The sequence below is a fragment of the Dyadobacter luteus genome, from assembly GCF_003383615.1.
Lineage (GTDB): Bacteria > Bacteroidota > Bacteroidia > Cytophagales > Spirosomataceae > Dyadobacter > Dyadobacter luteus.
Genome location: NZ_QNUL01000011.1, coordinates 1 through 57,671, shown reverse-complemented (window position 1 = coordinate 57,671; position 57,671 = coordinate 1). Strand labels below are relative to the sequence as shown.

The window sequence follows — 57,671 nt, the reverse complement described above, 5'->3', positions numbered from 1 at the left end:
TGCAAAGGTTTGTTCGTTTTGGGCTGAAGCTAAGAAGGGAGCAAAGAGAAGCAGAGCACTTATGATTCGTTTCATGGAGGTTTGATAAAGTGAAAATTGGTTTAGTGATAATACGATTCTTAGCCCATAATGTACTATTTCTTTATTCATCGGATGTGCTTTTTACGATGGAATCTTAGTGACGGGAGAATTTCTCTTTACGCATTATATACAATACGCTCATGCTTTGCTCGTTATTTGCGGAAATTGTACCCCGACAAATTCCTATGATCCGTTCCTGCTGCCTTTTGACAGGTTTTCTGCTGACTGTGCATACTGTCGCTAATGCGCAACACTTTTCACTAAGTCGTCTGTTTTATCCCAATATTACTCTAAAGGCAGATTACAATGTGCCATCAAGCCTGGATGGTACGAGGGATTACGGGTTGACCAGAAGTGGCTTTTATGGAGTAATTCCCATTCAGAGCGAAGTACAGCTAGGTTACAGTCTGAGAAAAAAGCTCGATTTGAGAGCGGTACATACTGTTATGCTTGCTCAATTTACCCAGATCCAACCTACTATAGATGGTGTTGATACTCCGGATAATGGGTATAAAACGCTTTCTGTAGGTGTGCTACGTATGCAAGCTAGTATTAAGGATCGTCTTTGGGTGTATGGTGGTGGACTGGGTGTAACGGAGAGTAACGAGACGTTCTTCTCTCCTCAGCCCTTTTTCTGGGGAGGTGCTGCCAGAATGCACATACTTGGATTGCGCACACAGATACTTTATGGATCAGCTATTACATATAACCAGAAATTACGTTTTGTGCCGGTTTTTGGTATCAACAAAGGATTGGGTCATTGGCGTGTATCTGCCATTCTTCCGTTTATGGTCAATGCCAACTACAAGGTAACGAAGTGGTTTAACATGGATATGATGGCTGGCCTGAATGGCTATAGCGGAGGTTTTCAGGTTTATACACCGGAAGAAAAAATACTACGGAGAGAAAATTATCGGCAAATCAAGACAGGAATTTCTGCGAATGCTCACCTGTTTTCCGCTATCAACGTCTCACTGGAGGCTGGTGTAACCACTTTTCGTCAACTTCGGACTTTCAATAGTGCGCGGCAGAATCTTACATCGGACACACCTGCAACAACCCCATATATAGGAGCTAGTGTCCGCTATATAACCGGCAGGTCTGGTTTTTCTTCCAAGTTTGTCCGTAAGCTGGGTTTGGGACAGACGGGCATCAACTGGTGATTAAGCCAGTTTTAATGTTTCTGATTTTAATAATTCTTTGTCAATAGGTACAACACCCACCAGTTCACATACGAGCCCACCTCCCAAATTAGAAATAGCAGCAACCGATTTGGATGGCAGACCTAGCGCTACGCAGCAAGCTGCAATACTGATAACCGTATCGCCTGCACCGGAAACGTCGGCAATGTGTCGGATATGTGCAGGTAAATGATGCATTTCATCCTGAAAGTCGATAAAAACACCTCGTTCTGAGAGTGTGATTAATGCACCTTTGGCATTGAGGGTTTCCTTCAATTGCTGAACCGTCGCCCTAAGTTCTTCCGGGTTATCAACATTAAAATCGATTTTTAATCCTTCGCGAAGTTCCTTCAGATTTGGCTTGAAAAGCGTTGTATTGTTATATGCCAGGAAGTTACGCTTTTTAGGATCCACAACCGTGGGAACGTTGTGCTCGTTGGCAAAATCTGTGATCTCCTTGATGGAATCCGCTGTCAGTACGCCTTTGTCATAATCTTCAAAAATAATCACCTGGCAGGAAGGTATCAGTTCTTTTACTTTTGCGATTAGCTGAGCAGTTTCTGTCGCATTTACAGGTTTATCCGTTTCGGTATCAATGCGTACAACCTGCTGAGATCCGGCAATAATCCTTTCTTTAATTGTAGTGATTCGGTTTTCGCTTCGGATGAGCCCTTCGCAATTTAGTCCTTTCTCTTTCAGACTGTTTTCAAGCAGGTCGCCGGACGTATCCGTTCCTATTACACTACATATAATGGCTTCAGCACCAAGCGCCTGAACATTCAATAACACATTACCTGCTCCACCCAGACGATATTCTCTTTTGTGAACATTCACTACAGGAACAGGAGCTTCAGGAGATATACGTTCTACCTTTCCCCAAACGTAGGAGTCAACCATTACATCGCCAATAACCAGTACGCGTAGTGTATTAAATGCTTCAAAAACCTGATGAATATTCATGAAATGTGGTAATCCGTTATTAGAAATATAAAGTGTGTTGCGGGTCGCGTTACGATCAAAGTTTTGCTGTGAAATGTAAACTTGCTACTTCAAAGCGTTTATTTAAATAAAGACGATGTGCATCCGTACGCGACTCGCTGACGCCGGAATCCAGATGTATCTGGTCATAATTTTCTTTTCTTGCAAAATCAAAAATCCAGTCAAGCAATTTTCCGGCATACCCTTTTCCCCTGTATTCCGGTAAAGTTGAAAGGTCATCAATGTAGATGTATTTTCCACGGAAAAGGTTGTAGCCTGTTTCAAAAACAGCAATTGCTGCTGCTTCATTATTCTCTTCCGCAAAAATCATCAGGCGATTGTCTGCCAGTGTTTTTCTGATGGCGATTTCATAGGCCTCATTTGTAAGCAATGGCCGCAGTGCCTGAACGGCTCTGCGGCATTTCAAAATATCACTATCTGTTGAAGCTGTCAGAATAGGGCTCATCCGTTTGCAGGAAACGTTAAGTTGCTGAGATTATGACCCATTTTATCTCTCTTGGTAAGAAGATACTGTTCGTTATGTGGGTTGGACGGAATTTCAATGCCAACCGTATCCACTATTTCCAATCCGTAGCCGATGAGGCCGGCTCTTTTCTTAGGATTGTTCGAGATAATTTTAATCTTCGAAATTTCCAGGTCGCGAAGGATTTGCGCACCAACCCCGTAATCTCTCTCATCACTGGCGAAACCAAGTTCCAGATTCGCTTCCACAGTATCACGTCCCATTTCCTGAAGTTTATAAGCTTTCAGTTTATTCAGAAGTCCTATTCCACGGCCCTCCTGGTTCATGTATACAATCACACCTTTGCCGGCTTTGTCTACCATATCCATAGCCGCATGCAATTGAGGTCCGCAGTCGCAGCGGCAGGATCCGAAAATGTCCCCCGTCATGCAGGATGAGTGTACGCGTACAAGCACAGGCTCATCTTTTTCCCAGGTTCCTTTTACGAGTGCAAGGTGAAGGTCTCCTGTATTGATCTGGCGATATGCGATAAGGTCAAAATGTCCCCACTGAGTGGGCATATCTACGCCTATTTCTCTTTTAATTAATGATTCTTCTTTCAGTCTGTATTCAATCAAATCCTTAATGCTGACCAATTTCAGGTTGAATTTATCAGCGATTTCACGGAGCTGTGGCAAGCGTGCCATGGAACCATCTTCGTTCAGGATTTCTACTAATACACCAGCCGGAGCCAATCCGGCAAGACGCGGAAAGTCTATCGCAGCTTCGGTATGGCCTGTTCTTCTTAATACACCACCTTTTTTTGCTTTTAAAGGGAATATATGACCTGGACGTCCCAAATCCTCAGGTTTGGTTTCAGGATCTACCAGTGCCTGAATTGTTCTGGAGCGGTCGCTGGCAGATATACCTGTAGTGCAACCATGTCCAAGAAGATCAACAGAGACTGTAAATGCAGTTTCGTGCAGGGCAGTGTTGTTGCCCACCATCATTTCCAGATCAAGTTCAGCGCAACGCTCTTCTGTAATCGGAACGCAAATCAGTCCGCGTCCCTCACGAGCCATAAAATTGACGATCTCAGGGGTAATCAGTTCAGCAGCACATACAAAGTCACCTTCATTTTCCCGGTCCTCATCGTCAACCACAATAATCATTTCTCCGCGACGTATCGCTTCTATCGCTTCTTCAATTGTATCTAACACAGCAGTATCACCGTTATTGTCCATTAAATGGAGTTGATGAAAAATAGTTTTAAACAAAAACTCGTTTTAAAATTCAAAGGTACAGCCTAAATGTGGAAAAGTCCTATTTTTGAATTTGTAATGGCAAAACAAAGGATTCGTTTAATACGTTTCAGGGATGTATCTCAAATTCAACTACCAGTTTGGGGTGAAACACTATCGTTATGAAAGGAAAATTACGCTTATTGTCTTTGCTGATTCTTTACTTGCTAAGTCTGCAAGGCGTGAGCGCGCAAACTCCTTTTTGTGACAATCCCAATAAAGGTGCGTTTGTTCTGGCAGATGAAGATGTGTGTGTAGGAAAAACCCTTCAGCTTAGAAACCAGAAACATGGAGGAGAATCGATTGAATATGTTTTTAAATTCGATAAAAATCAGACAGACTTCCCTGCGACTAACCAGAGAACATTTGACTCTTCCTTTGTATACACAGAAGCAGGTCCCTACACAATATTGCAATGGGGGTCACAAGGTACAGGCTTTGTGCTTTGTAAAGATATTGTTGTAAGAGAAACTGCCGCTCCGAATGCAGAATTCACCACTTGTCGTGATGGCAGAGTGAGACTGACCATTCTTGATGATGCCATTTATCGGGCTTATGATGAGATAGAAGTGATTTGGAGCAATGGCGTTAAGAAGATAGTTAAAAAAGGAGATGCATTAATTCTGGATGAAGTTATACCGACCAATCCTTCTGCAACAATCCGCGGTCTTTACAATGGGAATAATTGCGACGCCCAGATCAAATCAAAAGTGATGTCAGGCCTTACCAATCCCCGTTCACTCGCAAGCATTAAAATCAAACGTGTGCAGATGAAAGATAATGGAACAGCGATCATCACATACGATGCTATGGAGGGTATCAAAACCGAGGTGCTCAAAGCCGAAGGTAACGGAGTATTTGAGAAAACAGGTAAAATAAGTGATGAAACGGGCGGAGAAAAAGAGGTGACGATAACTGGTCTGGATCCAAATAAAGTGTATCACTTCGGATTGGTTTCTATTGATATATGTGATAATCCTACTGAGAGTCAGGTTGTTAGTAGTCTGGTATTGAAGAAAGGAACACTTGTAATTGACGAGTCAAATAATCTGGTGTGGGATGCTTATCCGGATCCGGTGAATTTACTGCAATATCAGCTTCTGAGAGAGGAAGGGCCGACCTTTATAGAGAAAGAATCAGTATATAATGGTAGTGACAGAACGGACCATCTGGATTCGCAGTTGAAATGTGGTACGAGTTACAGGTATACACTTATTGCCAGTTTGAACGGATCAGTAAAATCCTATTCCGCTCCTATTACTCTGGAACCCACCTTTACAGCGCCAGGTGTGATCCGGCTTGCCGAAGTTTCCGTTGAAAGTGATAATCAGATCTCTACCGTTGTGAGCCTGACAGGCGTAGACGGACTTACCACACTTTCTAATCTGATTGTCGAACGAGCCGATGCTGGTAGCAATAGTTTTCAGAAAATCTCTCCTGATAATAATACAATTCTCTCTTACACAGATTCGGGAGTGAACACTGCTCAGACTTCTTATTGCTATCGTTTTAGCTGGGAAAATACCTGTAAACAAGCGTCACCTCCTAGTGATGTGATTTGTTCAGTTTTGCTGACCAATAATGTGCAGGATATGTCCTGGACTACACAATCGCCATTTACTGGTCAGGTGGAATCCTACGATCTGATCAGAATGGATGAGAGCGGAAATATAGAAGAAGAGACGTCTAAACAGCTTGATCATAAACAGGCTGTTGATTTGGATAAAGACGGTAACAGCACTTTTAAGGTAAGGGCTAAATCAGGAGGCATGGTCAGTTATTCCAATGTAATTGCCATCAGCGGGAATCTGATTGTGTGGGCACCGGATATATTTACTCCCAACGGAGATGGATACAATGATATTTTTTTAGTGAAGAGCTATTTCGCGGATGAATTCCGGTTATTGATCTATAATCGGTGGGGTGAAGTAGTATTCAAGTCCGATAATACAATTGATGGCTGGAATGGGTCAGTAGATGGAAAACCCTCTGCACCTGGTTATTATACCTATAAGATTGAGGGTAATAATATAAAAAGCGGCTCATTTTCCAAGTCTGGCAGCTTCCTGTTAGTCAGATAGATCCCCTTGTGTAACCATTTAATGGTTTTGGCTGCTAATTGAAAGATAATCAATGATAATCCTGTAAATTTGCAACTCCTTTTCACAGCTTCCGGATCAATGTATCTAAATCAGAATCCGGATTAAATGAGAATTATGAAACTGAAAACACACTTACTACTTCTGATTGGATTTTTATTGCTTCTTTCAAATGTATCACATGGGCAAGGGCTCTGTTACAGAGGTGGAGGAGGATTTACATTAGATAAAAATGAAGGATGTGCCCCTTTGACGGTAACTTGGGAAAGCACTGTTCCAAATCCTGTGCTAGTTGGATATAATATTAGTTATGATGGGAGATCTCTTAATCCTTCCACACAAAATATCTCATCATTCAGATATGTGAATCCAGGAGAGTTCACCATATTGCAACAAGGTGCTTCAAGTAATGGAGCATTCTTTCACTGTGAGAAAGTTACTGTTTCAGAAAGCAGAGGTGTAAATCATTTGTTGACTGCATGTGGGGCGGGAAAGGTAAATTTGTTGCTTACGCAGGATGTTATTCTTAACGCATATGAAAGAGTAGAAATTAACTGGGGAGATGGTTCTGCTCCAGAGTATTGGATAAAAGGAGACAATCTTAACAGAGAGCATACATACACCAATACGACTACACGACCGATCATAAAGGTTAGAGGGCTTTACAATGAGTCGGCAGTGTGTAAAGAAGGTGTAACACTTGAGTTACCGGTAATATTCCAGCAGACAGAGCTTACAGGCATACAAATCTCAACCCTTGATATGTCTTCCGGGGGAAGTTTATCTTTCACTTATAAAGGTATTGATGCAATCAGGACACAAGTACAATATAGTGTTGATGGTGGAGCCAACTTTAATAATGGAGAAAGTTGGTCTTTGGGTGGAATTAACACATTTTCTATCAGGTCGCTAAGTAAAGACAAGCCTTATACTGTGAGATTGCTGTCGATGGACAATTGCGGAGAAAGTCTTCCATCAAAGGAAATAACAACTATGGCTATCAAAGCTGAGTCAAGTGGTGGGACGGTGAAATTATCCTGGAATAAATATCCTGTAGCAGCTGATTTTAGAAATTACGAGTTGTATAGGAATGGTAATTTGATCGAAACATTCGGAGATATTGACGAAGTATCCTTTACAGACACGGACGTTGATTGTGGGGATTTTGAGGTATATTCAGTGAAGGCGATTTTGGTAGGGGCATCCTCTCAATCTGCAGAGGAAGCAATCAGAGTAAATAATAGTGGTAGTTTAGGTTTGGAAAAGGCGTCTGTTAGTGTAAGTGGGAACGGAGTGCTGATAATGGCAGAAGCGTCGGGGAAATCCTACGATCTCACGATAGAAAGAGCAGAAAGTAAAGATGGTCTTTTCAGAAGAATTATGATCCTTAATTCTCAAAATGAATATCTGGATAACAATAATATTCAACCGTCCGAAAAGTCATATTGTTATAAGTTAAGTTATTCATCCTGTGGGCAACAATATCCTGCTACTCCTCCATTGTGTACAATTTTACTTGAAAAAAAGCACTCTACATTTACCTGGTCTGACCACTTGCCTTTTCTGGTTCCTATTGAGTCGTATACTATGCTCCAAACCGGTAGCAGTGGTAGTGCGCAAGAGGTAGCCGTAGATCAGAATCCTTATACTCCCAAACTGAATTCAGACAGCGATCCTGAATATACCTTTCAGATTAAAGCAGTATCTGATGATGGTAAGTTAGAAAGTCTTTCCAATGCAATTACTTTCAAAAGAAGTGCTGATGTTTTTTTTCCTACTGCTTTTTCACCAAATGGTGATTTCAAAAATGATGATATAAAACCTATTGCTACTGAGTTGGCATCCTATAATTTTACAATTTATAATCGTTGGGGATGTGTAGTTTTTCACACAGATAATCAAGCTTTGGGGTGGGATGGAATGGTGAAAAACCAACTTGCAGAACTTGGCTGGTACTTGTATAAAGTTAGTTTCGTAGATGATCTCAACCAGAAAGTTGAAAAAAGAGGTACTTTTATGCTCCTCAGATAGAACTAATCAGTTGTATTGAGGATTATATAAAATAAAAATTGATATAGATATGTTTGGAAATATGGCCGATATGATGGGCCTGATGGGTAAAATGAAAGACCTTCAGTCTCGTATGAAAGAAGCTCAGGAATCTTTATCTGGAATTGTGGAAACGGCGGAGTCTGGTGGTGGTATGGTGCGTGCTACAGTGAATGGCCAGAAAAATCTGATCGGGCTTGATATTGATAAGGAGCTGATTAATCCTGATGATAAAGAAATGTTACAGGATCTTATTGTTGCCGCAGTAAATAAAGCCTATGAAAGGATAGAGCCTAAGATTAAAGAACATCTTCAAAAGGCTACAGATGGAGTTCTTCCCAACATACCAGGGCTGGATCTGGGCGGACTAATGAAATAATCTGAGTTTGCATGACCCCTCCCAGTGTTGCAATTGTAATTCTGAATTTTAACGGCCAACATTATCTGGAGCAATTTTTGCCCGGAGTTATTTCGCATTCCGATGGTCATGATGTTTGGGTGGCGGATAATGCATCCACTGATCACTCCATGGAGTGGTTGTCAGCCAATTATCCTTTCGTAAAAACACTTTTGATACCAGAAAATAAGGGTTATGCGGGAGGATATAATGAAGCTTTACGGCAGATCAAGTCCGATTACTACATACTTCTCAATTCTGATATAGAAGTTACAGAAAACTGGATTGCTCCCGTAATCTCCTTTATGGAGTCGGATGAAAAAATTGCAGCCTGTCAGCCCAAAATACTTGCGTATGATCTAAGAACGCACTTTGAGTATGCGGGTGCTGCAGGAGGCTACATGGATTATCTGGGTTATCCATTTTGCCGCGGGCGAATTTTTGATACCCGTGAAAAAGATGAAGGACAATACGACGATGAAAAAGATGTTTTCTGGGCAACGGGAGCATGCTTATTTGTGAGAGCAGATGCTTTTCATAAAGCGAATGGCTTTGACCAGCGCTTCTTCGCTCACATGGAAGAAATTGATTTATGCTGGAGGTTGCTGAATATGGGTTACCGTATCACCTATTCAGGAAAGTCATCAGTTTACCATGTGGGTGGTGGTACTCTGCATAAATCCAATCCTAGAAAAACCTTCTTGAACTACAGAAATAACCTGGTAATGCTTTTCAAAAATCTTCCGAAAGGCAGGCGATGGAAAACTATTTTCTTCAGACTTGTTCTGGATGGAATTTCAAGCGTGAGGTTTATAGCAAGCGGAGCCCTTCCTGACGTATTGGCAATTATCAGGGCACATTTTGCTTTTTATGCTATGATTCCTTCACTGACAAAAGGGCAAAAACGTGTTACGTACAGAGCGCCTTTGTATTACAGAAGTGTGGTGTGGGAATATTTTGTTTTAGGGAAGCACCGTTTTTATCAGCTTACGGGTATTCCTCAACCTAAAACTCCCAAATCGTAGGACTGTTTCTTCTTCTCAAATGCTGGCGGAGTTCGAGCCAGAAAGCCATAATGAGGTAGAGAATTATGGGTGACCCGAAGGTCATAAAAGTGGCATAAATGAAGTATAAACGGATACTACTGGCAGGGAAATTGAGCTTTTCTCCCAACTTCGCACATACGCCAAATATCTGATCCTCTACGAAATACCGAAGTCTGTTCATGTCCTCTTTTCTAATAATCGCCTCATAATTAGCAATTTTCGGTAGTATTTACAAGCATTGTAGTAAATTTTAACATTGGGCAGTCTTCGCTGTAAATTACCGTTAAGTCTTAAATTCTCAAATTATTGCGCTAAATAAATTGTTTTACACACAATTTTTGTTTCTTTGTGATTAAGGAATTTGTAAGTGGTTCATTATTATCAAGATGTGTTGGTGCGATTTGCCAAAATTTCTTTTGTAAATCAGCCAAGCTTCATTCAATTGTTTGGATACGCAATATCTCAGTAAATTGGATCGGTTACATTCCGATGTATTTTCACCTTATTTAATTTTTATTTACAACATTATGCCAACAGGTACTGTAAAATTTTTCAATGAAGCTAAGGGATATGGCTTCATCGTTGAAGACGACACAAACAGAGACATTTTTGTCCATGTGACAGGATTGGGAGGGCTTACAATTCGTGAAAATGACCAGGTAGAATACGAGGTCGTTGAAGGAAAAAAAGGCTTAAACGCTGTACAGGTAAAAAAGATATAATTATATTTTTTTTGCAGAAACTAAAAATGCCGGATCTTACGATCCGGCATTTTTAGTTTCTATTCTTTTCGATTTACTCCACCCAACTTTTGATATCGTCGAGCTGAGGAAGTTTGTCTTCAATTTTTAGCTTCTTACGCAATCCACCCAAATCGTTGAATATTTTGTTAGGACTCGCCGCTTTAAGTTGCTCAATGGTAAGAATATTCATTTTTTGCAAAGCAGGAATCCATACTGCCGGTACACCAGCTGTTACGTAATCTGCTTCTTTTGCCATTTCCTGCTTCTTTTCGGGGCGCATCTGAGGGAAGAAAATGACTTCCTGAATGCTGGAGTTATTGGTAAGAAGCATGGTTAGTCTGTCAATCCCGATCCCGATTCCCGATGTAGGTGGCATTCCATATTCCAGGGATCTTATGAAATCATCATCCATTTCCATGGCCTCGTCATCCCCACGTTCTTTCAATTTCAGCTGATCTTCAAAGCGCTCCTTCTGCTCGATCGGATCGTTCAACTCGGAATAAGCATTTGCAATTTCTTTACCATTTACGAAAAGCTCAAAACGCTCTACCATGCCTGGTTTGCTTCTGTGCTTTTTAGTAAGCGGCGACATTTCCACCGGGTGATCAGTAATGAATGTTGGCTGGATAATGTGGTGTTCTACTTTTTCTCCGAAAATTTCGTCGATCAGTTTTCCTTTACCCATGCTATCGTTAACTTCCATACCCCATTCGCGGCATTTTTCGCGAATAGAAACCTCGTCCAGCGCATCTACGTTCAATCCGGTATATTGGAGAATAGCATCTGTAATGCTTAGTCGCTTATAAGGGCCTGCAAAGTCAAGTTCAGTATCCCCGAATTTGGCTTTTGTGGTGCCATTAACCGCGATAGCGATTTTTTCAAGCATTTCTTCAGTCATACGCATCATCCACAGGTAGTCTTTGTAAGCTACATAAAGCTCCACCAAAGTGAATTCAGGATTGTGCGTACGATCCATTCCTTCGTTACGGAAGTTTTTTCCAATCTCATATACGCCCTCAAAACCACCAACTATAAGGCGTTTAAGATGCAATTCGGTGGCAATCCGTAAATAAAGATCTATATCAAGCGAATTATGATGCGTTTCAAATGGACGCGCTGCAGCACCGCCGTGAACAGATTGCAATGTTGGCGTCTCAACTTCAAGCCATCCTTTTGAATCATAAAATGAGCGCATGGTAGTAATGATCCTGGCACGTTTAACAAAAATGTCACGCACTTCAGGATTTACAATCAGATCGACATAACGCTGACGGTAACGAAGTTCAGGATCCGTGAACCCGTCATAGACATTACCCTGTTCGTCGCGTTTCACAACCGGAAGCGGACGTAATGATTTATTCAGGATTTTAAATTCCTGCACATGCACCGATATTTCACCTGTCTGTGTCGTGAACACAAAACCAGTGATACCGATAATGTCGCCTATATCTAATAACTTCTTGAATACAGTGTTGTAAAGCGTTTTGTCATCACCGGGGCACAGGTCATCACGACGGAAGTATAGTTGTATCCGTCCGGTGCTGTCCTGCATTTCGGCAAATGCCGCACTACCCATAATACGGAAGCCCATCAAGCGGCCCGCCATGGTCACATGTTTGTAATCAATCTTATTGTTTTCGTAGTTTTTATTGATGTCGGCAGCATACGTATTTACCGTAAATTCTTCCGTTGGATAGGGTTCAATGCCCATGCGCATCAACTCGTCGCGCTTCTGCCTGCGTAAAATTTCCTGTTCGCTTAGTAGCATTTTTGTTTGCAGTATTGGTGATTATCAGCTTCTGTTATACAAAAGAGTGAACAAAACTAGCATTTTTTGACGTGAATAGCGAAATTGACGGAGGTAACATCGTAGGGCAATTGTGTGAAGGAGTATTATGTGGCACGTTATTAGTAAACGTGACAAGTGGCTGCACTACATGAGACGTTTTTTTGTTACCCTAATTCCGGATTATCACATCTTCCTTTTTCATGCTTGCTAAATTTTTAAAAATTACGGGAATTGTCGCCCTTTTTGGCCTGCTGCTTTTTGGCGCTGTGGAAATTTGGCTGGACAGAAATAAGGAAAAGCTTTTTCGTAAAATACAGGAAGCTGTGAACGAAAAGTTGAACGGCAATCTTGAAATTGGCGACTTTAAATTCAGGCCTTTTACAGGTGGCTTCGGATTGAATTTTACACTTGCTAATGTAAAACTGACAGACAGCCTTTATCAACAGCACAAAACTGCTTTTCTGGATCTGGAGCTATTGCATGCAACACTTGATCTCAACGGCTTGTATCGGGGCGATTTTAAGATTAAAAATCTTGTCTTGCAAAACGGTAGCCTGAACATCTTTGTGAGAAAGGACGGGTATTCAAATCTTACCATCTTTAAATCTGAGGGAGAAAAAGAAGACTCGCAAAAAGCATCTGAACCAAATGACCTGATTACAAAACTGAGTAATCTGCGCTTTATCAATTTTGCGGTAAGTTTTGCTGATTCAGTCACAGGTAAAAATTACGGAGGCTTATTTCATGATGCCACAAACCGAATCACCCTGACGGATTCGGCAACCAATGCGAATTTTGACGGATCTGTTTTTTTCAGAGGATTAACTTTCAAGCCTGAGAAAGGTGCTTTTCTGGAGAACCAGGAAACAAACATGCATCTTTTACTTTCTTTCGATGATGAAAGGAAAAGAATCACAGTCTATCCTTCAGTTATGGAAACAAGTACGAAGGACAATGTAAACATCAGCGGTGTATTTAATTTTAAGGATACACTGAATCCGTTTCATCTCAATTTTCAGGCAAAGCGTATTGCTGTTGACCATGCTTTGCCTTTGTTACCACAGGTGATCAGAGCACAGATTGACTCTATAGGTGTTAAATCACTCGTAGATACAGATGTACAGCTGCTGGGCAGGGGGAAGGGTAGAAAACCCAAAGTAAATCTCAGGTTTGAGACGCAGCCATTTAACTATGAATTGCCGGTTGGAACTTTAAATAAAGTGGTAGCTGAAGGGTATTATACCAATCAGGCAGATTCGTTGAGAGAACCGGAACCTGCGAATGCCAGACTTACAACATCCGATATTAAAGGACTTTTCGGAAAGATTCCGTTTAAATTAAAACTGATTGTTAATGATTTTAAAGATCCTCAGGCAAAGCTTGACGGATATCTGAGTGCCGACGCGTCGCAAATGGATCAGTTACTGGATCCCGCCAGATATCGTTTTCTGAAAGGGAAGGCGTATATAGACTTTCACTTTGACGGAAGTCTTAAAAGGTTTTATGACCTGAAAAAGGATAAATTTAACGGGAAATTATGGGGTAAAGCTTCATTCAGGGATGTGGCTATGGATTATCTGCCACGCCAGGTACATCTTACAAAACTGCGTGGAGATTTCGCTTTCAATGAAAAAGCGTTGGTTTTTCAGAATCTGAATTTCTCTGACGGACCAAATATGCTTTACCTGAACGGGCGCGTGATGGATTTTGTCCCGTACCTGTTTGGATCGCCCAAGTCGCTCAGAGCATTAGTCAATATCAATATCCCTGTTTGGAAGCTCAACTGGCTGGAAACACTTTTTGCTGCACGTGAGAAAACGGTGAAGAGAAAGGATAAATTGAAATTATCTCAATTGTTAGATGAAGCCATTGATAATATAGAAATTACTGCCAAATTAAGTTCTGACAAAGTAACGTATCGGCGCTTTACGGCTTCCCAGGTGAAAGGGAAGTTTACAGCAAAGGATAATGGAATGGCGCTGGACTATTTTGTGATGAGAGCTTTTAAAGGTGCACGTGTTCGTATTTCAGGAGAGATGGGCAATAACGGTTCGGGAGCTATGCCGCACCTGGCTATAAGAGGGAAAATTGATAATGCCGATGTTCAAAGCGTGTTTGAATCATTCGATAACTTCGGACAAAAGACGTTAACAGACCAGAATCTGAAAGGTAGATTAAGCACAGATTTTAACTTTGAGAGTAGCCTCAACAACAATGTGCGGCTTATGCCTGCCACAATGAAGGGGCTTTTACATATCAATCTGACAAACGGACATATCAATAATTTTGAGCCCTTCCTGAAAATGAAAAAGCTGGTTTTCAAAAACCGGAATTTCGAAAGTGTCCAATTTGCGCCTATTACAAATAACTTCCATTTGCGGGGACAGGAAATTGAAATAGAACCGATGGAGATAGAGTCTAATGTCATGACTCTTTTCGTTGACGGTGTATACAGCTTTGGCAAAAAGACAGACATCAATATTGCCATTCCGCTGAGTAATCTTAAAAAACGGGATTCAACTTATGTGCTGAATCCGAATAATCCGGAGAGAAAGGAAGGTTCTAAAATTTTCCTGAAAGCATTGGATGAAAACGGAGAAGTGAACATCAAGCTCGCGTTTCGTAAAAAGGAAAGGAAAAAAAGAAGGAAAGACGATTAAGTCCTTCCTTCATGATATTTTCGCGAATTAAGCTACTTCGTTACTGAACATATAGCCAACGCCTTTTAAAGTCTTGATGTACTGGTCACCCAGCTTCTCCCGAAGCTTGCGAATGTGTACATCCACTGTCCGTTCAAGTACATATATGTCGGCCCCCCAGATTTTCTGCAACAGTTCGTCACGATTGAAAACCTTATTAGGAGTCTGAGCAAGGAAAAACAAAAGCTCAAATTCTTTTTTAGGTAAAACGGTCGACTTTCCGCCTTGCTGGGTAACCGTGTAATTTTTACGGTTGATGCTCAGGTCGAGTATGTCTATCTGATCCCCCGAATCTGCTTTTTGAGCTTCTCTGCGGAACAACGCATTGATCCTGCTCATCAGCGCACGAGGCTTGATAGGCTTCGTGATATAGTCGTCGGCACCTACCTCAAAGGCAGCCACCTCCGAATATTCTTCCGAACGTGCCGTCAGGAAAAGGATGTATGTATTTTTCAGATCCGGATTCTGGCGCAGCATCCGGCCAGTTTCGATGCCATCCAACTGAGGCATCATGATGTCGAGTAAAATGAGGTCCGGGACGAATGTCTTTGCAATTTCAATAGCCTTTTTCCCATTGGATGCTGTAAGAACATTATAACCTTCTTTAATCAGGTTGTATTCAAGAAGCTCTACAATGTCATTGTCGTCGTCCACTACTAATACCTTAGGGGCAGTATTAAGCGTTTTTGCAGTGCTCATTTTTATTTGTGTTGTTAAATCGGATTCGAAATTAACAGATGTGATTTTGACATTATATGTTTTGTATATTTATTAACATAAACATAATATCACCGGCGGGTAACCCGGAATATTTGTCCTTGCTCATTGGTTATCAACATATCCTTGTTATTAAGAAACAAAATTGCCTCTACCTGCTTCTTTACTATTTTAAAACAACCCACTGGTCGTTTAAAGTTAATCATTCCATTGTCAACAGCAAATAGCAAAATTTTCCCGTAAGTCAGCAGGACGAAAGTCTTCCCATCAGGACTAATATCGGCCGAGGTTACCTGGCTGTTTATTTCGATACTGTCAGAGGTATTTAGTGTGTAGTTCCCTGGTTGATCCGACATTTGGTATAAAAATACCTTGTTATGGCTTTTACTACGGTTTTTAGAGAAAAGGTATAGATGATTTCCGGAATGAAAAAACGCTTCACAGTCGTAATTCATTTCATTTTCCGGAGGAGGAAAAGCTGTCTGGTTTTGATATCGAAACGTAATTCTTGCAGGGTTACCACCTGTATCGGAGACTTTGTAAATATTCAGATCCTGTCTTTTGTTACCATTATTACCGAAGTCGCCTATGTACAGATTCCCGTTATGGTCTTCGGCAAGGTCTTCCCAGTCGGTATTTTTTGCGTTTGCAACCTGTCTGGTAGAAAGTAATTTACCTTTTTCGTCTATTTCATAAAGCTCAGGTTTGCCGCCACTGTCGTTATGCGTCCAGTAGGTGCCTGCTTTTGTACCATTTGCCAAACCGGAACTTTCATCCGCAACAGAAGGAAGCTTACCTATTTTGCTAATTTTGTAGTCAGACCGCACTTTGTCGAATCCGTTTTCTTTATGGTCAGAACTGCACGAGCAAAGTACCGTTTTCACAGCAAACCACAGATACATTAATTTATTCATGAATCCTTCTTCTAATTCGGTTCAGGGCAAAGATAGACAAACCCCTTTTTACCTGAAACTTGCATGTGCTCTTGTATCACTTATTGCCATCGTATATATTCTTTATGTATTAAGGGAAACTATTATTCCGCTGGCATTTTCAGTTTTACTTTCGATTCTTTTACATCCGCTGTGTGCATTTTTGGAAAGGTTTAGGGTTCCCAGGATAGGAGCGATTCTGTTGAGTATTCTGGCTTTTTCAATTGGTATTGTGGTGTTGGTGTATGTGGTAACCTTGCAGATCGGCAGTTTCGCCGAAGAGCTCCCACGGATCACCGAAAAAACGGAAGTACTCATGGAGCAGACACTTACTATGGGCGAAAAATACCTGAATCTCAGCAGAACGCAGCAGGTGAGCGAGGCAAAAAAATATCTGATCAACGGATTGAGCGAAGGAAGGGCATTTTTGTTGAATACGCTGGTTACGACCACGGGAGCCATTTCGACTTTTATATTAATTCCTCTGTATATATTTTTTTTCCTGCTGTACCGCGATTTCTTCCGGCGGTTTGTCCACAAGGCAATCCGTAGTGTACCAAAAGAGGAATTGAATATTTTACTCAAAAAGATTTATGAGGTCATTCAAAGTTACCTTTCAGGTCTGTTTCTGGTCATTCTGATTGTAGGGGTACTGAACAGTATAGGGCTGCTGTTGCTAGGCATTCCCCATGCCATATTTTTTGGTTTTCTGGCCGGTTTTCTGATCTTGATCCCCTATATCGGCATTCTTATTGGCTCGGTTCTTCCGGCGGTGCTGGCTATTGTGACAATGGATTCGATATGGTATTCTGTGGGTGTTATTAGTGTGATGAGCTTTGTACAATTTCTGGAAGGCAATTTCATTACTCCCAACATTGTAGGCTCCAAGGTGAGTGTGAACCCCCTGGCTGCCATTGTAGCGCTGTTTCTGGGTGGCCAGCTGTGGGGTTTGTCAGGGCTTATTCTGGCTCTACCTGTCACTGCCATACTGAAAGTATTGTTTGATGCGATTCCGGTATTAGAACCTTACGGATTTCTGTTGGGTGAACCGGTACATGAAGTGGCTGAGGAAAAGAAAGAAGAACAGCGTGAATTACAGCAAAGTGCTGTACCGAAAAAGCCGTATAGAAAATACAGGAAAAAGAAAAAACCAGCCACTGGTAATGAGGCTGGCTCTTCAAATCCACTAAAGAATGTGGATTAAGGTTCGTTTTTCACTTTTTCCACAGCGATACCCACACTCAATATGTGAGGTAAGGGATTCTGACGCATAGATTGGGAAAGCTTGAAGGTATACACTCCTGATTTTGGAAATGAGTAATCTTTGGCGATAGGAACTTTGTGATCAAAGAGGTCACCAAGTCCTTTTCCATAGGGCTTTCCGGTAATTTCGTTGGATACAAAAAGCTCTTCCAATGTATTCGAGATCAATGCCCCGTCTGGCCCGTTTACCTGCCTTGTCAGGTACAAATTATAATACGGGTACTGGAGCGCATTGCGGAATACGTAATACACATTATAACGGCTCACCGTATCTTCAATACTAACCTTAAATTCAGGTTTATTTTTAATATACCATAAGCCGTCCTTGATGTCCTCATGCGCTTTATAAACCACACTGTCATCGCATGACCAGAGTATGGCCAAAAGGCTTAAAGCCAATATTGATCTGAAAAAACGCATCCGGAAGTTTTAAGTAATAAGGCAAAATTAGACAGCGATACTTTTCTTTCAAAACCTCAAACGGGCTGATCGGAGAAATAACGCGCCAGCCAGGTGTGGGAAGCCGGAGATTTCCATCTGTTGAGCCATTGCGCTTTGGTGGCTATCTGGTTGTCAAAAACGGTGGTAGAGGCAGTGATCGTTTCCTCAGTAACTGCCTGTTTGATTTTTGAGACAGGAATGGTTACTACCTGATCCTGTTCGTTAATGTAGGCCAAAGAACGATCAAAAAAATCTACATTCATCTGGCTGCCGATTTGCTGAAGCCAGTGCACAGATTTGTCGATGGAACATCCGCTTGGCATTTCGTCACGCTCATCTACACCGATTACTACAAAACGATGTTCGAATACTTTGCCCGAGGCTGTCAGTGGTTTTCCATGCGCGTCCCAGTTATCCAGTGCCGATTTTAATGTTTCGGTCAATACTGCAGTTTCATCTTTGGTAAGCTCACGATTTGCCTGATAGATCCAGACACGTGCTTCAAGGTCAAGGTCGCTGAATGGTATATACATTGTTTTAATGCTTTATGTAAAATCTAAACTGAAAATAAAACAGTGCCAGGCGGGACTAAGTTTCTGTGCACCTTATAATCCTTCTGCCTGAGCAATCAGCTCTGCCAGGTCAAAGACACGTACATGCTCTTCTTTTTCTTTGTTTTTTACGCCGTCGGTCATCATTACCATACAGAACGGACAAGCCACAGCAATCGTATCCGCACCCGTGGAAAGCGCCTCTTCAATACGTTCAACATTGATATCTTTCCGGCCGTGTTCAGGTTCTTTGAACATTTGAGCCCCTCCCGCTCCGCAGCATAGCCCTTTGGTACGGCAACGTTTCATTTCAACTAAGTCCGCATCCAGAGCCTCCAGAACATGGCGGGGAGCTTCGTAAATATCATTGGCACGCCCGAGATAACAGGAATCATGAAAAGTGATTTTCCTTCCTTTGAAAGACTCTCCTCCTTCGATACGCACCCGACCTTCATTGATTAGCTGCTGAAGGTATTCGGAATGATGCACGACTTCGTAGTTGCCGCCCAGTTCGGGATATTCGTTTTTGAGTGTATTAAAGCAGTGCGGACAGGCTGTCACGATCTTTTTAACGCCATACATATCCAACACCTGAATATTCGACATCGCCAGCATCTGAAACGTAAATTCGTTTCCGGCGCGTCGGGCAGGATCACCTGTGCAACTTTCTTCAGTTCCTAATACCGCAAATTTAACGCCTGCTTTATTCAGTATTTTTACAAATGCTACCGTCACTTTTTTGTAACGATCGTCGAAAGAGCCTGCGCAACCTACCCAAAAAAGAACTTCCGGCGTTTCATTGGCGGCAGCCATTTCTGCCATGGTTGGTACTTTATATGTTGATTCTTCCATCATGGTTTCATCCGATTTGAAGAGAGCGTTTTCTGCTCTTATTTTAACCTATTTTTACGGCGTCTGCCCAATTAAAACGATCTCCGGGTGAAAATTTCCAGGGCGCCCGATTGGTATCCAGATTCTGAAACATCATATTCCAGGAAGCAGGTGCTTTGGATTCGTCCATCACCTGGTGCCTCCGAAGCTGTAAAATAATATCTAGCGGATTGATCAGGATCGGACATTCCTGCACACACGCATTACAGGTAGTGCATGCTAGTATCTCTTCTTCCAGAATGTAATCACCCATCAGATTTTTTCCGTCGGGAAGGAAGTTGCCGCCGTTAGCCTGCATGTTACGGCCGATATCCTCCAGACGGTCGCGGGTATCCATCATGATTTTCCGGGGAGAAAGCTTCTTCCCTGTAAGATTGGCAGGACAAGCCGCTGAGCATCGGCCGCACTCTGTACATGAATAAGCGTCCAGTAAGTTTTTCCAGCTAAGATCAGGAACATCTTTCGCTCCGAACCTTTCCGGCACTTCATTTGCAGAATCTGCCGGAGTCTCTAATCCAAGCATGATTTTTACCTCTTTGGTTATTTCCGGCATATTATTCATTTCGCCCTTTGGGGTAAGGTGGGAGAAATAAGTATTCGGGAAAGCAAGCGCAATGTGTAAATGTTTGGAATAGGTGAGGTATACAGCAAAAGCAAAGATGCCCAAAATGTGTAGCCACCAGGCTGTCCGCTCATATATGATCAATGTGGGTTCAGACCAGCCCGTAAACAATGGTTTGAGAAATTGACTGATGAGAAAATTACCTGTTTGCGTGTAATGTGTACTGCCCATATCCTGCAAAACTGAATCTGCCGCATTCATGGTGAGTATAGCGGCCATCAATACAATTTCGAACAGGAGAATAATCTTGCCGTCCAGAGCCGGCCATCCGTTCATTTCCCGATGTCTTGCGGGCTGAAATCGTTCTGTTTTGACAATAGTACGGCGAATAAGAAAAATACCGCAGGCGATCAGAACACCGGCTGCAAGAAACTCAAAAAATCCGATCAATACCGGATACAATGATCCGAGAAGAGGAGAAAATAGTCTGTGCTTACCTGATAATCCATCAAGAATAATTTCCAGTACCTCAACATTGATCAGAATGAAACCTGCGTAGACGATAAAATGCAGAAAACCGATCAGCGGACGGTCAAACATTTTCTTTTGACCAAAAGCAATGCGTAGCATAGTAGCAAAGCGACGCGCAGGCTGATCCGTACGCTCTTCGCTCTTGCCGAGTGAAATGGTACTCTTTATAAGTATTGCGCGCTTATATACCAGCCAACCTGTAGCTGCCAATACCGCTATGAACAAAATTTGACCCAATATTTCCATATAGGATACATTTATGATGCATGGTGAATATTATAGTATGCAAGCATACTATTTGACAAATATGAGAAAAATGTGTCTGTATAAATATTTTGTTACTGAAAAATTTATTTTTTCTATTTAAATAAAAGAAAATCAGGGCGATAGGGTATATGTAAAGGAGTAGAGATAAAATTTTTTGAAAAATTTCACTCAAATAGTTTGGAAAGCAAAATCAAACATCTAGTTTTGCAGTCCCAAAGGGAGCCAGTTGAGCCTGGTGATGTAGCTCAGTCGGTAGAGCAAAGGACTGAAAATCCTTGTGTCGGCGGTTCGATTCCGTCCATCACCACAGAAAGTAAGCCGTTGTAACGAAAGTTGCAGCGGCTTTTTCTTTGTTGTTCATTTTTGAAAATGATCGCAAAGTCGACTGAAAGCAGAAAAGCCCCTTATGTTTTCACATAAGAGGCTTTCGTTACTATTGTTGGCCGACAAGGACTCGAACCCTGAATGAGACAACCAAAATGTCCAGTGTTACCATTACACCATCGGCCAAAACCGTAAATAGTGCTGCAAAAGTAAGTAGGAGGATTTACTTTGTCAAGTATTTGGCAAAAAAAATTTTAAATACTTGATAATTCTACCGGTCCAGCGATCTTTTTAACCAATCCCTGAAGCACCTTTCCCGGTCCTGATTCGATAAATGATCCTGCGCCATCAGCTACCATTGCTTCCACCGATTGCGTCCAGCGAACTGGTGCTGTCAGCTGTGCGATGAGATTTTCGCGTATTACACTGATATCAGTGGATGGCTTTGCATTTACGTTCTGGTAAATAGGGCAGATTGGAGTCTGGAATTCTGCGGCTTTAATTGCTGCTGCCAACTTTTCACGGGCAGGCTCCATCAACGGGGAGTGAAAAGCACCTCCTACTTGCAGGAGCAACGCTCTTTTTGCACCGGCGGCTTTCAGTAACTCGCATGCTTTTTCAACGCCTTCAACGCTTCCGGAGATCACAACTTGTCCAGGGCAATTGTAATTGGCGGGAACTACGATTTCGTCAGTGATAGAGGCACAAATATCTTCAATGGTTTTATCATCAAGACCCAGAATAGCAGCCATCGTAGACGGACGGATTTCACAAGCTTCTTGCATAGCATCCGCACGTTGTGCAACCAGCTTCAAACCTTGTTCAAATGACAGACCGCCAGCTGCTACCAAAGCAGAGAATTCTCCAAGTGAGTGGCCTGCAACCATATCAGGGGCGAAGTTGGCACTGGTTTTAGCAAGCGCAACTGAGTGAATAAAGATGGCGGGTTGGGTAACGTTGGTTTGTTTCAACTCTTCATCTGTGCCTTCGAACATGATTTTGGTAATGTCGAAACCCAGGATTTCGTTCGCAGAATCAAAGAGCGCTTTCGCTGATTCAGAAGATTGGTAGAGATCAAGTCCCATACCTTTGAACTGAGATCCCTGGCCGGGGAAAATATATGCCTTCTTCATAAAATGTGTAGTGGATTACATTTCTGGTGATAAAAAAATAGCCTGACTCGTGAGAATCAGGCTACAAAGAAATTATTTTTTCTAATATAATTAGAAAGAATAATTTTTCTACCTAACGATTTGCACCCAACCTTTAATGATAGTTGGCTTAGGATTTCTGGTAGCGGATTCGAATGTTACGGACACTTCATAGTAGTATTGTCCCGCAGCGAGCTCTTTACCGGCATTTGTTTTACCGTCCCAGTTGATGTTTACATCTTTTGTTTCGTAAACCTGTGTACCCCATCTGTTAAATATTTTGCATTCTACAGACTGTACGAAAGCGGGACAGTCAAATGGTTTGAAGATGTCATTTTTATTATCACCGTTAGGCGTAAATACATTGGGCAGCACATACATCGGGCAGTTGTCTTTGCAAACGATATTGCTCGGTGCGCTTTCCACCCCGAAACTATTGACGGCTGTGACATAATAGCATCCTGCAAAAGAGGTAAGCCCGTTATGAGCAAATAAAGTTGAGAGCGGGATAGGAGGTGCAGTCACGGTTCCTACGAGCGCGGGGGTGTCGCCTTCATATCTTGCATAATACACCCTATAAGCATTCAGGTTCTGATCACATTCCTGTGGATAAGTCCATGAGAGATTGTTGGTGAAGGAATTCTGGTTACAGAAAATCTCCGGTGTTTTATTAAGTTCTGCACAATCCAGCGGGTCAATGACTAATACCGGCGGACATGGCCTTGTGGTATCCGAGGCTGTCAGACAAATGATTTGCGAGAAGTTGAGCAGATTATCCGGTTTGATCTGTCTGTCGTTGTAGGAGCCCAGTGTTTCTACTTTATAGCAGTAAGAAGTTTCCTTCGAGATCGTGACATTGATGGTTCCGTCTGCGGGGAATTTGTCAATACCGTCATCGATGTAAGTAAACGGCTGGCCGCCCTGTGTGGTGATGTCGTCAATTCTGTTGAATGTCCCCGGGTTGTCCTTATCCTCTCTGTAAATCCTGTGGACTGTACCATTGTTGTTCCATGGCACAAGTGCCGACCAGTTGAGCCTGATACTTGTCGGAATTGCGGCACCTTGTTCCAGTCTTACGCTGCTTGCGGGTTCGGTAACATCAACGATAGCGAGGCTTCCTGCCTGGGTGGTGGAATATTCGAGCTGATATCTGTATGCATTGTCAGTGGTGTTGAGCAGTTTGTCAACAAACAGCGTATCTGCCACAGCAGGATCAAGATTGGTACTGATGGTAGCGATTGTGGTGAAGTTCGTTCCGGTTTGTCCTGTTGCCCTCATGAGTTTGTATTGGGCCGGAACACCTGCACGAGACATCGGTCTGGTCCATCTGACAGTAATTTCACCGGCTGTCTGGCTTGTCTGGTCTACAGTAACATGTGTGATGACAGGCATGATGGTAGGCACTTCCAGACAGGCCATTTCAGAGGCAATACTTTCTCCACCGCCAACCAGGTAACCCGGTTCGTTAATATTGGCCCCTGGCCTTGGGAATTCGACAACGATCCTGTAGCTGTATGAAACCCCTGCTTTTAATCCAGTCTGGTTGTCCAGATAGGTGGTCTGGTTAATGGCAACCTGTCCGATTCTCTCGTAGCCTGATCCTGCGGGGATACCGGAGATACATACATCTTCGGGGATTTCCTTACATCCTTCGCTTCTGTAAATGGCGATTCTGGCACCCGGAATCTGGCATTGGTAAGTGTTCCAGTTAAGCCTGTAAGCAATACCGGCCGGATCTGTTGTAGCCACTGCGGTGAGATTAGTTGGTTTAGGTCCAAAAACGCGGATATTGAGCGTAGTCATGTCTACGAGTTTTCTGAACAGTGCCGCATTTCCTGAAGCGGCTGCGTCTTCTACTTTGAACAGTACACTATAAGGTTCAAGTCTGACGTGGTCACAGCCTGTCTGCCATGTAAATGTACCGGCGACCTGTCCGAGGGTTCCCTGCTGCGGGACTGTGAAAGTGGCATTCGCGGGTTTGACCAGAGTCGGGTCATATACCCCGCCGGTTGAAGTAAGCGTGAGCCTGTCTCCGTTTTTATCTGTTGCGGTAACGGGCTGACTGATTCTGGTACCTGCCTCGACGCATATATCATCCAGTGGATTGATGACTGGCCTGTCGTTTCTGGCATCTTCGACAATGATTTGCATATCCCGCACGATACGGCCGATCAGAAAGCCATCACGCCACTCTTCTACAACAAAAGCAATATTATAATATCCCGTTTGCATGGGAGCGTCCCAAATGATATCCCCTGTTACAGAATTGAGGCTGAAAGTAGCCGGTGTGGCTCCGGTTTCTGTATTTCCTGGAGCACCGATCAGGTTAGGGTCGTCATATTCAAGATTAATTCCTGATCCATTTACTCCGCTTCTTTGTGGAATAAACATTTTGTAGGAAAGACTGTCTCCATCTGCATCAAAAGCGCCTGGATTATGAATGTAGCGTTGGCCTACTGCAGCAAGATCAATAGGAGCATTTAAAAGTACAGGCGTTTGGTTTAAACCAAGGTTTGAGTTGATATTCAGTGTTGTACTTACGTAAAAATTAAGGTTTTGAGTAGGTTTAGGACCAATGTTGAGTACATTATTGTTTCGGTTGTCCTCCTCAAAGGATATACGATATTGACCAGTTCCGGGAAAAGTGTACTGGATGATGTATACATTTCGGGTACTGTTGTTTCCTATATTGACAATGGGTAGAATTCGTGGTGCCCGGAGCACAACAGATGCACCTGTTGAATTGACATTACCAATTGTAAATTCGGCAAAATCTTGTCGTTCAGCAGCAGTTGTTCCATTTACAATATCGAAGTAAGCAGTCAGCTTTATCTCATAGGTGGGTGAAGTTAGAGATAGCCTCCTCGCTGTGATTTCCCCTGCCCGGATGTGCGTGGCTTGTACTTTTGATGTGATAATAAAAAGAAGAAAACAGAATGAAATCTGCCAGTATCGTAAAAAGAAACGCATATAAATAAGTGTCTAATTTAGGACAGGGTTTTATCAGAATTGTGATGGGCGATCGCTGATCTCAATGATACTATGTAATTCGGAATCAGATACAATTTTGTTGCATTGTTTCTGATTCATTTACTATTGCAACGAAAATATAGTTAAAAATGTGTGTCAGTTAACCAATCCATCAGATATTACTTTCCGTATTAAATAAAAATGGGGTCTGGTCACTATGAAAAGTAACCAAACCCCATTTACATATCAGATATACTAATAATTATTTAACGATTTGCACCCAACCTTTAATGATAGTTGGCTTAGGATTTCTGGTAGCGGATTCGAATGTTACGGACACTTCATAGTAGTATTGTCCCGCAGCGAGCTCTTTACCGGCATTTGTTTTACCGTCCCAGTTGATGTTTACATCTTTTGTTTCATATACCTGTGTGCCCCATCTGTTGAATATTTTGCATTCTACAGACTGTACGAAAGCGGGACAGTCAAACGGTTTGAAGATGTCATTTTTGTTGTCACCGTTAGGCGTAAATACATTGGGCAGCACATACATCGGGCAGTTGTCTTTGCAAACGATATTGCTCGGTGCGCTTTCCACCCCGAAACTATTGACGGCTGTGACATAATAGCATCCTGCAAAAGAGGTAAGCCCGTTATGAGCAAATGAAGTTGAGAGCGGGATAGGAGGTGCAGTCACGGTTCCTACGAGCGCGGGGGTGTCGCCTTCATATCTTGCATAATACACCCTATAAGCATTCAGGTTCTGATCACATTCCTGTGGATAAGTCCATGAGAGATTGTTGGTGAAGGAATTCTGGTTACAGAAAATCTCCGGTGTTTTATTAAGTTCTGCACAATCCAGCGGGTCAATGACTAATACCGGCGGACATGGCCTTGTGGTATCCGAGGCGGTCAGACAAATGATTTGCGAGAAATTCAGCAATGTATCCGGTTTGATCTGTCTGTCGTTGTAGGAGCCCAGTGTTTCTACTTTATAGCAGTAAGAAGTTTCCTTCGAGATCGTGACATTGATGGTTCCGTCTGCGGGGAATTTGTCAATACCGTCATCGATGTAAGTAAACGGCTGGCCGCCCTGTGTGGTGATGTCGTCAATTCTGTTGAATGTCCCCGGGTTGTCCTTATCCTCTCTGTAAATCCTGTGGACTGTACCATTGTTGTTCCATGGCACAAGTGCCGACCAGTTGAGCCTGATACTTGTCGGAATTGCGGCACCTTGTTCCAGTCTTACGCTGCTTGCGGGTTCGGTAACATCAACGATAGCGAGGCTTCCTGCCTGGGTGGTGGAATATTCGAGCTGATATCTGTATGCATTGTCAGTGGTGTTGAGCAGTTTGTCAACAAACAGCGTATCTGCCACAGCAGGATCAAGATTGGTACTGATGGTAGCGATTGTGGTGAAGTTCGTTCCGGTTTGTCCTGTTGCCCTCATGAGTTTGTATTGGGCCGGAACACCTGCACGAGACATCGGTCTGGTCCATCTGACAGTAATTTCACCGGCTGTCTGGCTTGTCTGGTCTACAGTAACATGTGTGATGACAGGCATGATGGTAGGCACTTCCAGACAGGCCATTTCAGAGGCAATACTTTCTCCACCGCCAACCAGGTAACCCGGTTCGTTAATATTGGCCCCTGGCCTTGGGAATTCGACAACGATCCTGTAGCTGTATGAAACCCCTGCTTTTAATCCAGTCTGGTTGTCCAGATAGGTGGTCTGGTTAATGGCAACCTGTCCGATTCTCTCGTAGCCTGATCCTGCGGGGATACCGGAGATACATACATCTTCGGGGATTTCCTTACATCCTTCGCTTCTGTAAATGGCGATTCTGGCACCCGGAATCTGGCATTGGTAAGTGTTCCAGTTAAGCCTGTAAGCAATACCGGCCGGATCTGTTGTAGCCACTGCGGTGAGATTAGTTGGTTTAGGTCCAAAAACGCGGATATTGAGCGTAGTCATGTCTACGAGTTTTCTGAACAGTGCCGCATTTCCTGAAGCGGCTGCGTCTTCTACTTTGAACAGTACACTATAAGGTTCAAGTCTGACGTGGTCACAGCCTGTCTGCCATGTAAATGTACCAGCGACCTGTCCGAGGGTTCCCTGCTGTGGGACAGTGAAAGTGGCATTCGCGGGTTTGACCAGAGTCGGGTCATAGACCCCGCCGGTTGAAGTAAGCGTGAGCCTGTCTCCGTTTTTATCTGTTGCGGTAACGGGCTGGCTGATTCTGGTACCTGCCTCGACGCATATATCATCGAGGGGATTGATTACTGGCCTGTCGTTTCTGGCATCCTCGACAATGATTTGCATATCCCGCACGATACGGCCGATCATGAAACCGTCCCGCCACTCTTCGATCAGAAAGGCGACATTATATTGTCCCGGAGAAGCGGGGGCGTCCCAAACCAGATCTCCCGAGATCGGATCAATGCTGAAAGTGGCCGGTGTGGCTCCGGCTTCTGTTTGTCCGGGTGCGCCGATCAGGTTGGGATCCTCATAAGGAATATTTATACCAAAACCTGGTCTGCCCTCTTCCTGAGGTACATAAATTTTGTACGAAAGACTATCTCCGTCAGCGTCGTATGCATTCGGATTGTGAACATAACGTTGGCCTACAGCAGCCAGATCGATAGGTGGGTTGAGTAGAGTTGGTGTTTGATTCCTTCCGAGTGAGCTATTTACCAGAATTGTTGTGTGTACGTAGAAGTTGAGTTGGTCGGTGTTAATACCCTTATTCAGGTTAAGCGTATTCTCATTTCGGTTATCCATGGTCACAGAAATCTGGTAATTTCCTGTTCCGGGAAAGGTATAAGTTGTGATGTATTCGTTGACGGTCGTATTTAACCCAATGTCTCTTACCGAATTTCGGGCAACAGATTGTGAAACCCTGGCAGATGTGGAAGTAGCAGAGCCAAAATAGAAAAGGATATTGTTGGCTGCATCAGCAGCTGGTTTTCCTCTCTGACTCACGTCAAAATATGCGGTAAGTTTAATCTCGTAGGTAGGGGAGGTGTCAGAAATTCTGCGTGCGGTAATCTCTCCGGCGCGGAAGTGGGTAGCATTTGCCTGAAAGACAAAAAACAGGCACAAAAAAAACAACCATGATCTGAGCTGAAGGAGAGAATGCGTCATATTGAACTTGCTTAACAGATATCGGACTAAAACTTTAACGAAAAACAATGTAAAAACTGTGTACTATCCAAGTTTGAAACTGCATTTGTAGTAAACTCTTTTACACAGTGCGACAAACTTAGGTAAATGTCTGATACGGTAATATCGGGATTCTTAATAATGATTATAAATTATAAACAGGATGGGGAAAAAGCACTTTGATTTATTGTGTTGCAAATGTTTGTGCCATACCTTTGAATCGTTCTAAATATACCTCATTTTTTTGCACTAAAACCATTCGTGTTTTTTATGTCGTGGTTTACACAAACGTTAACGAGCTCCATCGGAAAGAAACTTGTGATGGCTCTTACCGGACTTTTTCTAATAAGCTTTCTGGTTATTCATGCTGGCATCAATGCCATGATTTTTTACAATGATGGCGGAGAGACTTTTACGCACTGGGGACATTTTATGGGTACCAACCCCATTATCCGTACCCTCGAAATTGGTCTTGTAGCAGGATTTATAATCCATATTGTAGACGGTCTGATGCTATGGAAATCCAACGCCGCTGCCCGTCCTGTGAAGTATGCTGTTAATAAAGCATCCGCCAACAGTACATGGTATTCAAGAAGCATGGGTTTGCTTGGTACTTTGTTGCTGATCTTCCTGGTTATTCATACTGCACATTTCTGGATTCCGAACCGTTCAAACCAGTTTGCTACAGGTGAAGAATTGAATCTGTATCAAATGATGCTGGAGATTTTCCAAAATCCGCTGGTCGTATTGATCTACGTTCTGGGATGTATTTCTCTGTTCTGGCATTTGCTGCACGGTTTTCAGAGTGCTTTCCAGTCACTTGGACTTAACCATGTGAAGTATAATGGTCTTATTTCATTTGTAGGTACAGCATTCTCCATTGTTATTCCTGCACTTTTTGCACTGATGCCTATTTCCATCTACTTTGGTTGGGTGTACTAATCAGCTGTTAAAAGCTCTTGCTTGAATTTAATTTTTCAGACTAATTAAAAGTAAAAATATATATGGCAACTTCATCTAGCCTGGATGCCAAAATACCACAGGGGCCGATTGAAACAAAATGGAGTAAATACAAGTCGTCGGTAGCTCTTGTAAACCCTGCCAATAAACGTAACCTTGAAGTCATTGTTGTAGGTACAGGTCTTGCGGGTGCATCTGCTGCCGCTACGCTTGCCGAAATGGGTTATAAGGTAAAAGCATTTTGTTTTCAGGATTCTCCACGCCGTGCACACTCAATTGCTGCACAGGGTGGTATTAATGCCGCTAAGAACTATCAGAATGATGGTGACTCGGTTTACCGTCTTTTTTACGATACGATTAAAGGAGGAGATTATCGAGCAAGAGAGGGAAATGTTCACCGCCTTGCAGAGGTTTCCGGAAATATTATAGATCAGTGCGTTGCAGCGGGTGTTCCTTTTGCACGTGAGTATGGTGGTTTGCTTTCCAACCGTTCTTTCGGTGGAACGCAGGTTCAGCGTACGTTCTACGCGGCCGGGCAAACAGGGCAGCAGTTACTTCTTGGAGCCTATTCAGGATTGCAGCGCCAGGTTGGGATGGGTACAGTGAAAATGTACAACCGTCACGAAATGCTTGACGTAGTTAATATCGATGGTAAATGCCGCGGTATTATCGCAAGAAACCTGATCACCGGTGAAGTTGAACGTCACGGAGGTCATGCGGTTTTGCTTTGTACAGGTGGATACGGAAACGTATTTTACCTTTCTACCAACGCTATGGGTAGCAATGTAACTGCAGCCTGGAAAGCACACAAACGTGGCGCTTACTTCGGTAACCCATGCTTTACACAGATTCACCCGACTTGTATTCCTGTATCAGGAGATCATCAGTCGAAGCTTACTTTGATGTCTGAATCTCTTCGTAATGACGGACGGATTTGGGTTCCGAAGAAAAAGAACGATACCCGTCCGGGAAATGAAATTCCTGAGGATGAAAGAGATTACTACCTGGAGCGCCGTTATCCTGCTTTTGGTAACCTTGTTCCCCGTGACATTGCTTCGCGTGCTGCGAAAGAGAGATGTGATGCAGGTTATGGCGTAGGTAGCTCAAAACTTGCTGTTTTCCTTGACTTTGCAGCTGCTGTAGAGCGTTACGGAAAAGGTGAAGCAAACAAGAACAATATTGCTAATCCATCGAAAGAGGATATTACCATCTGGGGAAAGGCTGTCGTAAAAGAGAAATATGGTAACCTTTTCGATATGTATAAGCAGATCACAGGAGAGGATCCTTATGAGGTGCCTATGCGTATTTATCCTGCGGTTCACTATACAATGGGTGGACTTTGGGTTGATTATAATCTGATGACTACAGTTCCGGGTCTTTACGCTTTGGGAGAAGCTAACTTCTCTGACCACGGTGCCAACCGTTTGGGAGCATCTGCTTTGATGCAGGGACTTGCTGACGGATACTTTGTAATTCCTTACACAATTGGTTCATATCTGGCGAAAGAAATTGGAACCGGAAAGATTTCAACTGATCATCCTGAGTTTGTCAGGGTTGAGAAAGAAGTTACCGACCGTATCCAAACTTTGATGTCAATCCAGGGAAAAACTTCTCCTGAATTGTTCCACCGTCGTCTGGGTCAGATCATGTGGGAGAAATGTGGTATGGCTCGTAATGCTCAGGGTTTGAAAGAAGCGATTGTAGAAATTCGCGCGCTTCGCAAAGAGTTCTGGAAGGATGTGAAAGTGATGGGTGGCAAAAATGAATTCAACCCTGAACTGGATAAGGCCGGACGTGTTGCTGACTTTATCGAACTCGGTGAACTAATGTGCCTTGACGCTTTGACTCGTGAAGAATCATGTGGAGGTCACTTCCGTGAAGAGCACCAGACAGAAGAAGGTGAAGCACTTCGTGATGACGAAAACTTCATGTTCGTGTCTGCATGGGAGCACAAATTCGAGGAAGAATGGGAGCTTCATAAGGAAGAGCTTGTTTACGAGAACATTAAAATTGCCCAAAGAAGTTATAAATAACCGAGCTGTCGGCCGTCGGCTATCAGCTATCGGCTGGGCCACCCTGGCCTTTTGCTCCATTAATATTATTGGTTAACAATTAACCGTTAAATGTTAGAAAAATGAGTGCAGGTAACATGCATATTAAGCTTAAAGTCTGGAGACAAAGCAATAGCAATACAAATGGAGGTTTCGAAGATTACAGTCTGGATGGAGTTTCTCCGGATATGTCGTTTCTTGAAATGTTCGATGTTCTTAACGAACAACTTATAGAAAAAGGAACAGAACCGGTTGCCTTTGATCACGATTGCCGTGAGGGTATTTGCGGAATGTGTTCGATGTATATCAATGGACAGCCTCATGGACCTTTGAGAGGTGTTACGACCTGCCAGCTTCATATGCGCTCTTTCAACGATGGAGATACTATCGTTGTAGAACCATGGCGTGCAGAGGCTTTCCCGGTGATCAAGGATTTGGTTGTAGATCGTGATGCTTTCGACAGAGTAATTTCTGCAGGTGGTTTCGTGTCTGTAAACACTGGTAACGCCCAGGATGCAAACAGCCTGCCTATTCCGAAAGTAGATGCGGATGAATCTTTTGCTGCAGCTGCTTGTATCGGATGTGGAGCTTGCGTAGCGGCATGTAAAAATGCGTCTGCGATGCTCTTCGTATCTGCTAAAATATCTCAGCTGGCATTGCTTCCGCAGGGACAGGCAGAAAGAAGTATGCGTGCAGAGAAAATGGTAGCGCAAATGGATGCGGAAGGATTCGGAGCATGTACGAACACAGGTGCCTGTGCAGCTGAATGTCCAAAGGAGATCAGTCTGGAGAATATCGCTCGTATGAACCGTGAATATATCGGAGCTAAATTGTCGTCATCGAACGTATAAGTTCCTATAAATTAAAGATTTGAGTAAGAGGTGTCGTTGAATCGGCACCTCTTTTTTTGTTTTAGATTTTTTTGTAAAATTTATATCTAGCCAGAACTATATCTTTTTATATGGTTTTGGCTAGATATAAATTTTTATAAGTAGCCAAAATTGTGTTAATATTTGTACTTTTGGCTACTTATAAAAATTATAAAACATGGTGGTTGGTCGCGAAACGGAGATAGGAATACTGAAACAGGCTTTGCAAAGTACTGAGGCAGAGCTTATAGCTGTATATGGCAGGCGAAGGGTTGGTAAGACTTTCCTGATCCATAATGTATATGCGGACCGGTTATTGTTCGATTTTTCAGGTATGTATAATAGTACTATGCGGGAACAGTTAGAAAATTTCGGCAATATGCTTACCTCTGCTTCAAAAGCGAAAATTCCACTAGCCATACCGTTCAATTGGATACAGGCTTTTGAAGTTTTGAAAACATACATAACCCCGCTGCTAAAAAAACAAAAGTCTGTGATATTCTTTGATGAATTTCCTTGGATCGACTCTCGGAAATCAGGTTTTCTGGCAGCATTTGAGCATTTCTGGAATTCATGGGCTAGCAGGCAGAATAATCTTGTTGTAGTAATTTGCGGTTCAGCAGCATCGTGGATGATCCGGAAAATAATTAATAATAGAGGAGGGTTGCATAAAAGGATTACACAAAAAATCAGATTGCTTCCGTTTACGCTGAATGAAACAGAAGCGTATCTACATAGCAAACGAATAAATCTGGATCGTTATCAGTTATTGCAGCTGTATATGGTTCTGGGTGGGATTCCGCATTATCTGAAAAATGTGAAGCCTGGAGAAAGTGCAGCCCAAGTTGTGGACCGTTTGTGTTTTAGTAAAGACGGAATGCTGAAAAATGAGTTTGAAAATCTATACAGCTCGCTGTTTGAGCATTCTGAAAAACATGTTGCAGTAGTACGGGCACTAGGCAGGAAGCCTTCCGGATTAACGCGCAGCGAAATAATTGAAGCCAATAAATTAACATCCGGCGGAGCAATCACAAAACTACTCGAAGAGCTTTCTGAATCAGGATTCATTATGTCTTATGTTCCTTTTGATAAAATATCGAAAGAGAACATTTACAAACTTTCTGACGAGTTCTCCAGATTCTACCTAAAATTTATGGAAGGAAGTAAAGCCTTAGGGATGGGAACGTGGATTAAACAATCAGCAACAGCTTCCTGGAAGAGTTGGAGTGGGACTGCATTTGAAGGTATTTGTCTGAAACATACTGCGCAAATCAAAAAAGCTTTGGGAATATCAGGTGTGTATACTGAAGAGTCAGGGTGGCGCTATGTTGGGAGCAAAGATGAGCAAGGAAGTCAGATTGATCTGGTTATTGACAGACAGGATTTTTGTATCAATATCTGTGAAATGAAGTTCTCAATTGCGGACTTCGTTATTGATAAACGATATGCTTCTGACCTTCAGGAAAAACTTAATGTGTTCAGAGAAAGGACTAAAACAAGAAAAGCATTATTTCTGACAATGATTACAACATTTGGAACAAGGCCAAATGAATACAAGCTTAGCCTGGTGCAAAATGAAGTGCAAATGGATGCGCTGTTTGAAAAGCTATAAAAGGTATCTCTGTTAACCAAAAAACGAGGCACCCGATAGGGCACCTCGTTTTTTAAACTCAATGTCTATATGACTATAAAGCTGGATATTATTTCTTAGCAGTAGTATCCGCTTTTGCTCCGCCAGATGCTGCGTGCTCTTTGTTCAGACCTTCGATGATTTTCTGAGTTACATCCAGAGAAGGGTTTGCAAACAAAATTCCGCCACCCAAAGAGTAACCCAGAACGTATTCGTAGCCATTTTCTTTGTTGTATTTCTCGATGTAAGAACGAATGTTTTTGTAAAGCTGCTCATTCTTCTTCGCTTCTTCCTGTCCCAATGCTTGTGCAGCCTGATCGCGGTAAGCAACAAGATCCTGCTGTTTTTTCATCAATTGCGCCTCCGTTGAACGTGCTTGCTCAGGAGTCATTGTTTGTGCTTTTTGCTGGAAAAAAGCCACTTCGTTCTGAAGAGATCTTCCTTTTGTATTCAATTCATTTTCAAGTTGGAAGTTTTTGTTTTCCAATTCTTTTTTGGTCTCCTTGAAGAAATCATAGTTAGTCAGGAGTGAGTCAACCTGAACATAAACTGTACGACGGCCCGGAACAACTTGTCCATCGACTACCGCTGAGCCTGCCTCAGGTTTGTTTGAAAAGTGTAAAAAGAATAACACCGCAACAGCAAGCGTAAGTACGATGTTCCAAATCAGCGAAGTATTGTTGTTCACGTTCTTAATGTTTTATTGTTTTTTAGAAAGAGCCGCAAAGATAATGATTTGTGTTTCAAGGCATGCACAATGTTCATTTTTTACCATTTCAAAATGAAAATCCTTAAATCCTGGCAGATATTCAAAAGGTATCGGGCTAAAACAGCATGTTAACCTGCCCAGTTTTCCCTGTCCAGACTTCTATACTGAATCGCCTCAGCAAGGTGCTCTACTTTGATATCCTCGCTTCCGGCCAGATCTGCAATGGTACGTGATACTTTCAGAATACGGTCGTAGGCTCTGGCCGAAAGTCCCAATCTATCCATAGCAGTTCGGAGCAAAGCTTTACCCGGATCTCCGATCACGCATATTTCTTTCACCATTTCCGGTGTCATCATGGCATTGGAATAGATATCCTTTTTATCCTTGAAACGTTCGGTTTGTCGCTCCCGGGCTTTGATCACCCTGTCACGAATCTGCTGGCTACTCTCCGATTTACGTGTTGAAGCAATCTGATCGAAAGACACCGGTGTAACTTCCACATGAAGGTCAATTCTATCCAGAAGAGGTCCGCTGATTTTGTTAAGATATTTCTGAACAACACCGGGTCCACAGACACATTCTTTTTCAGGATGGTTATAGTATCCACACGGACAAGGATTCATACTGGCGATCAGCATAAAGTTGGCAGGAAACTCTACCGCCATTTTGGCTCTTGAAATACTTACCCGGCGTTCTTCCAGAGGTTGTCTCATTACTTCCAGCACTGTCCTTTTGAATTCAGGTAATTCATCCAGAAAAAGGACACCGTTGTGCGCGAGTGATATTTCTCCGGGTTGAGGGAAACTACCTCCACCAACCAAGGCCGCATCACTTATGGAGTGGTGAGGAGAGCGGAAGGGACGGCGGGAAACGAGTGTTGCGCGCTTTCCAAGTTTACCGGCAACCGAATGAATTTTGGTTGTTTCCAGCGCCTCGGGCAATGTCAAGGGTGGAAGTATACTTGGGATACGCTTAGCCAGCATGGTTTTTCCGGCTCCGGGAGGGCCAATCATAATGGCATTGTGTCCACCGGCGGCAGAAATTTCCAGTGCTCTTTTGATATTTTCCTGTCCCTGAACATGCTCAAAATCGGCATCATATTCGTTTTGACTGGTGAAGAAAAGATCACGTGTATCTACTATAAGCGGCGCTATTTCTTTAGTTCCTTCAAAAAAACCGATAGCATCTTCAAGTGTTTCGACTGGAATGATATCAATGTTATTGACAATGGCGGCTTCATGGGCGTTTTCGACAGGCAAGACAAAACCTTTGAATCCCTGTTTCCTTGCTTCAATCGCAATAGGTAAAACTCCCTTTATGGGTCTCAATATACCATCAAGAGAAAGTTCGCCCATGATCACATAATCTTCGAGTTCTTTCGCGCTTGTAAGCTGTTCTGAAGATTTCATGATAGACAATGCGATGGGCAAATCATACGCTGAGCCCTCTTTTCGGATATCTGCCGGCGCCAAGTTGACAACTATTTTCTGCCGTGGCATCTTATAATCGAAATATTTCAGAGAGGCTTCCACCCGCTGCTGACTTTCCCTTACGGCACTGTCTGCCAGACCTACCATAAAGAATCCAAGTCCTTGCCCTACAGTCACTTCAATAGTGATCATATTGGCGTCCACACCGTAGACGGCACTTCCAAAGGTTTTAGCTAGCATGTGTTAATGATTGTTGATGAATGAAATTGAGTGTAAGAATTGAAGGTAAAATTAAAACATTTTGTGAAAAGCAAAAGTGTTGATTATCATTCTACTACAGCCGATACGCAGATATACGTAGGGATGATTCCGGTTGCTCTGATACGTACTTCTGCATCTTCGGCTTGTGTATTTCCGGTCAGTACTAGGGCGGTATCAAGCCCGAATTTATTTCCACCCAAAATATCCGTCTGCAATGTATCTCCCACCATCAGAATCGAGCGTTTGTCAACATTCGGATAGTTTTTGATATGCTGATAAGCAAAAATGAACATTTGCGGATCCGGTTTGCCGAACCGGATAAACTGCCTGCCGATCGTATCTTCAATCATTTTGGCCAACGCTCCCACGGCAATGGATAGCCTGCTTTTCGAAGCCGGATAGGTTTTATCCGTATTCGCCACAATGACAGGAATGTTTCTTTTTCGCAGCAGATTAAGTGTTTTGGTCAAATCTGTATTCCAATCAAAACCTTCGTCATCCAGAAAAACAAGCGCATTAACATCTCCAACTGTATTCAGGTCAAGCTCACGGATTGACAAAGTTTTCAGGCCTGAAGTACCTATGTAATGCGCTGAATTGTCTGTGCCCAGATATGCCACCACCCCATCCCGGACTTTGTAGTCGAGATATTCCCTTGCGAGCATTCCTGAGGATATAATGCGATCGGGTGTGACGTCGTTAATACCCAATTTTACATATGATTCTGCCAGCTGTTCAGGACTTCTGGAAGCATCATTGGTAACTACATAAAAATCTTTATTGGTTTCTCTCAGATACGCAAACGTATTTTCTATTCCGGGAATGAGTCCGTTGTAGGTTTTCAACACGCCGAATGCATCGAAAAAAATAACATCGTATTTGGAAACTACAGATTTGAAATTGTCCAGTATCATGTGTCAGTATCTTAGGAGTGAATAGAATTGGTGTTATATCAGATTGAGGTGCTTCAGGATTTTGTCCTCGTCAAAACCCTCAATAGACGGAAAGTAAAGTTCATACGCCTCTTTCTGAAGCTTGGTGCAATACGACCGGTGGAAGAAATATTTTCCGTATTTGATCACATAGTTGAGAATAAAGAAGCGGTACGCTTCCTTGATAAACCGAACTTCACGTTCTGTAAGCGGGTATACTTTGTGGTATTCTTCGAGAAAAATCATGAACCTGTCTTCGGTAAGCGTACTCATCAGGTAACTGAATACGGTACGGTCGCCAACATTGGAAACGACTCTGCTGAAGAAGTAAAAATCCATGATTCGGGAGGATACCCTGAACCAGTCGTAATCCCAACGGGAGAAAAACTTAAGGTCATCAGTCACAGAAAAATTGCCAATATTCCAGTCAACAAAAACGGGCATGAGGTCAAAGCCACTTACATTGAGCCGCTGGATATTCTTCAAAAATACATCGCACTGTTTTTTTAGAATATGAATGTAGCCACGATGTTCGTACTGTCCGGTGTCCGTTTCCAGAATATCCAGTAAATGCTGAATGTCTGTTCTCAGGTTTTTGGAAGACTTTGGAATTGATTTTCCAGCCCTGAAACTGGCCAGGTGAAACTTCGCCGCTTCCTTCCCCAGTTGCCGGATCTGATCCTCATTGAGTCTTCTTGGAAGCCTGTTCATTGCCCGGATCGGGTTATAAAAAACTACCCAGGTATCCACAAAATCCTCCTGATAACGATAAGTATATACCTGATTATTTTTCATCAGGGATCTGGCCAACACATTTTCGTAAGGATACAGAAGATTGTTAGCCAATGTTTGTATGATGCGGTGATCTTCTTTGAAATGCTCGTATTTCCCAAAATAGGAAAGTTTGGCGATCACAACATCGTCATTATCCAGAGTGACTCTGAAAACGTGATTGGTCGAAACTCTGGCACTGATATCTTCAACAAATTTTACATCAATGGAACTGTCAAACCCTTCCCAGGCCTTTCTGATAATTGCCGGATAATCTTTTAAACGCATTGTAATGATGGTTGGGGTTTATGCCCGAATACTGTATTTTAAGGGACTTTTATTCCCGACAAAGGTACTAAACTCATATAGGATGGCTAAATGCATCTTTAAAGTAAATGATTAAAATGAAATAATCACATGAAATTTCAGGATTGAATCCAGTAGCTGTCAAGTACCATTATCAGGTTTGACTGCAATTCCCGATCTTTTGATTTAATTTTGCGCAAAACTGACCATCCGATATTTTGTTGTATTATTTCTCCCGATACCTTATTCGTCTGGCGCTACCCATTTTTTTGCGCCGTTTGATTGTTAAAAATGCTGGTAACGCATCTGGCAGGGGCCCATTTTTGCTGGCTTCTAATCACCCCGATTCTTTCTTTGATGCGGTGGTAATTGGTTCTGTATTGGATCAACCCATTCACACACTTACCCGAGGGGATGTATTCAAAAAGCCAGCTGCGGCTTTCTGGTTACGGCAAATCAACCTGATTCCGGTTTTTCGTGGGTCGGAAGGAAGGCAATATGTCAAGAATCATGACGTAACTACAAAGGAAAGTCATGATGCACTTAAGAAGGGCGATTCAGTAGTGGTATTTTCAGAAGGGGTATGTGTGAACGAATGGCGCCTGCGACCTCTTGGTAAAGGAACTGCCCGTATGGCGCACCATATCTGGTACGGCGAAGATGCGTTGCCTACAATGGAAGTGGTACCGACAGGACTGAATTATGAACATTTCAGAGGACCCGGAAAAAGAGTTGCTCTGAATTTTGGAAGGGGAATTAAGCAGACCGATATCAGTACTAGTCCGGATGAATACGAAAAATGGTTACGGGAGTTTAATGAAATTTTGGATGTTCGAATGAATGCTGAAATATTAACATTATCTCCGGATCTTTCTCGATCAGAAAGACAGCAGGAGTTGGATCGCTTTTTCGGAGGTCCGGCTATTCAGAAAAAGCCTAATCCTCTGCAGCAATTCTTAGGAATAGCAGGGCGTGTTATTCATCAGCCTCTTTACCAGTTTTTTGTTAAAAAATCAGCTAAGCTTACTGCCAGATCAGTGTTTTATGATTCTGTGTTGTTTGGTATGCTTGTGTATATATACCCACTACTCGTTGTGCTACTAGCCATCATAGCAGGGATTTTCGGAGGATTGAAAGCAGGACTTATCTTATTTGCTGGTTTGCCATTATTGGCCTGGGCGGGAAGTAAGTATTAAGGAAACATATACTTATGAAAAACAGAGAGGGTGTCTCAAAAAGGCACCCTCGTTTTATGTTTATCTGATTGTTTGTTTTTCTGAATTTGATTATCTTTAGATATAAGCAAATCAGGAAAAATGGGCCGCCAACAACCTACTTTCAAACCTTATAATCAGCATCAGTTGATGCTTTTACCTCCAAGTTTAGAGGAGTTAATCCCCAAAGATCACGCTTGTCGTGTGGTCAACGATGTTATTAACAAGATCAGTCTAGAGCCTCTCAACGCCGCCTATCATACAACCGGCTCTTCGAGTTATCATCCTCAGATGCTCTTGAAAGTGCTTGTGTATGGTTATGTAAGCAACATTTATTCGAGTAGAAAGTTAGAAGCGGCATGTAAGGAGAGTATCTACTTCATGTTTTTGAGTTCGATGAGCTATCCCGATCACAATACGATCAACCGGTTCCGTGGGGTACGTTTGAAAAATGCCTTACGCGCTGTTTTTGAACAGGTAGTCGAGCTACTTGCTGTGGAAGGCTTTTTGAGTATTGAGGAAGTGTATACAGATGGTACTAAAATTGAAGCCAGTGCCAATAAATATACTTTCGTCTGGAAAAAAGCCATTGCGACCAATAAGGAAAAGATGAAAAAGCAACTGGCACATATATGGGAATACGCCCAGAGCGTTGCTGCCAGTGAAGATAACCTGCCTGATCCACCAGACCTGACTACGATCAACAAGGAAAAAGTCCAGCAGACCGTTGATAAGCTTAATCAGGTACTAAGCGGGAAGGGCAATTTGGACAAAAAGATGAGGGCTAAACTTGGATATGTGACTAAGCATTATCCTGCCAATATCGAACGCTACGAAAAGCAAGAGGCTATTTTAGGTGAGCGCAACAGCTACAGCAAAACAGATCCGGATGCTACATTTATGCGTTTGAAAGAAGATCACATGAAGAATGGCCAGTTAAAACCGGCTTACAATGTTCAGATATCTACCTCCAACCAGTTTATCGTAAATTACTCAATCCATTCTAATACGACCGATACCAATACACTTGCAGAGCACATTGAGCAGCATGAAAACAGCTTTGGTGCTGCGCCAAAATGTATAACCGCTGATGCTGGCTATGGATCCGAAGAAAATTACACCTTACTGGAAGGGAAAAATGTAACGGCTTATGTGAAGTATGGCCTCTTTGATAAGCGTCAAAGCCGCAATTATAATAGCAAGCACCCATTCAGTGCAGACAAGCTTTTTTACAACGCAGCAGCAGATCATTATATCTGTCCGATGGGTCAGAAAATGCGTTATGTAGGTAATAGCAGACGCAAAACAGTGACAGGTTTTGAACAAACGGCCAGGCTCTACAAGGCGATTAATTGTCAGGGATGTCCGTTGAACGGTGTCTGTCACAAATCGAAAGGTGAAAGAATCATCCAGGTCAATGTCAATCTGGAAAGACTGAAAAAGCAGGCAGATGAACTGTTGAAAAGTGAGGAGGGTATTGAAAAACGAAAGAAGCGATGTTTTGATGTAGAACCAGTCTTCGGTAATATAAAAGGTAACCACGGTTTCCGCAGGTTTATGCTCCGCGGTAAGCAAAAAGTTGAGATTGAGTGGGGATTGCTTGCAATCGCGCAGAATATCAGAAAAAAAGCCGCTTAGAAGGGCTTTTTATTACACAATTCAACTACCAGTACCCTGAGCTTTTAATAGAACTTCATAAAAGCTAAATAATCATAAAAGACTGCACAACAAAAAGAGGGTACCCCAATTTTGATTTGAGACACCCTCTCTGTTTTTTTCAGTCTTTCACCCGGTTCAGACTGAGCAGTTTCAGCATCCAGTCGCCAAGTGGTTTTTGATTTTTGCGTTTTTGTATATCCAGAAACCATCCTATTTTTTTGAGAATAGGTAATTTATGCGTTTCAACAAGTTCAATGAGTGTCCCGTCCGGATCTTCTACATAGGCAAAACGTCCGGCTGCTGATTCCATACCAAATGATTCTTCACTGTCGACGGTAAATGGATATCCTTTTGACTCAATTTTCGTTTTCAGCGCCGGCATATCCAATGTATCAAAGCATAGGTGGATAAATCCGCAGTCGCCCCAATAACGGTTTTCGAAAAGTTTTTTAGGAGTGCGATCCAGGGCCTGCAGAAGTTCAATCTGTATATTTCCTAAAAGCTTGGAAAATGCACCTACCGGAGTGAATTTTTTTCTTAGTAAAACTCTGCGATAGCGCTGACCTGCAATAGAGGTAGGCAAATCTTCGAATACGCCCGTTTTGTCATAAACCATCTCCATAGGATCAAGCAGGTTACTGTAAAACAGCAGTGCCTTGTTGATATCCGAGACGCCGACTACCACACCTGAGACTCCGCCAACAGGATGTCCTGTTTTTTGAAACCATGAAGTGTCGCTCGTGATCTGATATATATTGCCGTAAGGATCGCTTCCCCAGAATCCTTCGCCTTCAGGTAATGCTACAAGCGGGCCTACTGCTTCTTTCGATTTACTCTTAACATGCTCATGTGCTTTCTTCACATCCGGAGCTTTGAAACGAATGGCATTTATTCCTAAATCTCCCAACTCCATTTTGAAACCAACCGGCTGAGAAACGCGGCTCGTAAATGACCAGATTTCCAATCCACCGCCACCAGCCATGTTAATGGCCAATGCTGCATGGCGCTGATGTACTTTGCCTCCGGTATATGGGGTCATCAAAGGAGCTTCAGCTTTGTCGTCAAAAACGGGTACGTCGAAACCCAGTACCTGGCGGTACCACTGCCATGCCGCTGGCACATTTTGAACGCCAACACCTACTTGTTGGATTCCTGAAATAAGTGGAGTACTCATGGATTGAGATGATTTTTAAAACAGATCGATAAAGGATCAGGCTGTAAGATACTGTACAAAGCCGCAATTTTACGAAAATAAAACAGGAAAATGATGGCACTTTCATAAATAGAATAAGTGCCTCACAGGCTTTTCAGGAAAGATGGAAAGAGCGTATATAGGTTGTATTGGAAGTAAGTAATTGAAAATTGGAAGACATAACGGTTGTAATTCTGATCATACATAAAGTGTTGTTGGCACAATACAGTTGGGTGTTAACCAGCGGGGAGCGGGTAATTATTTTCACAAATGCGGGATCGTACTTTCCTAATAATGTGTACCTTTAACAGTAAAATTTTAATTTTTCAGTAGTACATCCAACAGACAACGTAAGTCGTATATCTGACGGGCATTGTCTCAATTATCAAGTAATGAATCAGTCGGTAGTAATTGCACCAATTCAGGAGAGTTTAGTAAGTTTCATCAGTTCAGCAAACTATTCAAAAGTATTCGTAATTGCGGATAACAATACAAAGAAGCATTGTTATCCTTTGATTAAGGCAGCACTGCCACCTCATAAGATTGTGTCGGTTGCCAGTGGGGAAAAATTCAAACTGCTTTCGACCTGTGAGACGATTTGGGATGCGATGACCCGCGAAGAACTTGACAGGCATGCTCTGGTAGTGAACATTGGTGGTGGAGTGATTGGTGATATGGGTGGATTTTGCGCAGCTGTCTACAAAAGAGGTATAGATTTTATACAAATCCCGACGACTTTACTATCGCAGGTAGATGCCAGTGTAGGAGGGAAGCTTGGAGTTGATTTTCAGGGCCTTAAAAATCATTTAGGTGTTTTTAATATTCCTAAAACTGTATTGATTGATCCTGTTTTTCTAAATACTTTACCCGTAAGAGAAATACGGTCCGGCTTTGCAGAAATCGTGAAACACTGCCTGATCGCCGACGGTGCTAAATGGAAAGAGATCAGTACAATTGATTTTGAGGATCAGAACTGGATGGATCTGATATCGCATTCGGTAAAAATAAAACAGGGAGTTGTAGACCAGGATCCTACAGAGAAAGGGCTGCGAAAGATATTGAACTTCGGACATACGCTGGGACATGCTGTAGAAACTCATTTTTTGGCTAAAGCACCGGCACAGAGGCTTTTCCATGGAGAAGCCATTGCTGTGGGTATGATCATGGAGAGCTATCTGTCATTCAAAAGAGGAATGATCGATACAGAAACATTGAGTAACATTGAAGAATTTATTTTTGCCACTTACGGAAAGGTGAAAATAATGCCGGAAGAGGTGGATGCGATTGTATCACTCACACGGCAGGATAAAAAGAACAGAGGGAGCGAGATTCGTTTTTCATTGTTGACAGGCGCAGGCAGCTGTGCCTATGACATTGTGGTCTCTCTGTCCGAAATGCGTAAAGCAATAGCTTATTACATGGGTTAGTACGGTGTAGCAAGGCATAAGCTGTTGGAGTTTTTGAGGGAATGAATGATTGGATACATTTTTATAACCTGACAAAAATGAAATGCTTATGTTAAAGTCTATTAAACCGTATGTTGCTGCAATAGTAGTTGTATTGCTTGCAGGTTGCTCTGGTGGTCGTAAAGTGTTTGTGGAGCACGATTACAGTTATGAGACCAACTTTAAAGATTATTCCTCCTATACTTTCCTTGAATGTGAGCGGGATACCAATAATCTCTGTACCGAAATATATGAAGCCATAAGACGGCAGATGCAGGTGCGAGGATATAAGCTTACTGCGGATAAACCCACCTTATTGGTAAATTACGGGATCTTCTACGACAATCTGCGTTATCAGGGATATATGCAGCCGGTTATTAAAAACTGGGTAGATACCGAAAATGACGGATTCAGATACGAGCCAATCAAATATGCACTGGATAAAGGGACGCTTATCGTTTCTCTGATTGATGCAGAAAGTGATCAGGTAGTATGGAGAGGATATGCTTCAGGTATTTTTAAAGGAGCAGAAAATACAAATAATCACTACCGTAGTGTCGTAAGGCGTATTTTTGACCAATACCCCCTATTTGCCAAAGGCTATGATCCAAGGAGATACAGCGAGCAGGTGGGACGATAGGAATCGATGAAGAGTTAAGAATTAAGAGTTAAGAGTTAAGAATTAAGAATTAAGAATTAAGAATTAAGAATTAAGAATGGAGAGTATACTTGCTTATCACTTTTCATTCTTAATTCTTAACTTTTAATTCACCCCCCCTTTATCTTAATTTCAGAGTTGCCAGTGTGAGTATCGCCAGGATGATACCTACAACCCAGAAGCGGGTAACGATTTTGGCTTCGTGAATTCCCTTCTTCTGATAATGGTGGTGCAGAGGTGACATGAGTAAAATCCGCCTGCCTTCTCCGAACCGTTTCTTCGTATATTTGAAATAGCTCACTTGCATAATGACGGAGATATTTTCTGCAATGAAAATACCGCACAACACTGGAATCAGCCATTCTTTACGAATTGCAAGTGCTACCACTGCTATAACTCCCCCTAACATCAAACTCCCGGTATCGCCCATAAATACCTGGGCAGGATACGCATTGTACCATAAAAACCCGACACAGGCTCCTATCAACGCTGCACAAAAAATTACCAGCTCTCCCGAATTGGGGATATACATGATGTTGAGGTATTGAGAGAATTTGGTGTTTCCCGAAAGATAGGCCAATACTCCAAGAGTTAATACAATAATACCCGAGACACCGGCGGCAAGTCCGTCAATTCCGTCGGTAATATTGGCTCCGTTGGAGATGGCGGTAATAATCACAATGGCGATGAGCGTATAAATAATCCACGTGTATTCCTCAGGTAACCAGCCAAATAGCAAAGTTTTATAATCAAACTCATTATTCTTAATAAACGGAATTGTAGTAACAGTAGGATGCACAATATCCCTGTACCGTTGTACCTCACCAACCGTAGAGTTGAAAATCGGTTGCTCGTATACTCTGATTTTTACGTTGTCATTAAAAGACAGTGTAAGTCCGACGATCAATCCAAGTCCAACTTGGCCGGCAATTTTGAATTTTCCGTGAAGTCCGTCTTTGTTGTTCTTGAACTTTTTGAGATAGTCATCTATAAATCCGATCAGTCCTGTCCATAAGGCTGTGATGATCAGTAGTACGATGTAGACATTGGTCAGTTTTGCAAAAAGAAGTACGGGAATCAGCAGAGAGGCAAGTATGATAAAACCACCCATAGTAGGGGTGCCTGCTTTCTCCATTTGTCCGGCAAGTCCCAAATCCCTGATCGTTTCCCCCATCTGTTTTTTTCTCAGAAATTCAATAATCCACTTGCCAAAAGTAGCAGCGATTACAAGGGAAAGTACAGTAGCGCCCAGTGCCCTGAAAGAGATATATTGAAATACACCAGCTCCGGGTATATTAAAATGTCTGTCAAGGTAGTCGAATAGATAATATAACATGAAACAGAAATTGGGGTGACGGCTGCAAAGTTGCGTCTTTTCGCAGACTACACAAAAACTGTCGCTATATTTAGCTTAAACAAATCATCAATTTTTAAACCTGAAAACCTTAAATCAGGTTTTGAACTGCTGAGAGATCCGTGTTGGTTAGCTTTTCGGATAATTGCCAAATGCTTCTATCAATATTTCCTTGTCGTCAAAGTGATGTTTAACGCCTTTTATATCCTGGTAGTTTTCATGCCCTTTCCCTGCAATCAGAATGATATCTCCCGGTCCTGCTTCTGAATAGGCAGTAAAAATGGCTTCCTTACGATCTTCGATCACGCTCGTTTTTTTATAGTCCAGCGGAGGCACTCCTTTCTGCATTTGAGCAAGAATGTCGTTGGGATCTTCAAAACGGGGATTATCTGATGTCAGTATCACCCTGTTGCTGAATTTACATGCAATTGCTGCCATTTTTGGACGTTTTTCAGCATCCCTGTTTCCGCCGCATCCTACAACCGTGATCACTTTTTCATTGCCATTCCGAAGTTCGGTGATGGTTTGCAGGACATTCTCCAGCGCATCAGGTGTATGTGCGTAGTCTACAATACCGACAATATGATCTGCTGAATGAAATTGCTCAAATCTTCCCGGAGGACTTTTCAGAATTGAAAGTTCAGTAAGAACTACCTCCGGATCTTCTCCCAATAATACTGCTGCACCATACACAGCCAGCAAATTATAGGCATTGAAACGGCCAATTACTCTGAACCACACTTCACGCATGTTGATTTCCATATGCATTCCTGCAAGTGTATCGGAAATCATTTTCCCTTTGTACGTAGCCAGCGTTTGCAGTGAATATGTTTCCACACGAGCATTCGTGTTCTGAACCATCACTGAGCCGCGACGATCATCCACATTGACCAGTGCAAAGGCAGACTTCGGCAATTGATCGAAGAAACCTTTTTTTGCCTTGATGTAATTGTCAAAGGTTTTGTGAAAATCGAGATGGTCGTGAGTGATATTGGTAAAAATACCGCCAGCGAAGTGTAAACCGGATATTCTGTGCTGTGCAACGGCGTGTGAACTCACTTCCATAAAAACATGAGAACAGCCTTTTTCGAGCATTGTTGCCAGCAAATGGTTGAGAGCGATAGCGTCAGGTGTTGTATGCGTTGATGGAATTACTTCATCTTCTACCTGATTCTGCACAGTCGATAAAAGGCCACAACGATACCCCAGATTTCTGAAAAGCTGGAAAAGAAATGTTGCTACAGACGTCTTTCCGTTTGTTCCGGTTACTCCTACAAGTGTCAGTTTTTCAGAAGAATTTCCGTAGAATGTTGATGCTATCAGCCCCATTACCTGAGCAGAATCCGCCGCTTTGACATAAGTGACATCGGAACTGATTTGGTCAGGCAGTTCTTCACACAAAATAGCTGTGGCTCCCGCTTTGACTGCAGTCGCTATAAACTGATGGCCATCTGTCTGCGTACCTCTCAGTGCGATAAACAAACTGCCTGTTGTAACCTTCCGGGAGTCCAGTATCAGACTTTGAATCGTAACATCCGAAGAACCTGTAATTTCCAGTTTTTCAATATTTGCAACAAGTGTAGCTAAGGATTTTCCCTGACCAGCTTCCATATATGACTTCTTACTGTAATGTTAATAGGATTGTTTTAACTCCGGTTCGGTTTACGCCCGGAGCAATAGATTGTTCGACCACCTTCCCGGATCCTTTGAAAGTAACGCGGTAACCTCTGTTTTCCAGCAGGTAAAGTGCATCTCTGAGGGGAAGTCCGGCAAGATCCGGAACGTCTCTGGAATTGACCTGCAAGGATTTGAAGCGAGGTTTGTTTTTATTCGCTATCGTTCCCACTGCATAGTCGGAGTCTACAGGCAATGCCGGTAAACGAAGTTTTTCATTAATTACACGAAGATCTGAAGACTTCCCAGCCCACTTTACATCATGCGCAGCCTCGGGAATAGAGTCTCTTACCGGTTTCTGGATCGATACGTCGTAGGCATATATTCTGTCAGCAACCTCTTTGAAGACCGGTGCAGCCACACTTCCTGCATAGCGGGTGTAATCAGCCCCCGAGCTCTTTGGGGTATCAATGATCACAATACAGCTGTATTTGGGTTTGTCGGCAGGAAAATATCCAGCAAAAGAAGTATAGTTTTTACCTTCCGTATAAACACCATTGATCAGCTTACGAGCCGTACCGGTTTTTCCGGCAATCCGGTAAAGATCCTGTTTTACACTTTTTGTAAGACTATTGGCTACTACACCTTCCAACATCTTTTTCACTTTCCTGATTGTTTCCGGAGAGGCTATTGGTGTTTCTTGTGTGTAAGGCTCCATTTTGTCCTCTATTTTTTCAGCACTACGTACCTCTCTCACCAGCATCGGGCGTACCCAGTAGCCATCGTTCGCAACAGCATTGTAGAAAGTCAGGGTTTGTAGCGGAGTCATCTGCATTTCATAGCCGTGGGCCATAAAGTACATGGAATAGTTACTCCACAATTTAGAACTTCGATCTCTGATCAACGGAGGTTTTTCTCCCTTCATATGGATACCCGTCGGTGAAGTGAGATTGAATTTCTTAAGGTAACCCAGGTATTTGTCAGGTTTGTTTGCAAAATACCTCTGCATCAGCAATACGGTCCCGATGTTGGACGATTTTTCAACCACCTGAGAAGCAGTAATATTTCCAAAACCTCCACGGTGTGCATCTTTAATGGTATGGTTACGGAAACGCAGCGAACCAGAACCTGTGTTCACCATCACTTTGTCAGGATCAATACCAGTTTCCTCCAGAATAGCCATCATAGTGGCGAGTTTGAAAGTGGATCCCGGGTCATTGCTTCCTGCCAGCGCATAGTTGAAAACCTCTTCGTACTTACCGTTGGAGCGTTTGGTAAGATTGGCCATCGCTCTGATTTCGCCGGTAGCTACTTCCATAATCACCACAGACCCAAAATCAGCATCCATTTCAGTCAGTTTACGACGAAGTGCAATTTCCGTCATATCCTGATAATTCATGTCCAGGGTTGTATAAATATCCCTTCCTGCTTCAGGTTGGACGTTCAGAGCATCACCAACGGGAATTTTGATACCGCCCTCTACTTTTTCTATCCAGCCGATACCAGCCTTACCTTCCAGTTTTTTGTCAAAACTGGCTTCTATACCGATATAACCTCTCCCGCTTTTAGGATCCGTACCTCCAATGGTTCTGTCGGCCATCGGACTAAAGGGTTTGTAACGTTTGTAAATGGTTTCGAATTTTCCGCCTCCTCCTTTTCTTGATTTTTCGAAAAATGGCCATTTTTTAATTTTCTCTCTATCAAGATGGCTTATTTCTCTGGCCTTAAGTCTCAAATATCGTTTGGTTTTGCTTTTTCTGTAACGCAGAATTTTGGTTTTGTACTGAGACGCAGTCATTTCTCCAAAGCTTTTGGAAAGCAAATTAGATAGCTGGTCAATATGCTCGGAGAAATAAGTAGAGTCGGCCACCTTGGTATCCAAACCGATATAGTAATAGGGCAGTGAGGTAGCCAGCAAACTATTATCCCGGGAATAAATGTTACCCCTCATAGCCGGAATCGTATCCAGTTTCAGGTCATTCTTCACTGAATATTCCGCCCAGGTTTTACCTTTAAAAGTATCATAATACTGGACACGTATCAGTTTGATAAATACCAGAATTGCCAGCCCTACCAAGGCCCAGCCAACCACCCGTGCCCGGTTGATCAGCGCTTTTTTATTATTTTGACCGCTTTCTACGTCGTTCTTCATGAATTTGGCAATCGATATACTGGAATCCGTAATAGTATTGGTAAGGATTATTCTTCCTTACGAATGATGATCTTTTTGGGCGGCGTAAGGTTTTCCTCCAACCCTGCTTCTTTCATTTTGTCAATCACTACGGATTGTCTTTTTCCCTTCATGTATTCAGCATGAATAGAGGTGTATTCCGCCCGAAGGTCATCAACCTCTTTTTTGAGTTTGATACTTTCACGGACATAGCTCTCCGACTCAAAGCCGATCCGCTCATATACCACCAGCAGGATAACGACCCATCCGAAGTAATAGAAATATTTGACCGGGACGCGCTCTTCTTGTCCGGGTATTTTTTCTCCAAAAACCTTATCAAGTGGTAAAAATCGGTTAAGCCAGTTGAAAAGGCTGTATTCCTTTTTCGGCTTCTTTTGCTTTGGGGGAATAGGTTTCGGTCTTTTCTTGTTTTCCGACATCTCTTATCGTTGTTGATGGTCTGTGTATGCGAATATGTTGGCTTCAAAGCCTACTTTTCTGCAATTCGTAATTTGGCACTGCGAGCTCGGGGGTTTCTGGTAACCTCTTCCTTTGTGGCCTCAATTGGCTTTCTCGTCACGGCACGTAATGGCTTTATTTCGTTGCCATAAAAGTCTTTTTCGACCTCTCCGTCAAACTTTCCTTTTTGTATGAAATTCTTGACGAGCCTGTCTTCCAGAGAATGGTAGGACATTACAACAAGTCTTCCGTTTTCAGCCAGCACTTCCGGAGCCTGTGTCAGGAATTCCTCCAACACTTTCAACTCATCGTTCACTTCAATCCGTAATGCCTGAAATACCTGAGCAAAATATTTATTCTCCCTGTGCTTTGGTGCATACCGGAGTAGGATACCTTTCAGATCGTTGATGGTTTCAATCGGGGAATTGTGGCGTGCAGAAAAAATGGCTTCTGCTGCGGTGCGGGCGTTATGTACTTCTCCATACATACCCAAAATTCGCTGCAATTCAGCTGCCGATCTCACATTCAGTACTTCACAGGCTGTTTTTTCTGTATGCGGATTCATACGCATGTCCAGGTCAGCATCGAAGCGGGTTGAAAAGCCGCGTTCAGGGGTATTGATCTGGTGTGATGACACGCCCAGGTCACCCAGGATACCATCCACCGGACCTGATTTGTGAAGACGCAGATAACGTTTCAAATGACGAAAGTTGGCAGCAATAAATGTGAACCGCTCGTCATCTTTGAACTCTTCCGCATTCGCAGCAGCATCCGGATCCTGATCGAAAACGAAAAGCTTACCGGTCGTCAACCTGTTCAGAATGGCACGCGAATGTCCGCCACCGCCAAAGGTAACATCTACATATATTCCATCAGGCCGGATATTCAGTCCATACAGGCATTCTGACAGCATGACTGGTTCGTGGTAAGTACTTTGAGACTCCATTTATTAAAAGCAACGTGCGTAGGAACTATTTCTTGCCAAGAGGCAGTTACAAACTTAATAATTTTAAGGCGTAGGAATGGCTGTTATGGGAGGAATTAATTTTTGAACCCGAACTGCAATTTTAATTCAAATATTTGAATATGAGAGTAATAAATTATGTAGCTGGTTTTTTGGCTATGATGTCCGTCGCGGCATGTAATTCTTCTGCTGATCAAACCTTGAAAGCAGGAAACTGGCGGGCCACATTGTTGCGTGATGGGCAAGAGCTACCTATACTTTTGGAAATAAGTCAAAACCCGGACAACAAAACATATAGTGTGGTATCGGTGAATGGCGAAGAGCGCCTTCAGTTGGATAGTGCTTATTTTGAGAATGATTCGCTGCATATTCCAATGGAGCTTTTCGATTCTGAAATTGTAGCAGCTGTGCATGGAGATAAGCTGAGCGGAACTTACAGCCGACTCAAAGAAGGAGTAGTTGTAGGCTCTCTGCCTTTTAAAGCGGTGTATGGAGAAAATCATCGTTTCTTTAAAGAAGGCGTTGCGAAGAGCGAGAAAAACGTGGCGGGTAAATGGTCTACTACTTTCCTGAATCCTGCTACCGGCGACTCAACACTTGCTGTGGGTAATTTTATACAAAATGGAAGTGCAGTACAGGGATCGTTCCTGACGCCAACCGGAGATTATCGTTTTTTGAATGGAAGTATAAATGGCGATAGTTTGTACTTATCCACATTCGATGGGTCCAATGCGATGCTGTTCAAAGCTGCATTGCAAACGGACGGAACATTAAAAGGAGAACTCTGGTCAGGATTGAAAGGCTACAAAACCTGGACAGCGAAACTTAATCCGGATGCCAAATTGCCTGATGCAACAAAGCTGACTTTCCTGAAACCGGGATTTGATAAGGTTGATTTTACGTTCCCCGATTCAGATGGTAAAACAGTTTCTCTGAGTGATCCGCAGTACAAGGATAAAGTAGTAATTATACAGATATTAGGTTCCTGGTGTCCCAACTGTATGGATGAAACCAACTTCCTGGCGCCATGGTATAAGAAAAATAAAGATCGTGGTGTCGAAATCATCGGACTTGCATTTGAGCATTCAGATAAGCCTGAGGTATCAAATCCTAAGCTGAAAAGAATGATTAACAGATTTGGAATGACGTATCCTGTTTTACTGGCTGGTACCAACAGCGATGAGGCTACAGGAAAAGCGCTGCCCATGTTGAATAAAGTGATGTCCTATCCAACTACTATTTTTATAGATAAAAAAGGAAAGGTGCGTGAGATTCATACAGGATTCTCAGGTCCCGGAACAGGTAAATATTATGATCAGTTTGTTGAAGATTTTAATGGACTGATGGATAAAATGATTGCTGAAAAGTAATATTAAGGTTCCCTGATAGCGCTGCACGATGTTGCAGCGCTATTTTTATGCAACAAAATTAGTATGCTTGCATAATATTCCTGTCTTTTCTTACATTTGTGTATAGGTCAAATGATTCTGACACCGTATAAAATCCAAGATATGCGCAAGGAAAAAACCATAGATTTCCAGATAAAATGGGCATGGCATTCTATTTCCAGAATGTATAATGCCTACGCTGCGCGGTTTGATACAACCATGGCGGTGGGTTATGTGCTACTCAATATTGACATTGAAAATGGTACACCTGCGACGAAGATAGCTCCTTTGCTGGGCATGGAACCCCGTAGTCTGGTAAGAATGCTTAAAAATCTTGAAGAGCGTGGATTAATCACGCGTGAGGTGAGCGAAAATGACAAGCGTTTCGTCAGGATTATGTTGACAGACCTCGGAAAAGAAAAAAGAGAGTTAGCCAGGGAAGGGGTAATTTCATTCAATACAATGGTGCGGGATAAAATACCGCTTGACAAGCTGGTCACATTTTTTGAGGTAATAAAGGATATTAACAAAATTGTGGAGGAAGAGAACCAGAAATTGAAAGCTGGTGATCTGGAAGAAGAGATCTAACCTCCGGTCTGCACGCCGTTTGGCGGGCTGAACGGTACAATTGAAAGTCCGGTCTGCATGCTTTTTAGCAGGCTGAACGAAACTGAACCTCCGGTCTGCATGATAATTATCAGGCTGAACGGTAATGCAATTATCGCCTTATGCGAACAGTCGGGAAACCGGCTGTCAGATCGACAAATAACAGTGAAAGAAGCTAAACGCTAACAGCTCAGAGCTAACAGCTAAATAATTCCTAATAACCAAAATCTTTAGATAATGAATCGTTCCATTCGTAAAGTAGCAGTTTTAGGTTCAGGCATCATGGGATCGCGTATTGCATGCCATTTTGCCAATATTGGTGTGGAAGTTTTACTATTGGATATTGTTCCGAAAGAGCCCAATGATATAGAAAAAGCCAAAGGGCTTACAACAGAGCATCCGGCAGTTCGTAACAGGATTGTCAATGATGCGTTTCAGCAAACACTGAAAGCTACACCGGCGTCCCTCTACAGCCCCGGCTTTGCATCCCGGATTAAACTGGGGAATTTCGACGACAATCTTCAGGATATCAAAAATTATGACTGGGTGATTGAGGTAGTCGTGGAAAGGCTGGATATTAAGAAAAGCCTTTTTGAAAAGGTTGAGCAGTATCGGAAGCCAGGTACACTCATCACCTCCAATACTTCCGGAATACCCATTCATCTGATGGCTGAAGGAAGAAGCGAGGATTTCAGGAATAACTTCTGTGGAACTCACTTTTTTAATCCTCCCCGTTATTTACGTTTACTGGAAATCATTCCAACTGCGGATACAGACCAGGCTATTATTGATTTTCTGCTGCATTACGGAGACCTGTATTTAGGCAAAACAACGGTTCTGTGTAAAGATACACCGGGCTTTATTGCGAACAGATTGGGGATTTACGCTTTGATACAAACCATACGTACAGCTGAGGAGATGGGACTTAGTGTGGATCAAATTGATAAACTTACCGGGCCGGTTGTAGGCAGACCAAAATCAGGTACCTATCGACTGTCAGATGTGGTGGGGTTGGATACGACCGTACATGTTGCCAATAATTTGTATGCTTCGGGTGAAAAAACGGATGAATCGCGCGATGCATTTATTTTGCCCGGCGTGATGCAGAAGCTTTACGACAACAAATGGCTTGGAGACAAAACAGGACAGGGTTTTTATAAAAAAGTAAAGGATGACAAAGGGAAGTCTGTGATTCTGGCGCTTGATTTTGCTACCATGGAATACCAGCCTTCAGGAAAAGTGAAGTTTGATACGCTGGAAGCTACTAAGGCAATCGGTGAAGTACCGAAACGCTTTTCAGTTCTATTGTCAGGGAAAGACAAAGCGGGAGAATTTTACAGAAAAACCTTCTCTGATATTTTTAAATATGCGTCATTCAGGATTCCTGAAATATCAGATGAAATTTTTAGAATCGATCAGGCCATTTCAGCAGGATTTGGCTGGCAACTTGGATTATTTGAAACCTGGGATGCCGTTGGTCTGAAAAATATGCTGGCTATTATGGAGCAGCAGGAAATGAAACCGGCCAAATGGGTATATGATATGGTGGCTGCCGGTCATGAATCTTTCTATAAAGTAGAGAAAGGCAAGCGGCAATATTATGATGCCGCATCGCAGTCGTACAAGCAAATTCCCGGACAGGAAGGATTTATATTGTTGAATAACCTGTCTGATCAGATCGTGTGGAAAAATGCAGGCGCCAATCTGTATGACCTTGGAGATGGAATTCTGAACCTTGAATTCAAATCGAAGATGAATACGATGGGTTCAGAGGTGATTGAAGGAATTCAAAAAGGAATCAGTCTGGCTGAAAAAGATTTCCGTGGACTGGTCATCGGAAATGAATCGAGCGAGGCATTTTCTGCAGGAGCAAATCTGGCAATGCTGTTCATGTTCGCGATTGAGCAGGAATTCGATGAAATTAATATGGTGATTGCGCAGTTCCAGCAAACGATGATGCGCGCGCGTTATTCATCCATTCCTGTTGTCACGGCTCCGCACACACTTGCTTTGGGAGGAGGTTGTGAGCTGAATTTACATGCGGATAAAGTAGTGGCACATGCGGAAACGTATATGGGACTCGTTGAATTTGGTGTGGGTATTATTCCTGCCGGTGGCGGTACAAAAGAAATGGCATTACGCTGCTCGGATATGTACCAGGCCGGCGATACGGAATTGAATATATTACAGACTGCATTTATGAATATTGCCCAAGCAAAAGTGTCTACTTCGGCGCATGATGCGAAAGCGATGAATTATCTGCAGGACAAAGATCAGATTGTGCTCAACCGCTCTCGGTTGATTGCGGAAGCCAAACAAGCCGCTATTGATCTGGCAGAAAATGGATATACCCAGCCCAAGCAGCGCAACGATATCAAAGTACAGGGAAAAGCCGGGATGGCACTCTTTATGGCAGGAATATCTCAGATGCGTCTTGCCAATTATATCTCCGATCATGACGCGAAGATCGCCAACAAACTGGCTTATGTGATCAATGGAGGAGATTTGAGTTATGCACAGCCGGTTACAGAGCAATATCTGCTGGATCTGGAAAGAGAAGCATTCCTGTCGCTCTGCGGAGAAAAGAAAACCCTGGAAAGGATGCAGGGATTACTTAGCGGTGGAAAACCACCAAGAAACTAATATCAATATATTATTATATGGCCTGGTAGATTCATTTACCAGGCCATTTTTATTCCTGGTGCCATTCAATGAGTTCTACCAAAGACATATCAAGCGCTTTGGCAATAGCAAATGCCCTATCCAGTGTCAGTGCTGTTTCGCCCGTCTCGATTTTGCTGTAGCCCGCCTGGCCTATTCCGATTCGATGGGCAATATACTCCTGCTTATATCCTTTTGATAACCTCACGTTTCTAATCTTCATTCCAAAGTGAGCGGCGCCTGATTCTTTCATAATGTGCCGGGATTTCGTGTTCTCCTAATGTATTCCACATCCGATTAGACTATCCAGCAAATAGGCGGTCACCTTTTATTCCAAATTAATACCTTGCATCGCACTACATCTACAAACTGAAATGGACCTTGCAAAGTATTTTGATAGGCTTCAGCGGTTGCACCGGCTGATCAGTAAAAAAGCAACAGGTTCTCCCTCGGAACTGGCCAATAAGCTGAATTTATCTGAGAGAGCAATATTTGAATACATTCGTATGATGCGGGAGCTTGGAGGGCCTATTGCTTTTTGTCCTGTAAGGCGGAGCTATTATTATGAGAGAGAGGTGGAGTTTAATATTGGGTTTAGGGAATTGGAAGATAAAGAAAAATTGAAAGTTGATGGAGGACAGATCGAAATGAATATAAATCTTAAATTATTCAATTTGTGAAATTTAATTTAAAGACTAAAAAAGAGCATCTAGAATTTCTGATTTTGAGGTTTACCAGCTTTGTGAGAAATCCCGATGCTTCTGACTATAATACAACTTCACTGCGTTGTAAGCTACGGGATGTGGGTGTATATTATCTCTTCTTATCCTTTGTAATATGCTTGTGTATAGTTGCTCTCATCACGTTTTTGCAAAATATTCATTTAATTAATTCTCTCGAACATGTAGATAAAAATATGAGCTGGTCGAAAAGAATTTTAGGGGCTCTGATACTTGCTCCTATTCTCGAGGAAGGTATTTTTCGGTACTTTCTCGGACCATTTCGTAAAGCTTCATTTTTTAAGTGGTTATACTATTTTTCTTCATTAGTATTTGGATGGATTCATTTTTATAACTTTCACCCTGATGCTGCTCACAATATTTTCTTACCGATAATTACTCTTCCACAAACATCCCTTGGGTTTTTACTTGGGTATATTCGGATAATGTATGGATTTTGGTTCGCTGTGATGTTACATTTTTTGTATAATGTGATATTTGTAGGGTTGAGTTTTATTTTTGACTGACACAATCATAATAATTTCATAATTATTTATTGACTGCATTTATAGTTCAGTGATCAGAATTAAATTTACATATTCATCTTTAAAAAATCGTTGGCCAACGTAATGGGTGACATTCGGTATTTTTGTTTTCATCTTAAATTTTGTATCAATGACTTCATTAGATTTAGAAGAGATCAGTTGTTTGCCGTTGAATGATACGGAACTCCAAGAGATAGAAGCTGGTAATGCATTTTGGGGTGCTATTGGGGGTTTTGTTGCTGCCCAAGTTCTTGCAGATTGGCAAGACTTTAAGGCAAGTTTTAAGGAAGGGTTGCAAGCCAATTGAATTATTTTTAACTTAAATTTAATATTATGGAGACTATATTTAGTGACTTTGAAAGTCTTTCTAATGACGAGTTAATTTTAACAGAAGGGGGTATCATCCTATCTTCTGGCTCGTTTGGATCTGATGTTGGAGGGTGCATTTCAAAACTTCGTTTTGAAATTTGCTGATTACTAAATAAATCAAATATCTAAAGTATTAAATTGAGAAT

The 57,671-nt window shown here is 42.5% G+C and carries 48 protein-coding genes and 1 tRNA gene (1 of these 49 running past the window's edge); 23 read left to right on the top strand and 26 right to left on the bottom strand.

The features are described 5' to 3' along the window. Positions 1-75, bottom strand: partial view of a polysaccharide deacetylase family protein gene (locus DSL64_RS14740; RefSeq protein WP_115831682.1) — the beginning only. Its footprint begins 921 nt before the window's first position; 75 of the gene's 996 nt are visible here — the first part of the coding sequence; it begins with the start codon at positions 73-75; its stop codon lies beyond the left edge, outside the window. A gap of 146 nt (positions 76-221) precedes the next feature. On the opposite strand from DSL64_RS14740, the gene DSL64_RS14735 reads away from it, so the two are divergent. After that, entirely contained in the window at positions 222-1,244 is a 1,023-nt protein-coding gene (locus DSL64_RS14735; protein WP_229217096.1) for a DUF6268 family outer membrane beta-barrel protein, read from the top strand. Here the strand turns inward: DSL64_RS14735 and DSL64_RS14730 are convergent, their stop codons facing one another. The 3 genes from DSL64_RS14730 to DSL64_RS14720 are packed head-to-tail and all read right to left on the bottom strand — an operon-like array spanning position 1,245 to position 3,947. Beyond that, on the bottom strand, positions 1,245-2,222 hold the full coding sequence (locus DSL64_RS14730) for a bifunctional heptose 7-phosphate kinase/heptose 1-phosphate adenyltransferase (protein WP_115831680.1): 978 nt from the start codon (positions 2,220-2,222) through the stop codon (positions 1,245-1,247). A 55-nt stretch (positions 2,223-2,277) separates the two neighbouring features. Further along, positions 2,278-2,706: a GNAT family N-acetyltransferase gene (locus tag DSL64_RS14725; protein WP_115831679.1), complete on the bottom strand. Its 429-nt coding sequence runs from the start codon at positions 2,704-2,706 to the stop codon at positions 2,278-2,280. Beyond that, a complete protein-coding gene (locus tag DSL64_RS14720; RefSeq protein ID WP_115831678.1) occupies positions 2,703-3,947 on the bottom strand; it encodes a bifunctional 3,4-dihydroxy-2-butanone-4-phosphate synthase/GTP cyclohydrolase II in 1,245 nt (414 codons plus the stop codon). Before DSL64_RS14720 ends, DSL64_RS14725 begins: the two co-directional genes overlap by 4 nt. 179 nt (positions 3,948-4,126) lie before the next feature. Between DSL64_RS14720 and DSL64_RS14715 the strand changes: the two genes are divergently transcribed. The 4 genes from DSL64_RS14715 to DSL64_RS14700 all read left to right on the top strand — a co-directional run bounded on the left by DSL64_RS14715 (position 4,127) and on the right by DSL64_RS14700 (position 9,574). Then, a complete protein-coding gene (locus tag DSL64_RS14715; protein WP_115831677.1) occupies positions 4,127-6,085 on the top strand; it encodes a T9SS type B sorting domain-containing protein in 1,959 nt (652 codons plus the stop codon). Between the two features lie 135 nt (positions 6,086-6,220). Continuing rightward, positions 6,221-8,134, top strand: coding sequence for a T9SS type B sorting domain-containing protein (locus DSL64_RS14710; RefSeq protein WP_158547926.1), 1,914 nt, complete (start codon positions 6,221-6,223; stop codon positions 8,132-8,134). A 49-nt stretch (positions 8,135-8,183) separates the two neighbouring features. Further along, the gene (locus DSL64_RS14705; protein WP_115831675.1) at positions 8,184-8,531 is read left to right on the top strand and encodes a YbaB/EbfC family nucleoid-associated protein; all 348 of its coding nucleotides are present in this window, start codon (positions 8,184-8,186) and stop codon (positions 8,529-8,531) included. 11 nt (positions 8,532-8,542) lie between these two features. Beyond that, positions 8,543-9,574, top strand: coding sequence for a glycosyltransferase family 2 protein (locus DSL64_RS14700; RefSeq protein WP_115831674.1), 1,032 nt, complete (start codon positions 8,543-8,545; stop codon positions 9,572-9,574). On the opposite strand, the gene DSL64_RS14695 is transcribed toward DSL64_RS14700, so the two are convergent. Next, on the bottom strand, positions 9,555-9,776 hold the full coding sequence (locus DSL64_RS14695) for a PspC domain-containing protein (RefSeq protein WP_115831673.1): 222 nt from the start codon (positions 9,774-9,776) through the stop codon (positions 9,555-9,557). The genes DSL64_RS14700 and DSL64_RS14695 overlap by 20 nt on opposite strands. Positions 9,777-10,122: 346 nt before the next feature. Between DSL64_RS14695 and DSL64_RS14690 the strand changes: the two genes are divergently transcribed. After that, positions 10,123-10,317, top strand: a complete 195-nt coding sequence (locus DSL64_RS14690) for a cold-shock protein (RefSeq protein ID WP_026629450.1) — start codon at positions 10,123-10,125, stop codon at positions 10,315-10,317. 73 nt (positions 10,318-10,390) lie between these two features. Here the strand turns inward: DSL64_RS14690 and lysS are convergent, their stop codons facing one another. After that, entirely contained in the window at positions 10,391-12,106 is a 1,716-nt protein-coding gene (gene lysS / locus DSL64_RS14685; protein WP_115831672.1) for a lysine--tRNA ligase, read from the bottom strand. Positions 12,107-12,327: 221 nt separating this feature from the next. On the opposite strand from lysS, the gene DSL64_RS14680 reads away from it, so the two are divergent. Continuing rightward, positions 12,328-14,787, top strand: coding sequence for an AsmA-like C-terminal region-containing protein (locus DSL64_RS14680; RefSeq protein ID WP_115831671.1), 2,460 nt, complete (start codon positions 12,328-12,330; stop codon positions 14,785-14,787). A 27-nt stretch (positions 14,788-14,814) separates the two neighbouring features. Here the strand turns inward: DSL64_RS14680 and DSL64_RS14675 are convergent, their stop codons facing one another. Both DSL64_RS14675 and DSL64_RS14670 read right to left on the bottom strand, forming a co-directional pair. Further along, the gene (locus DSL64_RS14675; RefSeq protein WP_115831670.1) at positions 14,815-15,525 is read right to left on the bottom strand and encodes a response regulator; all 711 of its coding nucleotides are present in this window, start codon (positions 15,523-15,525) and stop codon (positions 14,815-14,817) included. Positions 15,526-15,614: 89 nt separating this feature from the next. After that, complete coding sequence (locus DSL64_RS14670) at positions 15,615-16,457, bottom strand: YjiK family protein (protein WP_115831669.1); 843 nt, start codon at positions 16,455-16,457, stop codon at positions 15,615-15,617. On the opposite strand from DSL64_RS14670, the gene DSL64_RS14665 reads away from it, so the two are divergent. Beyond that, on the top strand, positions 16,456-17,679 hold the full coding sequence (locus DSL64_RS14665) for an AI-2E family transporter (RefSeq protein WP_115831668.1): 1,224 nt from the start codon (positions 16,456-16,458) through the stop codon (positions 17,677-17,679). The genes DSL64_RS14670 and DSL64_RS14665 overlap by 2 nt on opposite strands. Here DSL64_RS14665 and DSL64_RS14660 read toward each other — a convergent pair. The 4 genes from DSL64_RS14660 to DSL64_RS14645 all read right to left on the bottom strand — a co-directional run bounded on the left by DSL64_RS14660 (position 17,676) and on the right by DSL64_RS14645 (position 20,960). After that, a complete protein-coding gene (locus DSL64_RS14660) occupies positions 17,676-18,158 on the bottom strand; it encodes a gliding motility lipoprotein GldH (protein WP_115831667.1) in 483 nt (160 codons plus the stop codon). The two genes, DSL64_RS14665 and DSL64_RS14660, sit on opposite strands and share 4 nt — an antisense overlap. Positions 18,159-18,214: 56 nt before the next feature. Next, positions 18,215-18,712, bottom strand: a complete 498-nt coding sequence (locus tag DSL64_RS14655) for a hypothetical protein (RefSeq protein ID WP_115831666.1) — start codon at positions 18,710-18,712, stop codon at positions 18,215-18,217. A 72-nt stretch (positions 18,713-18,784) separates the two neighbouring features. Beyond that, positions 18,785-19,585 carry a (Fe-S)-binding protein gene (locus DSL64_RS14650; RefSeq protein ID WP_374755832.1) on the bottom strand — a complete coding sequence of 267 codons (801 nt, stop codon included), beginning with the start codon at positions 19,583-19,585 and terminating at the stop codon, positions 18,785-18,787. 40 nt (positions 19,586-19,625) lie between these two features. Continuing rightward, positions 19,626-20,960 (bottom strand): 4Fe-4S dicluster domain-containing protein, encoded by a 1,335-nt coding sequence (locus DSL64_RS14645; RefSeq protein WP_115831665.1) that lies wholly within the window; start codon positions 20,958-20,960, stop codon positions 19,626-19,628. Positions 20,961-21,215: 255 nt separating this feature from the next. Here DSL64_RS14645 and DSL64_RS14640 point away from each other — a divergent pair. After that, positions 21,216-21,288: transfer RNA gene (locus tag DSL64_RS14640), tRNA-Phe, on the top strand. A gap of 271 nt (positions 21,289-21,559) precedes the next feature. On the opposite strand, the gene fabD is transcribed toward DSL64_RS14640, so the two are convergent. From fabD to DSL64_RS14620, 3 genes are all read right to left on the bottom strand, one after another. Beyond that, positions 21,560-22,438 (bottom strand): ACP S-malonyltransferase, encoded by an 879-nt coding sequence (gene fabD / locus DSL64_RS14630; RefSeq protein WP_115831664.1) that lies wholly within the window; start codon positions 22,436-22,438, stop codon positions 21,560-21,562. A 108-nt stretch (positions 22,439-22,546) separates the two neighbouring features. Beyond that, the gene (locus tag DSL64_RS14625) at positions 22,547-25,426 is read right to left on the bottom strand and encodes a T9SS type B sorting domain-containing protein (RefSeq protein WP_115831663.1); all 2,880 of its coding nucleotides are present in this window, start codon (positions 25,424-25,426) and stop codon (positions 22,547-22,549) included. A 262-nt stretch (positions 25,427-25,688) separates the two neighbouring features. Beyond that, positions 25,689-28,571, bottom strand: a complete 2,883-nt coding sequence (locus DSL64_RS14620; protein WP_115831662.1) for a T9SS type B sorting domain-containing protein — start codon at positions 28,569-28,571, stop codon at positions 25,689-25,691. 288 nt (positions 28,572-28,859) lie between these two features. Between DSL64_RS14620 and DSL64_RS14615 the strand changes: the two genes are divergently transcribed. From DSL64_RS14615 to DSL64_RS14600, 4 genes are all read left to right on the top strand, one after another. Next, positions 28,860-29,531, top strand: a complete 672-nt coding sequence (locus tag DSL64_RS14615) for a succinate dehydrogenase cytochrome b subunit (RefSeq protein ID WP_115831661.1) — start codon at positions 28,860-28,862, stop codon at positions 29,529-29,531. Between the two features lie 62 nt (positions 29,532-29,593). Continuing rightward, entirely contained in the window at positions 29,594-31,582 is a 1,989-nt protein-coding gene (locus DSL64_RS14610; protein WP_115831660.1) for a fumarate reductase/succinate dehydrogenase flavoprotein subunit, read from the top strand. A 116-nt stretch (positions 31,583-31,698) separates the two neighbouring features. Next, complete coding sequence (locus DSL64_RS14605) at positions 31,699-32,451, top strand: succinate dehydrogenase/fumarate reductase iron-sulfur subunit (RefSeq protein WP_199539402.1); 753 nt, start codon at positions 31,699-31,701, stop codon at positions 32,449-32,451. Between the two features lie 196 nt (positions 32,452-32,647). After that, complete coding sequence (locus DSL64_RS14600) at positions 32,648-34,081, top strand: AAA family ATPase (RefSeq protein WP_115831658.1); 1,434 nt, start codon at positions 32,648-32,650, stop codon at positions 34,079-34,081. An 88-nt stretch (positions 34,082-34,169) separates the two neighbouring features. Here the strand turns inward: DSL64_RS14600 and DSL64_RS14595 are convergent, their stop codons facing one another. The 4 genes from DSL64_RS14595 to DSL64_RS14580 all read right to left on the bottom strand — a co-directional run bounded on the left by DSL64_RS14595 (position 34,170) and on the right by DSL64_RS14580 (position 38,490). Continuing rightward, the gene (locus tag DSL64_RS14595; RefSeq protein ID WP_115831657.1) at positions 34,170-34,787 is read right to left on the bottom strand and encodes an OmpH/Skp family outer membrane protein; all 618 of its coding nucleotides are present in this window, start codon (positions 34,785-34,787) and stop codon (positions 34,170-34,172) included. Between the two features lie 149 nt (positions 34,788-34,936). After that, positions 34,937-36,478, bottom strand: a complete 1,542-nt coding sequence (locus DSL64_RS14590) for a YifB family Mg chelatase-like AAA ATPase (RefSeq protein ID WP_115831656.1) — start codon at positions 36,476-36,478, stop codon at positions 34,937-34,939. A gap of 86 nt (positions 36,479-36,564) precedes the next feature. Beyond that, positions 36,565-37,413 (bottom strand): TIGR01459 family HAD-type hydrolase, encoded by an 849-nt coding sequence (locus DSL64_RS14585; protein WP_115831655.1) that lies wholly within the window; start codon positions 37,411-37,413, stop codon positions 36,565-36,567. A 33-nt stretch (positions 37,414-37,446) separates the two neighbouring features. After that, positions 37,447-38,490, bottom strand: coding sequence for an aminoglycoside phosphotransferase/kinase family protein (locus DSL64_RS14580; RefSeq protein WP_115831654.1), 1,044 nt, complete (start codon positions 38,488-38,490; stop codon positions 37,447-37,449). Between the two features lie 287 nt (positions 38,491-38,777). Here DSL64_RS14580 and DSL64_RS14575 point away from each other — a divergent pair, with 287 nt between their 5' ends. Together DSL64_RS14575 and DSL64_RS14570 are read left to right on the top strand one after the other, a co-directional pair. Continuing rightward, positions 38,778-39,704: a 1-acyl-sn-glycerol-3-phosphate acyltransferase gene (locus tag DSL64_RS14575; protein ID WP_229217095.1), complete on the top strand. Its 927-nt coding sequence runs from the start codon at positions 38,778-38,780 to the stop codon at positions 39,702-39,704. Positions 39,705-39,824: 120 nt separating this feature from the next. Then, complete coding sequence (locus tag DSL64_RS14570) at positions 39,825-41,360, top strand: IS1182 family transposase (protein ID WP_115831652.1); 1,536 nt, start codon at positions 39,825-39,827, stop codon at positions 41,358-41,360. A gap of 139 nt (positions 41,361-41,499) precedes the next feature. On the opposite strand, the gene DSL64_RS14565 is transcribed toward DSL64_RS14570, so the two are convergent. Continuing rightward, the gene (locus tag DSL64_RS14565) at positions 41,500-42,555 is read right to left on the bottom strand and encodes a VOC family protein (RefSeq protein ID WP_115831651.1); all 1,056 of its coding nucleotides are present in this window, start codon (positions 42,553-42,555) and stop codon (positions 41,500-41,502) included. A gap of 410 nt (positions 42,556-42,965) precedes the next feature. Here DSL64_RS14565 and aroB point away from each other — a divergent pair, with 410 nt between their 5' ends. Both aroB and DSL64_RS14555 read left to right on the top strand, forming a co-directional pair. Continuing rightward, entirely contained in the window at positions 42,966-44,000 is a 1,035-nt protein-coding gene (aroB, locus tag DSL64_RS14560) for a 3-dehydroquinate synthase (RefSeq protein WP_115831650.1), read from the top strand. Positions 44,001-44,082: 82 nt separating this feature from the next. Next, the gene (locus DSL64_RS14555) at positions 44,083-44,658 is read left to right on the top strand and encodes a DUF4136 domain-containing protein (protein ID WP_115831649.1); all 576 of its coding nucleotides are present in this window, start codon (positions 44,083-44,085) and stop codon (positions 44,656-44,658) included. Between the two features lie 139 nt (positions 44,659-44,797). Here the strand turns inward: DSL64_RS14555 and mraY are convergent, their stop codons facing one another. From mraY to rsmH, 5 genes are all read right to left on the bottom strand, one after another. Next, the gene (mraY, locus tag DSL64_RS14550) at positions 44,798-46,012 is read right to left on the bottom strand and encodes a phospho-N-acetylmuramoyl-pentapeptide-transferase (RefSeq protein WP_115831648.1); all 1,215 of its coding nucleotides are present in this window, start codon (positions 46,010-46,012) and stop codon (positions 44,798-44,800) included. Positions 46,013-46,159: 147 nt separating this feature from the next. Continuing rightward, a complete protein-coding gene (locus DSL64_RS14545; RefSeq protein WP_115831647.1) occupies positions 46,160-47,641 on the bottom strand; it encodes a UDP-N-acetylmuramoyl-L-alanyl-D-glutamate--2,6-diaminopimelate ligase in 1,482 nt (493 codons plus the stop codon). A 10-nt stretch (positions 47,642-47,651) separates the two neighbouring features. Then, on the bottom strand, positions 47,652-49,796 hold the full coding sequence (locus tag DSL64_RS14540; RefSeq protein WP_115831646.1) for a PASTA domain-containing penicillin-binding protein: 2,145 nt from the start codon (positions 49,794-49,796) through the stop codon (positions 47,652-47,654). Positions 49,797-49,843: 47 nt separating this feature from the next. Further along, positions 49,844-50,254 (bottom strand): FtsL-like putative cell division protein, encoded by a 411-nt coding sequence (locus DSL64_RS14535; RefSeq protein WP_115831645.1) that lies wholly within the window; start codon positions 50,252-50,254, stop codon positions 49,844-49,846. A 50-nt stretch (positions 50,255-50,304) separates the two neighbouring features. Continuing rightward, positions 50,305-51,219, bottom strand: coding sequence for a 16S rRNA (cytosine(1402)-N(4))-methyltransferase RsmH (gene rsmH / locus DSL64_RS14530; protein WP_115831644.1), 915 nt, complete (start codon positions 51,217-51,219; stop codon positions 50,305-50,307). A 140-nt stretch (positions 51,220-51,359) separates the two neighbouring features. On the opposite strand from rsmH, the gene DSL64_RS14525 reads away from it, so the two are divergent. The 3 genes from DSL64_RS14525 to DSL64_RS14515 all read left to right on the top strand — a co-directional run bounded on the left by DSL64_RS14525 (position 51,360) and on the right by DSL64_RS14515 (position 55,874). Beyond that, positions 51,360-52,607, top strand: a complete 1,248-nt coding sequence (locus DSL64_RS14525) for a peroxiredoxin family protein (RefSeq protein WP_115831643.1) — start codon at positions 51,360-51,362, stop codon at positions 52,605-52,607. A gap of 141 nt (positions 52,608-52,748) precedes the next feature. After that, positions 52,749-53,213, top strand: a complete 465-nt coding sequence (locus tag DSL64_RS14520; protein WP_115831792.1) for a MarR family winged helix-turn-helix transcriptional regulator — start codon at positions 52,749-52,751, stop codon at positions 53,211-53,213. Between the two features lie 255 nt (positions 53,214-53,468). Further along, positions 53,469-55,874, top strand: coding sequence for a 3-hydroxyacyl-CoA dehydrogenase/enoyl-CoA hydratase family protein (locus DSL64_RS14515; protein WP_115831642.1), 2,406 nt, complete (start codon positions 53,469-53,471; stop codon positions 55,872-55,874). 49 nt (positions 55,875-55,923) lie between these two features. On the opposite strand, the gene DSL64_RS14510 is transcribed toward DSL64_RS14515, so the two are convergent. Then, a complete protein-coding gene (locus DSL64_RS14510) occupies positions 55,924-56,145 on the bottom strand; it encodes a helix-turn-helix domain-containing protein (protein WP_115831641.1) in 222 nt (73 codons plus the stop codon). Between the two features lie 121 nt (positions 56,146-56,266). Between DSL64_RS14510 and DSL64_RS14505 the strand changes: the two genes are divergently transcribed. From DSL64_RS14505 to DSL64_RS28960, 3 genes are all read left to right on the top strand, one after another. Then, positions 56,267-56,572, top strand: a complete 306-nt coding sequence (locus DSL64_RS14505) for an HTH domain-containing protein (protein WP_115831640.1) — start codon at positions 56,267-56,269, stop codon at positions 56,570-56,572. 236 nt (positions 56,573-56,808) lie between these two features. Beyond that, complete coding sequence (locus DSL64_RS29550; protein WP_374755833.1) at positions 56,809-57,138, top strand: CPBP family intramembrane glutamic endopeptidase; 330 nt, start codon at positions 56,809-56,811, stop codon at positions 57,136-57,138. A gap of 148 nt (positions 57,139-57,286) precedes the next feature. Then, positions 57,287-57,463: a hypothetical protein gene (locus DSL64_RS28960; protein ID WP_158547925.1), complete on the top strand. Its 177-nt coding sequence runs from the start codon at positions 57,287-57,289 to the stop codon at positions 57,461-57,463. Positions 57,464-57,671: the final 208 nt, after the last annotated feature.

What these genes read in the sequence shown, in the direction of transcription:
- DSL64_RS14715 (WP_115831677.1), top strand. Translation starts at nt 4,127, where the DNA reads ATGAAAGGAAAATTACGCTTATTGTCTTTGCTGATTCTTTACTTGCTA.
- DSL64_RS14650 (WP_374755832.1), bottom strand. Translation starts at nt 19,585, where the DNA reads ATGATGGAAGAATCAACATATAAAGTACCAACCATGGCAGAAATGGCT.
- DSL64_RS14510 (WP_115831641.1), bottom strand. Translation starts at nt 56,145, where the DNA reads ATGAAAGAATCAGGCGCCGCTCACTTTGGAATGAAGATTAGAAACGTG.
- DSL64_RS14710 (WP_158547926.1), top strand. Translation starts at nt 6,221, where the DNA reads ATGAAACTGAAAACACACTTACTACTTCTGATTGGATTTTTATTGCTT.
- mraY (WP_115831648.1), bottom strand. Translation starts at nt 46,012, where the DNA reads ATGTTATATTATCTATTCGACTACCTTGACAGACATTTTAATATACCC.
- DSL64_RS14700 (WP_115831674.1), top strand. Translation starts at nt 8,543, where the DNA reads ATGACCCCTCCCAGTGTTGCAATTGTAATTCTGAATTTTAACGGCCAA.
- DSL64_RS14660 (WP_115831667.1), bottom strand. Translation starts at nt 18,158, where the DNA reads ATGCGTTTTTTCAGATCAATATTGGCTTTAAGCCTTTTGGCCATACTC.
- DSL64_RS14535 (WP_115831645.1), bottom strand. Translation starts at nt 50,254, where the DNA reads ATGTCGGAAAACAAGAAAAGACCGAAACCTATTCCCCCAAAGCAAAAG.
- DSL64_RS14565 (WP_115831651.1), bottom strand. Translation starts at nt 42,555, where the DNA reads ATGAGTACTCCACTTATTTCAGGAATCCAACAAGTAGGTGTTGGCGTT.
- DSL64_RS14580 (WP_115831654.1), bottom strand. Translation starts at nt 38,490, where the DNA reads ATGCGTTTAAAAGATTATCCGGCAATTATCAGAAAGGCCTGGGAAGGG.
- DSL64_RS14515 (WP_115831642.1), top strand. Translation starts at nt 53,469, where the DNA reads ATGAATCGTTCCATTCGTAAAGTAGCAGTTTTAGGTTCAGGCATCATG.
- DSL64_RS14665 (WP_115831668.1), top strand. Translation starts at nt 16,456, where the DNA reads ATGAATCCTTCTTCTAATTCGGTTCAGGGCAAAGATAGACAAACCCCT.
- DSL64_RS14725 (WP_115831679.1), bottom strand. Translation starts at nt 2,706, where the DNA reads ATGAGCCCTATTCTGACAGCTTCAACAGATAGTGATATTTTGAAATGC.
- DSL64_RS14520 (WP_115831792.1), top strand. Translation starts at nt 52,749, where the DNA reads ATGCGCAAGGAAAAAACCATAGATTTCCAGATAAAATGGGCATGGCAT.
- DSL64_RS14655 (WP_115831666.1), bottom strand. Translation starts at nt 18,712, where the DNA reads ATGTATATACCATTCAGCGACCTTGACCTTGAAGCACGTGTCTGGATC.
- DSL64_RS14625 (WP_115831663.1), bottom strand. Translation starts at nt 25,426, where the DNA reads ATGCGTTTCTTTTTACGATACTGGCAGATTTCATTCTGTTTTCTTCTT.
- DSL64_RS14585 (WP_115831655.1), bottom strand. Translation starts at nt 37,413, where the DNA reads ATGATACTGGACAATTTCAAATCTGTAGTTTCCAAATACGATGTTATT.
- DSL64_RS14505 (WP_115831640.1), top strand. Translation starts at nt 56,267, where the DNA reads ATGGACCTTGCAAAGTATTTTGATAGGCTTCAGCGGTTGCACCGGCTG.
- DSL64_RS14525 (WP_115831643.1), top strand. Translation starts at nt 51,360, where the DNA reads ATGAGAGTAATAAATTATGTAGCTGGTTTTTTGGCTATGATGTCCGTC.
- DSL64_RS14555 (WP_115831649.1), top strand. Translation starts at nt 44,083, where the DNA reads ATGCTTATGTTAAAGTCTATTAAACCGTATGTTGCTGCAATAGTAGTT.
- DSL64_RS28960 (WP_158547925.1), top strand. Translation starts at nt 57,287, where the DNA reads ATGACTTCATTAGATTTAGAAGAGATCAGTTGTTTGCCGTTGAATGAT.
- DSL64_RS14705 (WP_115831675.1), top strand. Translation starts at nt 8,184, where the DNA reads ATGTTTGGAAATATGGCCGATATGATGGGCCTGATGGGTAAAATGAAA.
- DSL64_RS14540 (WP_115831646.1), bottom strand. Translation starts at nt 49,796, where the DNA reads ATGAAGAACGACGTAGAAAGCGGTCAAAATAATAAAAAAGCGCTGATC.
- DSL64_RS14620 (WP_115831662.1), bottom strand. Translation starts at nt 28,571, where the DNA reads ATGACGCATTCTCTCCTTCAGCTCAGATCATGGTTGTTTTTTTTGTGC.
- DSL64_RS14570 (WP_115831652.1), top strand. Translation starts at nt 39,825, where the DNA reads ATGGGCCGCCAACAACCTACTTTCAAACCTTATAATCAGCATCAGTTG.
- DSL64_RS14690 (WP_026629450.1), top strand. Translation starts at nt 10,123, where the DNA reads ATGCCAACAGGTACTGTAAAATTTTTCAATGAAGCTAAGGGATATGGC.
- DSL64_RS29550 (WP_374755833.1), top strand. Translation starts at nt 56,809, where the DNA reads ATGAGCTGGTCGAAAAGAATTTTAGGGGCTCTGATACTTGCTCCTATT.
- DSL64_RS14600 (WP_115831658.1), top strand. Translation starts at nt 32,648, where the DNA reads ATGGTGGTTGGTCGCGAAACGGAGATAGGAATACTGAAACAGGCTTTG.
- DSL64_RS14645 (WP_115831665.1), bottom strand. Translation starts at nt 20,960, where the DNA reads ATGGAAATATTGGGTCAAATTTTGTTCATAGCGGTATTGGCAGCTACA.
- rsmH (WP_115831644.1), bottom strand. Translation starts at nt 51,219, where the DNA reads ATGGAGTCTCAAAGTACTTACCACGAACCAGTCATGCTGTCAGAATGC.
- DSL64_RS14720 (WP_115831678.1), bottom strand. Translation starts at nt 3,947, where the DNA reads ATGGACAATAACGGTGATACTGCTGTGTTAGATACAATTGAAGAAGCG.
- DSL64_RS14545 (WP_115831647.1), bottom strand. Translation starts at nt 47,641, where the DNA reads ATGGAAGCTGGTCAGGGAAAATCCTTAGCTACACTTGTTGCAAATATT.
- DSL64_RS14670 (WP_115831669.1), bottom strand. Translation starts at nt 16,457, where the DNA reads ATGAATAAATTAATGTATCTGTGGTTTGCTGTGAAAACGGTACTTTGC.
- DSL64_RS14610 (WP_115831660.1), top strand. Translation starts at nt 29,594, where the DNA reads ATGGCAACTTCATCTAGCCTGGATGCCAAAATACCACAGGGGCCGATT.
- DSL64_RS14675 (WP_115831670.1), bottom strand. Translation starts at nt 15,525, where the DNA reads ATGAGCACTGCAAAAACGCTTAATACTGCCCCTAAGGTATTAGTAGTG.
- aroB (WP_115831650.1), top strand. Translation starts at nt 42,966, where the DNA reads ATGAATCAGTCGGTAGTAATTGCACCAATTCAGGAGAGTTTAGTAAGT.
- DSL64_RS14730 (WP_115831680.1), bottom strand. Translation starts at nt 2,222, where the DNA reads ATGAATATTCATCAGGTTTTTGAAGCATTTAATACACTACGCGTACTG.
- DSL64_RS14605 (WP_199539402.1), top strand. Translation starts at nt 31,699, where the DNA reads ATGCATATTAAGCTTAAAGTCTGGAGACAAAGCAATAGCAATACAAAT.
- DSL64_RS14680 (WP_115831671.1), top strand. Translation starts at nt 12,328, where the DNA reads ATGCTTGCTAAATTTTTAAAAATTACGGGAATTGTCGCCCTTTTTGGC.
- DSL64_RS14735 (WP_229217096.1), top strand. Translation starts at nt 222, where the DNA reads ATGCTTTGCTCGTTATTTGCGGAAATTGTACCCCGACAAATTCCTATG.
- DSL64_RS14615 (WP_115831661.1), top strand. Translation starts at nt 28,860, where the DNA reads ATGTCGTGGTTTACACAAACGTTAACGAGCTCCATCGGAAAGAAACTT.
- lysS (WP_115831672.1), bottom strand. Translation starts at nt 12,106, where the DNA reads ATGCTACTAAGCGAACAGGAAATTTTACGCAGGCAGAAGCGCGACGAG.
- fabD (WP_115831664.1), bottom strand. Translation starts at nt 22,438, where the DNA reads ATGAAGAAGGCATATATTTTCCCCGGCCAGGGATCTCAGTTCAAAGGT.
- DSL64_RS14590 (WP_115831656.1), bottom strand. Translation starts at nt 36,478, where the DNA reads ATGCTAGCTAAAACCTTTGGAAGTGCCGTCTACGGTGTGGACGCCAAT.
- DSL64_RS14695 (WP_115831673.1), bottom strand. Translation starts at nt 9,776, where the DNA reads ATGAACAGACTTCGGTATTTCGTAGAGGATCAGATATTTGGCGTATGT.